The organism is Parasutterella muris (assembly GCF_943193095.1).
GTDB classification, from domain to species: Bacteria; Pseudomonadota; Gammaproteobacteria; order Burkholderiales; family Burkholderiaceae_F; genus Parasutterella; species Parasutterella muris.
This window is the reverse complement of sequence record NZ_CALPCV010000003.1, coordinates 1-57671: the sequence shown is the minus strand read 5'-3', so window position 1 is coordinate 57671 and position 57671 is coordinate 1. Positions and strand designations below refer to the sequence as shown.

The following is a 57671-nucleotide window of genomic DNA, read 5'->3' as shown; positions in this document are numbered from 1 at the left end:
TCTGGCAGCCAATCCTAAAGCGGCAAAAGAATGGGCTGAAACACAGAAACTCAAACATGACCCGCGTGTTACAAAAATCGGCGCGTTTCTGCGCAGAACTTCTCTGGATGAGCTGCCGCAGCTCTTTAATGTCATTATCGGGCAAATGAGTCTGGTGGGACCAAGACCGATTGTTGACTCCGAAATTCCAAAGTATGGTGAGTTCTTCTCTGACTACAAGATGGTTCGTCCCGGAATGACAGGTCTATGGCAGACAAGCGGCAGAAGCGACACCTCTTACGATAGACGGGTCCGGCTTGATGCATGGTATGTACGCAACTGGAACATTTGGCTTGACATCAGTCTTATTGTTAAGACAATAAGGGTTCTTCTCAGTTCTAAAAACGGGGCATATTAACCAGTCATGAGAATTCTTGTCACCGGCGGCTGCGGCTTCATCGGCTCTACTTTTATCCTTCAGCAGCTCAGTCTTGGAAGAACCGTTCTTAACCTTGATGTTCTTTCCTACGCTGGAAATCCTGAAAATTTATATTCTGCCGCCTGCTCCCCAAACTATTATTTTGCGCATGGCGATATTGGCGATCGAGTTCTGGTTTCCGGACTGCTTCAGGAATTTTGTCCGGACGCAGTTGTCAATTTCGCCGCTGAAACGCATGTAGACCGCTCTATAGTCGATCCGACACCCTTTTTTAAAACCAATGCGTACGGAACAGCGTCGCTTTTGATCGAAACACTAAACTGGTGGAAGAATTTGTCAAAAGCACAGCGGGAATCATTTCGTTTCTTACACATTTCCACGGACGAAGTATTTGGCTCGCTCTCTGGTGATGAAGCGGCTTTTTCTGAGGAAAGTCCATATCGCCCGAGAAGTCCTTATTCCGCTTCAAAAGCCGCCGCAGATTTTTATGTTCGTTCTTTCCATGAAACATATGGCCTGCCGACTTTAATCACAAACTGCTCGAATAATTACGGACCGCGCCAGTATCCTGAGAAATTCATACCGCTGCTAATCATCAATGCGCTGCAGGGAAAACGGCTGCCTATTTATGGAAACGGAGCCAATATTCGAGACTGGCTCTACGTTGAAGACCACTGTCAGGCCATTGACACAGTCCTGACCCGTTCGCATCCCGGAGAAACCTACAACATCGGCGGCAATTGCGAACAAAGCAATCTCGACATAGCACACGCTGTAACGAAAATGCTTGATAAAATCAAACCCAGGGCAGACAAAAAGTCTTACAGCGATCAAATTGCTTTCGTTAAAGACCGGCCTGGGCATGATTTCCGCTATGCCATAAATACAGAAAAAATCTGTCGTGACTTTGGATGGAGACCGACGCATACCTTAGCCTCCGGTCTTCACGATACCATCATCTGGTATCTCGCCAATAACGGATGGCTTGAAACCATCAAAAGCCGTTCATACAAAGAGTGGTATGAATTGAATTACGCCGAACCTCGCTTTGAGAATGAAAAATGAACGTCATTGCTTCAGACCTTTCCGGAGTATTGGAAATAAGGCCGAAGGTATTTTCAGACGAACGAGGCTTTTTTGTTGAAACCTGGCAGTCGGAGCGCTATTGCTCGCTTGGGCTTCCCGAAAGATTCGTTCAGGACAATCACTCGTTTTCAGTCAAAGGAACACTGAGAGGACTGCATTTTCAAAAAAAGTCTCCGCAAGGCAAGCTGATTTACGCGGTCACCGGCGAAGTATTTGATGTCGTCGTAGACATTCGCAGAGATTCTCCGACGTTTGGTTCCTGGCGTTCTTTTTGTTTATCTGAGAAGCAATGCAATCAGCTGTGGATTCCGCCCGGATTTGCGCATGGATTTTTAACGCTCTCTCCTTCTGCGCACATTATCTATAAGTGCACAGATTTTTACCATCCTGAAGACGAAGGCAGCATCTGCTGGAATGATCCGACTCTGTCGATCAGCTGGCCTCTTTACGATTCTCCCCTTCTCAGCAAGAAGGATGCCGCGGCTCCGAGCTTCAGTGAAGTCCTTAAATCACTATGAAAATACTGATTACCGGCGCCAAAGGACTTCTTGGACAAGCGCTTACTCAAGCTTTAAAAACGGAAAGACCGGTTTTAGCCGGCAGAGACGAGCTCGATGTCACAAACTTAGAGGACTTTAAAAAGTTCGCCTCTGAAGTTAGGCCGGATGTCATTGTCCATTGTGCTGCCATGACCGATGTCGACGCCTGCGAAACGGATAAAAGACAAGCATACCTCGTCAACGCCGTAGGATGCGGATACGCTGCAGCCGTCAGCCGTCTCGTTAAAGCAAGACTCATTTCCATCTCAACGGATTATGTCTTTGACGGGAAACAGTCCGAACCGTATGGAGAAGAAGATGCGGCAAACGGCGGAGATTCCGTATACGGACGTTCAAAATTTATCGGAGAGGAGTTCATTCGGGCGTTAAATCCCAAGCACGTTATTATTCGCACGGCGTGGCTGTACGGCCGCGGCGGAAAAAACTTTGTTGATTCCATGCTTTCACTTTCTCGGAAAGGAGTTCCTGAACTCAAAGTTGTTTCCGATCAGCGCGGAAATCCCACAAGCGCTGTCAGCGTTGCAGAAAAAATCCGAGAAATATTACAGCGGCCGGAAATTAAAGGAACTATTCATGTCACGAGCGAAGGTTCGGCAACTCGATATGAATTTGCTGAAGAAATTTTTAGACTTGCGAATATTTCGCAAAAGGTCGTTCCGTGCAGCTCTGAGCAGTTTCCGAGGCCGGCGCCCAGGCCAAACAATTCTTGTCTGTCTAAGAACGCTCTTCGACGGTACGGTTTGTCTCCCATGCCGGACTGGCGTTCGGAGCTTAAAAAATACCTAGGCTCATTGAAGAAAGAAAATTAATAGATTTCCTGATTCTTTTTTTGTTTTTTTAGTTCCGTAATTTCCTTCGGCTCGGTCCACAAATACTTCGGGTTGAGCCAGGATTTTTCCGCATACGGGAATCTGCATTGAATTCCCGCGATATCGAGCAGCAAATAAGAAAGCCAATCGCCTCTGAACGGCCTCTTTTCTAAATCCTCAGAGATTAGCTTCATATCCGCTCGATTTGTCCAAAAGAGAAACGGTATTGTATATCCGCCTAACGTTGTTGAGGAATGCCCCATCAAATCATCACGACGGCCTGTCTCTGCGCCATGGTCGGATAAGTAAACCCAGGAAACAGGCTGCCCGGCTGAGTGCTCTTTAGTAATTTCAAAAGTCTTCGCGAGGATCGTATCCTGATATAGCATTGCCAGATCATATTGACTTTTCAGAAGCTGATTTCTCAGGCTTTGACCGTTATTTTTCAGCATCTGCTTTACTTCATCATTTTCGTCCCAATTAGGTTTGAGATCATGTGGATATCTCAGGGAAAAATGAGGATGAAGTCCGATTAAATGCACAATGATAAGTGTTTTTCCATGTGCTTTTTCCAGTGCTGACGCCAATTCCGGAAGCACTTTTTCATCCATAGAAGCGCTTGAGCGGCCGCCTTTTCTGTTCAAACTGACGTTCTCATCGGAAAAAGTCTGATATTCCGCATGTATCGCCGTATCCTCCTGATTACTGATCCATACAATATGAAATCCGGCTTTCTTAAAAAATGCCAGGACATGACCGTGTCCAGGCAAAGGCGCAGGATCGAACTCAAGCATCGTATTAAATGCCGCTACCGTACTGAATCGAGTGGAGTACGCGATTTTTGCTTTGAGGAAATTTCTCTCGTTTTTATCAATCTCCTCTAAACGAGGCGTTGTCTTTCTGGAGTAGCCGTACAAACTCATGTCTTCGCGGTTCATGCTTTCGCCTATTACTAAGACAATCGTCTGCGGCTTATCTCCGGCTTGGGTAATGTATTTTTCTGCGGTGTTAAGGTACTTTTCGTTTTCCTTTTCAATATTTGCCCAGAAATCTTTTTGAATGCTTAACTGGTGATACAAGTCCATATACACGCAGATTGGAAACCTGTTGCGCCATGCATCCTGGTAAAAGGAGAAGCAGAAAAGAAGCAGAAGAAGAAACGCGACTCCGTCTAATATTTTGGAAACGACAGGCTTTGCAGCAAGCAATTTAACCAAAGCATATACATAAACAGCGTACGCAAAAATGGCAAGGCAAGTCCAAAGAACAATATCCTGCAGACTCGTTTGAATGTAGTCTGATGCTTCTTTTTGATTCGTGTTTGAGATGGACTCCACGATGAACCTCGAAGTAAGACTTGCATCATAGTTCTCGTAGAAATATCCCTGCAATCCGCAATAAGAAAAAACAATAAACGACAGAACGACTGCAGCAATAAAACTGAGTATGCGATGGACCTTTCTTCTTAAAAGAGCAGTGAGAAAGACAAACGGCAGAAAAAAGACAGAGATCTGCAAGCCTCTGACTAAACCGAGACAGCAGGAGGAAAAAATTAAACCTATTGCAACAGCGCCGAGCAAATAAAGCCCGATTAAGCCGCCATTACCTAATTTGTCGGCATTAGAAATTTCAGTCCTCCAACTCTCGCACCTCAACTCTTGGAAGGGCAATGATTAGTCTTGCTCAGATTGTATATGAATCCCTGCGGGACTATACATCCAAACCATCTTTGTTAAAAACTTATCCCCAAACAATTAGCTGTCAGAGATTTAGTGTAAAAACCTCTCCCTTTGGGGTTTCTGTCATACATATATCGCCAATGACAACCGACTCAAAATCATTGTCCATTTCTCATTTCGCTATTAAACCTTCTCTTACGATCAGTTCACTAAGCGCTCTCTGAGCACGTGCAATCTCGCCCATCTCAATCTGTTCATTAGTGCAGGAGTCAGACCTTTGTAAAGTATCCCCATGCCATTTGTAGCAATCGTAAGAATTGCCGCCTTTTAAGGTCACGAGACCGGCATCCCCTATCGTAAATCCATTGTTATCCCAGGATATGAAGGAAACTGCGCCATCAGGTATTTTCTCTTTTGCAAAAAGATTTCTTCCCTTACTGATCCCCGATTTTGCACCCGTAGCCACAGAAAGAAGCGTTGGAATTATGTCTCTATGCGAAGCCCATTTATCCGTGTTCGCAAGCTGTCTTGTTCCCGCATTAGGAATCCAGAAGATAATCGGAACTCCATAAACATGGTGCCAGTTACCTTCTACAATATATTTCAAACGAGCATTATGATCACCCGTAGCTGCGACAACTGTATTTTTCAGCCAGCCGTTTTTGTCTAAATTCAAGACAAATTTTCCTAAGTTGTCAGCCGCATACTGATACGTCTGCAAAAGCAAATTGTTTTGTTCTTCAGAGGAATCTTTCTTAACGTAATCAGGAAGAACACTGAAATTAGTCGCCTGCACTATTTCATTATCTGGGACTTTGAAAGGCGGATGATTCGTGGTGGACAGCATCATGATGAATACATGCTGTTTGTCTTTTTCCGCTTTATCGAGAATATCCTCAGCATACTTGAACATCCACTTATCCCCAATTCCCCAAGGGCCAAGTTCGGCCTCAGGAAACTTATCGGATATAGCTGCACTTCCTATGACTTCATCGAATCCGAAATTTCTAAAGGTTTCGTTAATTTGTCGCCATGACTCTGGAGAACCTGTAAGAAATATTGTCTTATACCCCGCCTTCTTGAAGTCAAAAATCTGAGAAAAAGTTAATTTGTTTCTTCCGTAAATACCTTGTGAAATAGGCGTGATAGGTGTGTCAAAAATAACTCCTTCTAAAGAAGGGAAGGTCCCGTTCATGATACTGACGGCCTTCTTAAATACCACTGCAGACGATAATGCTTCTTCCAAACTTCCTAGTGTATTGTTGCCTTTCGACGGATTATGAGAAAGAAAGATGTCTGCGCTCATCGATTCCATAACAGCAAAAACAACATTAGGCTTATCAGAAGGGGCGACTGGTTCTTTTGATGCGGGTGTCAGCTTCTTCTCCGCTTCCTCTCTTGAGGTATAACCAAACTTATGCAGAGCCTGATTTGGATCGCCTGCGATCTGTGTATTTTTCCAAGCTTTTGTTGCTTCATATAATGCCGCAGCTCCATTGGGTACGCAGGAATTAATCAGGCTTATTTTGCTTACAGAAAAGTCCTCTTGGCGTAAAGGAAACTTCGTCAAAGATCCCCGAACAATAACTGCTAATACAAGAGTAATACACAAGCCCAAAACAAACGCCCTGCCCCTACCCATTGGTGAACAGGTTTTCGGACTTTTAACCATGCGGCAGCACAAGAAAGGAATCGCCACGGAAACCAATATAACGATTAAATAACTAACTACAGGCCAATCTTCCCATATCGTTTCGATAATCGCCTTAGTATCATCTTGAAGCAATCCGTAAACCAGAGCGCTGATCGGAGTCTTATAGAATCCGTAAAAACCAAAATTCCCGGCGTCCAGAAGAATCAACAGGAAATATCCGATGCCGGCAAGTACGCATGAAATGATGTAGAAGGATCTGATCCAACAGGAAAGGATAAGTGCCAACCAAGCTGGGATTAGGGCTAAGCCAAGCCATTTAGCATCAACTCTTATTCCCGTCCAAACCGCAGGAAGGAAATCCATTAAGGTGATATTCGGATTACCTGAGGAATAAAAAATAAAGAAAACAAAACGGTACAAAGACAGGATTACAAGCCCTATCAAAAAAAATAAACAAGCTTTTTTGACTTTAGTCTGCCAAACCATATATTTCTCAGTATTAAAAGTTCAATAGAGGGCGCCCCGCACTCAGCCTCTACAACATTGTTCAATAACTTTTCTAAAATCTTCCGGTTGTATCAAGGTCTTTAAATAAGCGCATTGGCTGCCATGCAGTCTCTCGAGATTTTAGGAGCCCCCTCGCATATTCAATAACAACGTCCAATAAAGGACACAGCATCATAGATCAACAACCTGCCTTTAAACTAGTTCACTATTTCCGTCGCTTCTTTTAAGGCGCAACTCTCTGTCTAATTCCAACATAGAACTTCACTTCAATGTCGGTGTCTGCTACTTGGAATAGCGCCTTAGCTCCTCTAACACTTCCGGCATGTAATTCGGTATATCTTTGTCGGGAGCGGGTCTGAAGGTTTTGTCTAAGTGTTCCAGCATTCCGGCTCGATTAATAAGAACAATCCGATCGGGTTCAACAAATCCGTCAAGGCTGTAACCGCTAACGTATACCCAATCTCTTCTGTTCTCAGGCTCCCAAATCGACTGTCCTACAGAGTAGTCTTTTGTTGGATTTGTACAGCCCAAAACCTCCGGAAGAATTGTCGGAACCAAATCAAGATGTGATGTTAGGTAATTTACCTCTCTGGCTTCTTTCCCCGGCCAATGAATGACTAAAGGCACCTTGACCTGAGGATCCGTAAAGTTTCCACCATGGCTCCAATAATTCAGTTTGTTATCGTTAAATTCGTCTCCGTGATCCGAACTAATAACGACAATAGTATTGTCCATTAGTTTCTTTTCTTCAAGGAACTTCAAGACATTTTCAATCTGATCGTCCGCATAGCGAACCGCGTTCTTATATCGAGCTAAATACGGTGCGGGATCAAAAGAATTAGACAGTTCTAAATGATTGACGTTCTTCCAATAGGGCTTAAACACCTCATACTTTGGCTCTCTTGGAAAATCATAAGCGTGCACTGAATCTAAGAAGATAAAGCCGAAAAAAGGTTCTCCGTTCTTGATTGATTGCTGCCACTTTTCAAAATCCTCTACGGCAAACTTATCTGATTCGACTGAATTGTCTCCTCTCGGATCGATGCGCAAACCCTTAATAGAGGAAAAGATGGTTTTATGGAATTCCGGCATATCCAACGGAGCCCCTGCAAATATTCCGATGTTGTAATGAGCATCCTGCAGAGCGGTGATAAGGATTCCGGGAGTTGACCCGGTCAGTGCTTTCTTCCAATAGCTTCCGGGCAGTCCGGTAAATAGAGAGAAAATACCATGCCGTGTATTGTTGCCGTTGGAATAATGATTCGTGAAAGTAATGTTCTTCTTTGAGAACGCATAGGTATTAGGCATAACATCCGCCGTCAGCATGTCATACCGAAGCGTGTCGACAAAAAGAAATAATATGTTGTAGCGTTTGCCTCCATGGCATGTAAGAGGTTCCAGCGGATATTTCATATCCGAAGAACCGTCTGCTTGAATTTTCTGGGAATTTGCATTAATAGCATCTCTATTAACAAGGCCGAGCTTTATAAAAACATTGTTCATTCTCAGAGGCCGAGCTAAGGGAATTTTCTCGGGAACTGTCGTAACTCGAGTATCAAAATGGACGAACCCCCAGGCGTAATAAACATTTGCCCAAATAAAGCCGAGTAAACAAACCAGGGAAATAATTCCAACTATTTTGACCCCTGACACTCTCCTCGCAGCCTTAAAAAACAATGCAATAACTGTTGAAATAACTACAAGATAACCAATAATTTCAACGATCATCGGAAGAGAAAAGCTCACAATTCTTCCCCCTCCAAGGAAGGTCATTTGAAGCATCGCCAGATTCAGATGGGTCCGGTACATCGGATAAACAAATGTATCTGCGGCAAGGTATACGATAACTAAAAAATCGAATAGTGCTGCCGCCATCGGAATAAGATAATTCAAACGAAAGAGCTTCAGAAGTAAAAATAACAATCCGACGATAACAAGGGAATAGACAAAATAAGCTCCACCGGTAAAAGCCGCAAAGAGCAGTTTTTGAAACCAACTCCATGCAGCGCAAAGACCTAAAGCGTTGATCAAAACAGCCCCTAAGGCGATAGAAATAATCGCAATAAAAATAGAATTCAGCAAAAGTAGGAGAAAGGGCCTACTACTTCCGGAGAGATGTTTTGTGGATTTCATCTTATAGAATCTTCTCTAATAAACTTGCTCTGTCTCTTTGGAAAAAGCTCGCACCAGAATTTTGAAGAGTTGGTTTAAAAGTATTGCTGATTGTTTTACCTTACAATGACTAAAAACAAGCATATGCAGCCGGACTATTGACCACAGCACTTAAAAATAAAACAGTTAATTGTACTTTTATTTGCATGTAATTAAGCCCTCTGCTGTCAATGTGTTTTTCTATTAATTAAAGTGTTGTCTGAAAATCCGGCAGAAATCACAGCCTGCTTTCGGTTCAAATTAACTAATAACTTTTCTCAGACTCTTTAAATAATATATTCTAAAATCTGACGGGACGAAATTGGCTTTCAGCACGAATAGTGATTTGTAGGGAAGACCATTCCTTTTTTGATCTGCTGGATATAGCTGAAGCCGCGCGAAAGCGGATTTCTCCTTTAAGACAAATGCCTCAGGCTAAAAAGACTGTATTGGGTTAGATGATGAAAAACATTGTGATATTTGGAACTGGATATGTTGGACTTTCCAACGCAGTTCTTCTTGCGCAGCACAATCATGTAGTTGCCGTTGATATTGTCGATAGCAAAGTTCAACTGATTAACAATAAAAAGAGCCCAATTGAAGATAAAGAAATTCAGGATTACTTAAAAAACAAAAAATTAAATTTATGGGCGACAACTGACGCCAGCGAATCGGTAAAAACTGCGGATTTCGTCGTTATCTGTACTCCCACCAATTATGATCCTGAAACTAATAAATTTGACACTTCAAGCGTTGAAACGGTCCTGGATCAAGTTAAAGCCATCAATCCAAACACTACCGTTGTTATTAAATCCACAGTTCCGGTCGGCTATACCGAAGGGTTAAAGAAACGCGGATATAAAAATGTAATCTTTATCCCTGAATTTCTCAGAGAGGGAAAAGCGTTGTACGACAATCTGCATCCTTCTCGTATCGTCATCGGAGACTTTTCAGATAAAGCAAAAGAATTTGCGTCTCTGTTAAAAGAAGGCGCTTTGGATAAAGATGTTCCCATTCTTTACGCCTCTTCAACGGAAGCGGAGGCAATCAAGCTCTTCTCCAACACCTACCTTGCAATGAGAGTCGCTTTTTTCAACGAACTCGACAGTTATGCCCTGGCCAAGAAACTCAGCTCTGACGAAATAATCAAAGGTGTTTGTCTCGACCCTAGAATTGGAGATCACTACTGTAATCCCTCCTTCGGCTACGGTGGTTACTGTCTCCCAAAAGATACAAAGCAGCTTCTGGCAAACTTTGCGGGTGTTCCTCAGACTTTGATCCGAGCAATTGTTGAATCAAACAAAATTCGCAAGAACTTCATTAGCGACCTAGTTGCCTCCAAGTCTGCTAATACGATTGGGATTTTCAGACTAATAATGAAGAGCGGCTCCGATAATTTCAGGGATTCCGCAATTCAAGACATAATCGAGGAACTGACGAACAAGGGCAAGGATCTAATAATTTATGAACCGTCCTACCAGGGAAGCTCTTTTAAAGGAATCCCGGTGATCTCTGATTTAAACCAATTTAAAGAAAAAACAGACTTAATCATAGCTAATCGGTTTTCTAAAGATTTAGAAGATGTAAAAGATAAGGTCTTCACTAGAGATATCTTTCATAACAACTGAGAAAGAGATGAAAGTCACTGCCTACATAATGGCTAAGAATGAGGAGTCAACCATTCAGGCCTGTGTTAGAAACCTAGCTTGGTGCGACGACGTTGTCGTCGCCGATACAGGCTCAACGGACAAAACCAAAGAAAAGGCCCTTGAAGCGGGCGCACGGGTTGTAAATATACCTTTTCAAGGGTTCGGAAAAACAAGAAACGAAATCATCCGAACAATTGAGGCGGATTGGATTGTATGTTTCGATGCAGATGAAATTTGTACTGAAGCTCTATCTAAAGAATTAAGTGCAGCTATCGCTTCCGGAAAATACGCCGCAATTAAAGCTCCGAGACAAAATTTTCTTCTAGGAAAGAAAATTAAACACTCAGGCTGGTATCCGGATTATCGACATCCTGTTGCGTTTAGCAAAAAGCATGCGATCTATGACGACAAAAACGTCCATGAGGGCCTCATCGTAGACGGACCTCTTGGGTATCTCAATGAACCCTTTCTTCATTATTCATTCAAAGATCTCAAAAGTTATTTTGTAAAATCACAGAAATACGCCGAAATAGGCGCAAATGAGTTAGCAAAAAAAAATAAGAAGATAACTATGGGTTCTGCTTTGCTGCACGGAAGCGGCAGATTCCTTAGGCACTACTTTCTCAAGCTTGGGCTCCTTGACGGCTGGGCAGGACTAATTATCTCGCTTACCTCTTCTTATGGGACGTTCTGTAAATATGCGCGAGCCTACGAGATCCAAAATAATATGAGTACTGAGCCAAAAAAAAATAATTAGTACAATCAGTTGTAACCCAGCACGCGTTCATATATTGCCAAGTATTTAGGTGCGGTTTGCTCAATTGCAATAGATCGAACAAAAAGACGGGCATTTTCGACCATTTGCTTTTTTAGTCCTTCATCATTTTTTTCTAGAAGAATCGCATCAGCAAGAGCTCGCGGAGAATTCGGCGGGATCAAAAGACCTGTCGTTCTATCTTTAATAACATCCGGGATACCGCCGACATTAGCTCCAATAACAGGCGTTCCCGCCTGCATAGCCTCCAATAGAACGCTGCCCAACCCTTCATTACGGGACGGCAGAATCAAGCAATCCGCCACATTAAACCAATTCCCCATGTCTGAGCGCTTTCCTAAGAATTGAACATTGGAGCATCCCTTTGCAAGGGCCGTCAATTGAGTTTTATACGGCCCGTCTCCGAGAAATAAAAATTGGACATCTTCATTCTCCAACTCCCGCGCTGCGCTGATCGAGATATCAAAACCTTTATGCTCTAGAAGAGTTGCCGCCTGAACAACTAAAAACTTCCCCTGATATTGCGCTCTTATTCCATTGACAGCCTGCTCCTCAAGCTCATATGAAACCGGCGAAGACGGTATAAGCTCAACATCTTTTTGCGGAAGATATTCTTTTAATACACTGCAGATTTTTCGCGAAATTCCAACAAGCAAGGAAGCCCTTTCATAGCTTAATTTCGTTAGAAATCTCTCACTTATATTATTGTCAATTCGTCTCGTGATGATAAACGGGGTACCTCGGAGCATATTATGGACAGAGGCCCAGTGAACCCCGCGTCCGTCGTGAACATGCAGCAAAGAAACATCTTTAAGGAGAGGAGCGTTATGTCCTCGGAAAAAATTTGTCGTCTTAACAACTTCTACGCCAATCTGTTCTAATTTTGATGTTAACGGACTTCTAGGATGAGTCACTGCAACTAAATCAATATTTACCCTCTTCAATTCCCGGGCCAGCAAAAATGTTTGATTTTCGCCTCCGCTATACCCCGAAGCAAGGTTCACAAAACAAATCTTCATTAGATCATCCTAGATATGATACTTCTGCGCATCACTAAACACCGATGCAAATATCTTAGTAACTATAAACAGAAAAGCCTCCCAAACAAAGGAGGCTTTCTCTGAATGCGAAACAAGCTAATTATTTCTTAGCTTTGCGTGCACCCTTTGCAGCTTTCTTCGGAGCGTTGACAGCGTCTTTGAAAGCTTTACCGGCAGAGAACTTCGGGACTTTAGCGGCAGGGATCTTGATCTCGGCGCCGGTTGAAGGGTTGCGGCCGGTACGAGCCTGACGTTCGGACTGATAGAACTTGCCGAAGCCAACTGTAACGTAATCGTCGCCGGCAGCAACTGCTTTGACGATTTCATCGGTGTAGGCGTTGATGACTTTGGCGACATCTGCTTTTGTGACACCTGTCACTTTGGCAACTGCGTCAATCATTTCTGTCTTGTTCATTGGTCTCTCCTATGTAAACCGAGTTGACATTCATATAACAGTAATATATTACGCTGATTTGAGCGTCTTAGGCGTAACTCTCTAGGATTACAACAAGTTTTTGCGTATTAACAACACTTCGGCCGTCTACTCATTATTTGATTCACTTGAAAAGCATTTTTTGCCGTTAATAATTTGTTTAAAAAAGTTGTAACTCTTGCCTTTTATCCGCACTTATCTACAATGCGAATCAAGTTTTTGGAATAGCTTTTCATAATGTGAAAAAATTCTAAACACGCTACGGTATCAGCTCTTTTTCTGACCTAAAATTAGTAGGTTATGCAAACCTTTTAACGGATGTCATATATGCACGGATTAGATAAGATTATGCGTCCCCGCAGCATTGCGGTCATCGGCGCCTCAACCAAGGAACACACAATCGGTTCAGATATTATGAAACGTCTGCTCGAGTACGGCTACACGGGCAAAATTTATCCAATCAATCCGAAAGACTCCGAAATTCACGGACTCAAAGCTTATCCATCCGTTCTCGATGTTGCCGATGACATCGATATGGCGCTTATCGTTATCAATGCGAAGTACGTTCTCTCCGTAATTGATCAGTGTCATCAGAAAGGCATCAAAGGCGTCGTAGTGATCAGTGCAGGTTTTAAGGAGACCGGAGCAGCCGGCGCCGAACTTGAAAAGCAGCTTGCGGCAAAGATTCACGAATACGGCATGACGCTGGTTGGCCCCAACTGCCTGGGCGTTGTGAATACCGACCCCGCAGTTCGCCTTGACGCCTGCTTTGCTGAGTCGCTCCCCGTACGCGGAGATATCGGCTTTGTCTCCCAGTCAGGTGCGCTCGGAGGCGGGATTCTCAATATTCTTAAAGACCTGAATCTCGGCTTTGCCCAGTTTATTTCTATTGGCAATCAGGCAGACGTAAACGCTGACTCTGCTATTGAATACTGGGAAAATGTGGATGACGTCCGTCAGATTCTCCTCTATATGGAATCCATCGCGGACCCTAAGAAATTCAGAAAGCTTGCAACCAGCACCACAAAGAAAAAACCGATTCTCGCACTGAAAGCCGGCCGCTCGGCTGCAGGCGCTTCTGCTGCTTCTTCACACACCGGTTCGCTTGCCGGTGCTGACAAAGCGGCAGACGCTTTGCTGAAGCAGTCCGGTGTCATCCGCGAATTCACGCTTCAGAACCTATTTAATACAGCTAAAGTGTTCAGCCACTGCCCTATTCCTAAGGGCGACAGAGTCGCTATCGTAACCAACTCCGGCGGTCCCGGAATTATGGCGACCGACACCGTCGTTGAATGCGGCATGCAGATGGCAGAACTGAGCGAAGCGACTAAAGAAAAACTGCGCTCTTTCCTGCCGGCCGCGGCTTCTGTTAAAAACCCGGTGGACATGATTGCTTCAGCGCCTCTTGACCATTATCAGCAAACGCTCGAGACAGTACTCTCTGACGACGGCGTCGATATGGTCATTGTGATTTACCTGCCCTTCCTTGGCCTAAAAGATATCGATGTCGCCAAAGCGGTTATGGACATCAAAGCTCAGCATCCGAACAAACCGATTCTCGGTGTGTTCATGACAAAGAACGAATTCTTCGCCAAACTCTCCGATATGGAAGTCAACGTACCGTTCTTTATGTTTGCTGAAGAAGCGGTCATGGGTCTGAATCGTCTCAACCAGCAAAGAAAGTGGATTGAGCGTCCGATCACGACACCGATGCGCTTTGACGTTGACGCAGAGAAGGCCGCAAAGATTTTCAGTGACGCAGCCGCGGAAAACCGCGAACAGTTGACAACCGGCGAATCCCTCCAGGTTCTTTCTGCTTACGGAATTCGGGTCTGTAAAGATGGCGAAGCGAAAAATGCCGACGAAGCGGTCGCACTGGCTGAAGAAATCGGTTATCCCGTTGTCATGAAGCTCAACTCAAAGAAAATTTCCCATAAGACAGACGTTGGCGGTGTTCGCGTCGGAATTAAAGATGCTGAACAGCTGAGAGCTGAATACGCTGATCTGGTGGCAAAGCTTGAAGCCAAAGGTCTTATGGAGGGTTTTGAAGGCGTCATTGTTCAGGAAATGGTCAAGAGCGACAGAGAAATGGTCTGCGGCTGCGCTAAAGATCCTCAGTACGGCCCGATGATGATGTTCGGTCTTGGCGGCGTGTTTGTCGAAGTGATGAAAGATGTCACCTTCCGCCTTGCACCGCTTACGCCTGAAGACGCAAAAGACATGATTACATCCGTTAAAGCGTACAAACTTCTGCAGGGAGCTCGAGGCGCTATTCCGGCTCAAATCGACAAAGTTGAGGAAACACTGATGAGACTTTCTCAGCTTGTTGAAGACTATCCCTCCATTGAAGAATTAGATATCAACCCCTTGATGATCAGTGATAAGAATGGTGAACCCATTGCCGTCGACGGCCGTATCAAAGTCTCGCTGACTTAATCGCTCGATCTCTTGTTTACAACTTAGTTATAAGGAAAAAAAGTGTTTCAGATCAGATTACACGGCCGAGGAGGCCAAGGTGTTGTAACGAGTGCGGAAATGCTTTCTCTTGCAGCCTTTACAGAGGGCCATTACGCCCAGGCTTTCCCAAGTTTCGGAAGTGAACGAACCGGCGCTCCAGTTGTCGCCTTTGCTCGAGTCAGCGACCATCAGATCCGTCTTCGTGAACCGATTACTGAGCCGGATGCGGTGCTTATCCAGGACCGTACGCTGCTTGAAAGCGTCAACGTCTTTAGCGGCCTCACAGAAAACGCCTACGTTCTTCTCAACAGCTCTCAGACACCTGAAGAACTCGGTTTGGCCGACCTTGTGAATCGTCTTCCCAAGGGACATGTCATTACGCTGCCCGCCACCAAGTTCGCGATGGAAAGAATCGGACGTCCCCTTCCCGGCGCCGCGATGCTTGCGGGCTTTGCAGCTCTGACCGGAAAACTTAAGCTTGAAAGCGTTCAGCAGGCGTTCATGACACGCTACAAAGGAAAGGTTGCTCAGGCCAATGCCGATGTCGCATCCGACGCTTTCAATTTTGTTCTTAACGCTAAGAAAAACTTTTAAGGAGAGCCTCAATGCTCAAACAAATCGAAGGCTCACTGGGCGTAGCTGAAGCAGTAGCGCTTTGCCGTCCTGAAGTCGTCTGTGCTTATCCTATTTCTCCCCAGACACATATCGTTGAAAATCTGGGCGCCATGGTCAAAAAAGGCACACTTACAGACTGCGAATTCATTAACGTGGAAAGTGAATTCGCCGCTATGAGTGTCGCAATCGGCGGCTCTGTCGCAGGCGGCCGTGCTTATACCGCTACCGCTTCTCAGGGTCTGCTGTACATGGCTGAGGCCGTATACAACGCTTCCGGCCTCGGCCTCCCTATTGTGATGACTGTCGCATCCCGAGCAATCGGAGCTCCGATCAATATTTGGAATGACCACTCCGACTCTCTGAGCCAGCGTGACTGCGGATGGATTCAGCTCTTTGCTGAAGACAACCAGGAAGCGGTGGATCTGCATATTCAGGCTTTCAAGATCGCTGAAGAAGTTTCTCTTCCTGTCATGGTCTGTATGGACGGCTTCGTGCTGACACACGCGTTCGAAAGAATGGACATTCCGACTCAGGAACAGGTTGACGCATTCCTTCCGCCCTACGATCCGCGTCAGAGTTTGGACCCGGAAAACCCGGTTTCAATCGGCGCCATGGTTGGACCCGAAGCGTTCACTGAAGTTCGCTATCTTGCACACGCGCACCATCTGCAGTCTCTGCAGGTCATCGACCGTGTTTCTAAAGAATTTGAAGAAATCATCGGAAGAAAAACCGGCGGACTCATCGACCTTTATCGCGCAGAAGACGCTGAGGTCATGGTTATCGCGCTTGGCTCCACTATTGGAACCATCAAAGACGTTATTGATGAAATGCGTGAAGACGGCAAGAAAGTCGGTCTTCTCGGTATTAAAGCCTATCGCCCGTTCCCGCAGCAGGAAGTCTTCGCGGCTCTTGAAAAGGTTAAAACAGCGGTTGTTATTGACCGAGCGCTTCAGGTCGGCATCGGCGGCGTTGTAACCGACGACATCATTCGTTCTACCAGAGGTTTGGACAAACTTAACATCTGCGGTGTTATCGCGGGTCTCGGTGGACGTCCGATCTACAAGAGAAGCCTGCACAAAGTATTTGATGCCGCACTTAGAAATGAGCTTCCCGAGCTAAGTTTCTTGGATCTTGAAGAAAAAGTTGTTAACGATCAGCTTAGACACGAGCAGGAAGAACGTCACATCGGACCAACCGCCGAAGCGATTGTTCGAGCAGTTGCGGATCACCATAAAGGAGAGGTATAAGTCATGTCCGAGCATCAGATTAAGTTTTATCAGACAGGCACGTTCACTGTCGGCAACCGTCTCCTGAATCCTGATCAGCGAAGCGGTCAGGCTAATATCGAACGTTACAACTCATTGAACTCCGGCCATCGCGCCTGTCAGGGCTGCGGAGAAGCGCTTGGCGCACGCTACGCAGTTGACGCCGCAATGCGCGCCACTCACGGCCGCCTGATCGCCGCCAACGCTACCGGCTGTCTTGAAGTGTTCTCTACTCCTTATCCGGAAACCAGCTGGCAGCTGCCTTGGTTCCATTCGCTTTTTGGTAATACTGCGGCCGTCGGCACAGGTATGGCCGCTGTCGCTCGTGTTAAAGCCAAAAAGACAGGCAAACCGCTGGTCCGCGTTATCGCTCAAGGCGGTGACGGCGGTACCACAGATATCGGATTCGGCTGCCTGTCCGGTATGTTCGAACGCAACGACGACGTTCTGTACATCTGCTATGACAACGAAGGCTACATGAACACCGGTGTTCAGCGCTCCTCTGCCACACCTCCCGCAGTTCGCACAGCCACGACTCAGATTCTCGGCAGCCACCCCGGAAACGCATTCGGTCAGGGCAAGGATGTTCCTCTGATCGCTATGGCTCACGGCATTCCTTATGTGGCAACTGCCACAATCGCTGATCTTCGTGATCTGGAAAGAAAAGTTGAAAAGGCGATGACATTCCACGGAGCGCGCTATCTGCACGTTCTGGTTCCCTGCCCGCTGGGCTGGGGAGCCAAATCCTCCGACACGGTACGTTTAGCCCGTCTTGCCACTGAAACCGGCCTTTTCCCGGTATTTGAAGCTGAATACGGCGAAATCACAAACGTTCATAAGATTCGTCAACTTCGCCCGGTTGAAGAATACATGAAGCTTCAGAAACGCTATGCGCATCTGTTCGGCGCTAAAGCCGACACCGAAGCCCTCACAAGAATTCAGGCAATATCAGAGAGAAACATCCGCAGATTCGGTCTTCTCGGCGAAGAAGAACCCGAAATTATTCCGCCTGCTGTTCAGGCTGACGAACGCGCAGATCGAATCTAAGAGGAATTACATTTATGAAGAAACCATTTGCTATTACGCTGGATGTCGGAACCTCTTTGGAAAACAGAACCGGCAGCTGGAGAACACTTCGTCCGACCTATGTCCACAAACTGCCGCCCTGCAATAAACAGTGTCCTGCAGGCGAAGATATTCAGGGCTGGCTTTTCTACGCAGAAAGCGGAAATTATGAAAAAGCGTGGCGCCATCTGGTCAAACGCAATCCTTTTCCTTCCTGCATGGGTCGTGTCTGTTATCACTCCTGCGAAAGTGCCTGCAACCGCGGACAGCTTGATGAGTCCGTCGGTATCAATTCTGTGGAACGCTTCCTTGGCGACAATGCTCTGGAAAACGGCTATAAGTTTGAGAAACCCGCAAAGAAAACCGGTAAGAAAGTTCTGATCGTCGGATCCGGCCCTGCCGGTCTTTCCGCGGCTTATCAGCTCGCACTCAAAGGTCATGAAGTCACTGTTAAGGAAGGCAGTCCTGAGGCTGGCGGCATGATGCGCTACGGTATTCCTAAGTATCGTCTGCCGCGCCGAGTGCTCGATCAGGAAATCGCTCGAATCGCGGAACTGGGTGTCAAGATTGAACTCAACTACACCGTCAAGAGCATTGAGGAAGAAAAATTCGGTTATGACGCTGTATTCCTCGGTGTCGGCGCCGGTATGGCCAAGAATGCCTACATTCCGGGCGGTGACGCGAAACACATGATGGATGCCGTCTCTGTTCTTCGTTCCATGGAAGGCGAAGAAGAACCGCTGCTTGGACGCAGAGTTGTCGTTTACGGCGGCGGCAATACGGCAATTGACGTTGCTCGCTCCGCAAAACGTCTTGGCGCAGAGCCGCTCATCATTTATCGCAGAACACGCGACAAGATGCCTGCGCATGACTTCGAAGTTGAAGAAGCCCTTCAGGAAGGTGTTTCTGTGAAGTGGCTTTCTACAATTTCCGAAGCTGAGAATCCGAAAGAAATCAAGATTGAAAAGATGAAACTTGATGAAAACGGAAATCCGCAGCCGACAGGTGAATTCGAAACGGTTGAAGCCGATACTGTTGTTCTCGCTCTTGGTCAGAACGTTGACCAGAGTCTCATTGATAAGATTCCGAATCTTAATATCGAGAAAGGCGTTGTTCAGGTTGACCGTTTCATGCGTACCAACGTTCCCGGTATCTATGCGGGCGGCGACATGGTCCCCGGCGACAGAAACGTAACGGTTGCTATCGGTCACGGCTATAAAGCGGCCTATGCGATTGACTGCTTCCTGAACGGCAAAGAACCTGTTGATCATCCGAAGAAACAGGTTGCTGAATTTAAGAACCTGAATACTTGGTACTACTCGGACGCCCCGAAGACTGTTCGTCCGATGCTTGATTTGGTTCGCCGACAGAGCACGTTTGATGAAGTCCAGCACGGTCTGACTGAAGAAAACGCGCTTTTTGAAGCTCGTCGCTGCATGTCTTGCGGCAACTGCCTGCAGTGCGATAACTGCTATGGTGTCTGCCCGGATAACGCGGTCATCAAGACCGGAGACGACAACGTGCCCTACATTTTCAATTATGACTATTGCAAGGGCTGCGGCGTATGTTCTCAGGAATGTCCATGCGGCGCAATCAACATGGAAACTGAGTCCATTTAATCCATCATAGAAGAAGCGGTGCCGAGGCACCGCTTCTTTTTTCTATCTCCACATTCCCTTATTCACACAGGCTTCTTTGACGAACGGATTTTCGTTTCTCTGAAGCCTTTCAATTCTGAGTGCACGCGTGCATTCCCACTGTTCAACGGGATACTGCTTGTCCCATGCGTCCATCAGTCTGCGCTGAGCCGAACTCATTTGATATCGAGGGTAGGCGTACTCCATATATTTATAAGTTCTTGCGACAGCACCTTTGGCTCTCGCAGGCGGCTCCGCTTTGTTGCCCACAATCTTCATTTCGCAAACACCAAACTTGGAAGGAACCGACTTCGCCATTGCTTCAAAGTTTTTATTACCTCTATCCGCGTTCACAGAACCAACCGCAGGATAAAGGTTGTACATATCGCTCTGCATGTAACGGAACTCTTTGTTTACCTTTTCTGCGCATTTGCGGCCCTTAAAGGATTTCCCTTTGCTGTCCACGCAGTCAGGATGTCCGCTGCGCCACTCCGAAAACGTCTGACCGAGATTTTCTGCAGGGACAACATGTTCCCATTCAATTTTTCCTGCCCGCTTAGGATGAACCGGTGATTCAAAGCCGGATGGGAGTATTGTATTTTTATGTTCATCGAACTTTACTCCGCAATATATCGTTGTCCTTTGATCGTAAACGACATTTCGTTCGAGCAGCTTCTTGGCTTTATTAAAGCTGTCAATTGAATAATTTCCTTTGTTGTTAGCCGCGCTAAAAGCTACAGAAGAACAGCAGGAAAGAAGAGCGAAAAACAGTAATATTTTTTTCATCGGGACTACATCAAACTACAAAAGCCGCTGATTATAAAAGTAATGGGAAATGACCGTTTTCCCTCCGAGACTCTACATTTTGATGACTTACGCCTCTCTTGCCTCTGTCAGCTCATAGCCTTCCTCCTCTATCGCTTGCTGAAATTCTGATTCCGTAATCGGCTTAGAAGATTCAACCTGTGCAGATTTATTCTCCAAAGACACCTCGCAATGAACTACCCCGTCAAGTCCTGATAGTTTCTTAGTTACCGACTTAACGCAATGACAGCACATTATGCCTTCGATCCCAAGTAAATAATTAAAACCCTTTGTCTGCCCAGGCGTTGAAATACATTCAATCGACTCTAATTTGTAGCCGTCTTCCTCGATCAATGATTTTAATTTTGCCTCGTCGATCGGGGCTGAGCTTTGTACATCTGCAGTCCCCTTCTCTAAATCGACTTTGCAGTCGATAACTCCGGGCAATCCGGTAATCATGCCGGTTACTGCTTTTACACAATGCTGGCACATCATGCCGGAGATATAAATCTTGTATTCATACTTAGGCGTTTCTGCAGCGGTTTTCTCGATGGCTAAGTTCATAAGTTTAGGTTCCATTCTCTGATTTTCATTATCCATTGCTCCCGAAAGTACAGGACGCCAGCGACGCAGTCTCAGTGCATTAGAAACCACACTCACCGAGCTCATGCTCATGGCGGCTGCTGCAATCATCGGGTTAAGCACCCATTCAAAAACTGTATAAAAGACACCTGCGGCAACCGGAATGCCGATGATGTTGTAAATAAATGCCCAGAATAGATTTTCACGAATGTTGTTCATACAGGAGTGTGAGAGCGCTCCGGCATTGACAACATCAGAAAGGCGGCTCTTCATGATCACGATATCAGCCGCTTCAATCGCTACATCTGTACCGGCGCCGATTGCCGCTCCAACATCCGCTCTTGCAAGAGACGGCGCATCGTTAATTCCGTCCCCAACCATCATGACCTTCTTTCCGGCTTCCTGAAGTTCACGGACAAGAGCCTCTTTTTCTGCGGGTTTAACTTCTGCACGAATATTTTTGATACCGACTTGTGCGGCCACAGCTTGCGCTGTCTTAATATTGTCCCCTGTCAGCATCCAAACTTCTTTGTCCTGCTTGAGCATCGCTTGAACTGCGTCTTTGCTGTCAGCTCGCACAGGATCAGCAGCCGCGATCAAACCGGAAAGTTTTCCGTCCAGCAGAACATAAAGCGGAGTTTTACCTTGATCCGCTAATTGATCCGCTAATTCACGAACTTGTTCAGGCAACTCACCGACAACAACGCTCTTATTGCCGATTTTCACATTTTTCCCAATTACCTGAGCAGACACATTACCCAGATTTTGCGTGAAGTTTGAAGCCTCCCGAAGCGGCACTTCTAAGGACTTTGCTCCATCAACGACAGCTGCCGCAAGCGGATGCTCCGACTTATTTTCCACAGAGGCGACGAGACTCAAGAGTTCCTTGGGGGGAAGACTGAAACTGACAACATCTGTTAGTGCAGGTTTTCCGCTGGTGACCGTTCCTGTCTTGTCAAGCACAATAACATTGACTTTTTCGGTTGTTTCAATAGCTTCTGCCGAGCGGAAAAGGATTCCGTTCTGTGCGCCTCGACCGCTTCCAACCATGATTGCTGTCGGAGTCGCCAAACCCAATGCGCATGGACAAGAGATCACAAGAACTGAAACGCCGATCATCAGCGCGAATTCCCACGAATATCCAAGCATCAGCCAAACCAGGGAAGCTGCAATTGCGATCGAGATCACCGTTGGAACAAAGATGCCGCTGATTTTATCAGCGAGTCTTGCAACCGGCGGTTTTGTTGATGTTGCTTCATCAACAAGTTTAATGATCTGAGCCAGAGCAGTATCTCCGCCTACTCGAGTGGCCTTCATTTTGATATAACCGCTCGTCAGAAGCGTAGAAGCCGACATTTGAGAACCAACCGTTTTTTCTACCGGAACACTCTCTCCCGTCAGGGAAGATTCATCTACTGTCCCGCTTCCGTCCTCTACAACACCGTCAACCGGAACCCTTGAACCGGTTTTTAAAAGAACCAAATCTCCTACAGCGATTTGCTCCAAAGGCACAACTTCCTGCTTACCGTCTCTTTCGACCAACGCATTTTCCGGAACCAAGGCCATCAATTTGGAGATCGCATCCGTCGTCTTGTGCTTTGCTCTCGACTCAAAATATTTGCCCAATGTGATAAGTGCCAATATCATTGCGGCTGAGTCAAAGTACAGATTATGTGCATAATGCGCAAGCTGTTTCTCATTTCCTTGGGCAAGTGCCCAAAGCATCATGTAAAGGGCAAACAGTCCGAATAAGACAGAGGCGGCTGAGCCGATCGCCACCAGAGAATCCATATTTGGCGCCCGATGCCAAAGGGACTTAAAACCGTTTCGGAAATACTTAAAGTTCACAAAAATGACCGGAAGCGTAAGCAAAAACTGGGTCAGAGCGTTTATCGGTGCATTCTTTGTTCCGCTGAGAATCTCAGGCAAAGGCATCCCGAGCATTGGTCCCATTGCCAAAATCATAAGAATTCCGGCAAAAATCAAGGATACCCAAAGCCTAAACTTCATTTCTTCGGAAGCCTTTTTAGCCTCAAGCGCAGGATCCGCTGTTTGAACCGAACCTCCTTTATCTTCACTCCTTTCCGACGCGCCATAGCCGGCGTCCGTTACCGCTTTGACGATCTCCCCGACATTTGTCTTTGCGTCGTCAAACTCGACGGTCATACTGTTTTTCAGGAGATTGACATTCACATTGTCAACCCCGGGTATGGAAGAGACCGCCTTCTCAACTCTGGCTGAGCAGGCCGAGCAGCTCATCCCAGTCACATCAAAATTCTTTTTCTGCATATTATTTCCTTGCGTAGCGGTATTATTTTACGTATTATTATCTTATTAGCAAGAACTAACTGTTTTGTATATTAGTATATAAAAGATACCATGAAAGATAATCATTCATCTGCCAATCAAGATGACTGCCGCTGCCCATGCCCCATAGAGACCTCATTGAATCTCATCGGAGGAAAATACAAGGCACTAATTTTATGGAAGCTCATGAATAGAACGCTGAGATTTTCTGAGCTTCGTAAGCAAGTACCCAAAGCGACGCCTAAGATGCTGACGCAGCAGCTTCGTGAGTTGGAACAGGATGGTTTGGTCCTCCGTCAGGTCTATGCGGTTGTTCCTCCGAAAGTAGAATATTCCCTCACAACGAAAGGAAAGTCGCTGGAACCGATACTTCAAGCCCTTTGCAGCTGGGGAAAGACCTGTCTTAACAATGCGGCTGAATCCTCTGACTAAGACCCGTAATCAGGATTAAATATCTCAATTTTTCTGCTCATTGTTGGGGAAAGGACGTGATCTTCAATGAATTTGAATTAATATTGGAAGCAGTTAAGACATCAGATCAGATATGAAACTGCCATCATTCATGGATCGCGCCGATTTTGTTGTGCGATTCTTATTTGGATCCTTCATCGCAATTGGATGCGTGTTGGTCGTTTGGCCTTTCGCTACGGCAATTTCCGTTGCGGCAGTTATCGCAATGGTCTCGTGGCCCTTATTCAAACGAATTCGCTCAGCTGTAGGCGGACGTAATCTGTTGGCAACCTGCATTATCGTGGGCTTGCTCGCTGTTTTGATCGTACTTCCGATCGCGGCTCTTTCTCTTGTTTCCGCGCAGGAAATTCCGACACTCATTCGTTATATCCGTGATTGGATTGCCTCCGGTTTTAACATCCCCGAGCAAATCAAAGAGATACCGCTGATTGGCAATTGGATCTTTGATCAGGCTCATGATTTGCTTGGCAGTAAAGAGGACCTTACTGCGCTAGCTCAAAAGCTTTTTGACCCGGTTAGCCGTGCAGCGCTTGCGGGCGCGGTTATGTTGGGAGACGGCCTCTTCCAGCTCTTCTTAATGCTGTTTGTAATTTTCTTCTTCTACCGCGACGGTGAATATTTGTCCCAGAAGTGCCTGGCGCTTCTGACACGCATGAGCGGAAACATTGCTGTAGAAGTTCGAAATATTATCGTCAACACTACCAGAAGTGTTGTGTTCGGCATTGTCGGCAGCGCAGCAGGCCAAGGGATTGTTGCGTTAATCGGCTTTTGGATTGCCGGAGTTCCCGGTGCATTGACTCTGGGCATTGCTGTGTTCGTGCTATCTGCCGTACCGATCGGACCTCCTCTTGTTTGGGGACCGGCTGCCTGCTGGCTTTACTACAAAGGAGAGGTCGGAATGGCGATCTTTCTGGTGCTCTGGGGCTCTCTTGCCGTATCGAGCGTTGATAATTTCCTGAAGCCGCTTCTCATTTCAAAGGGCGCTTCGCTGCCGCTTTCTTTGATCTATTTAGGCGTTTTCGGCGGCATCATTGCCTTCGGCTTCATGGGCATTATCCTCGGTCCGGTTGTGATCGCAGTGGGAATCGCCATGAGTAAAACCTGGCTGTCAATCACTGCTACAGTTGATTCCTCTAATCACCCAACTAAAGCGACCAAGGCCGTCTTGGAAAAGCTGTCACGAAACTCAATTGAAAATGATGTTGTTGTGACGCCCAAAAAAGAAGATTCGTAAACCGGAGAGCGGGCAGTTAGACTGCCCGTCAGAACTCAACAAATGCGTTGCGAAAAAACATTTAAAAGTTCTTAGGCAGGCCGCGCCTCATTATTTTTCATATCTTTAATACGCGAGAGCACAATAAGCGAAGCGAGAGCTACCCAGTAAAATTTCACAACAGCAGAATTACCAAAATTAAATTCAGTTAAACCTTGAAGAAAGAAAGACATTGATACTGAGACAATGAGCATCCCATAAAGATTTTTATTCCTCCACATGCTCTTAAAGCCAAACCAAAAGATATATCCAAATAGGAGAACAAAAGAAATCAGCCCAATAGCTCCACTTTGTCCAAGCATCTGAAAAATATTGCTGTGCGCATGCTTTTGTCTTCTCTCTTTCGCTTCAGGAAGAATGTATTCTTTTTGATATTTATCCGCATATTGGCCAACTCCGACCCCTAAGACCGGATGATCTAAGAACATGTTAGTGGCGCTCTTCCACATCAGCAAGCGCTCAGAATTGGATTGATAGGCCATATCTGTGATTGTATCTACTCGTCTTTGAACCTGATCAAGCGAACAAAATAAAGATGCACAGATCGCGGCGATCACAATAAATGCCATGGTTTTTTTGACGGATTTGAGAGAAAACCACATCCCAACCAAAAAGAGCGCTGGTATTACTCCAAGCCATGCTCCCCTTGTCGCATTTAGCATCAGACCTACTGCAAGGATAGAAAATAGAACTAAGTTGAATATTAGGAATGGTAATTTTTGAGCTCTATTCAGAATTAGAGATAAACACAACGGAAGAGACACACAAAGAAAACCCGCCAAGGTCATCATGTGGCCAAATAGCCCTTTAAGTCTCACTGCTCCGGCCGGCGCAATAATATACCCTCCGATCACATCAAGCGCACAAGAGATAATACTTATTATTAGAAAAATAAATACTAATTTAGGTTTATCAAAGAACAGAAGAATGAAAAAAAATGGAAAGGTTCTAAACACGTAGGTATTAAAAAATACTTTAGCGCCTTCTATAGGCTCACCACTAAACAGAGCAGAAAGCAGCATTATTGCCCAGAAAAAGCCAAATATCAGAAACCAAGTTCGATTATTTTTAATTTTTAAATAAATATCATTAATCTTTTTTTCTTTTATTCTTTTTGCCAAAACAAGAATCGCAAAAAAAATGGAAATTCCTAAGAAAATATTCGCAACAGCAATTGATAAACACTGAAAAAAAATAAAAAGGGAAAAAGCAAACAAGAAAATGATTTCCAGCCTGCTGAAATTTTGAATTTCTTTTTTAATTCCGAACATGTCTTTTGTCCACAGTAACAGCGGAAGCTGCTGTCCTTGTAAATCTCAGGATATCCATTCCGAGAGAAGATACGGAGGATATTATCAGAGAATACAAGTCTGCACTTGAACAGTGCGAGTCTCAACAGAAGAATAATCATGAAAAACAACTTAATGTCGCTTTTCCAATACGACATTCACGCGTTACTCCTCATTAGACTCAATTTCTCGAGTAGAAATACGGCAGAAAAGGATCGATGGGCATCTTACAACTTATGAAAAATACCTCCGACACTTATTGGGGAGAAAACAACCTAGATGCTATTTGGATCCGGCACCTTGATGCTTCTTTTATTCACCTGTGAAAATGTCCTCTTTCCTTAACGAGAATAACTTCAACATCCTTATTTTTCACAGCATCCTGGTACATTTTTTCGTTGTTCACCTTGTACCAAGGTTCCCAGTAATACCAAACTAAATACTTCTTATTCTTCAGAAGGTCATTCTTTTTAACAAGCTCATACATATGACCGTCCATAGAAAGGTATTTGCAGTTTGATTTATATGCTTCATAAATTTGTGTTTTTACATCTTCCAGGCGCTTTCCTTCACCGATCAGATAAAAAGCTGTTTTCCATCCTTTTGAAGCAAAGAAATTAAGACATGGAACGCAATGGCTCTCCACAATGCATTTATTCTTATCAATACCGGCCTCCTTGACAATTTTTGAAAGGTCTTCCTCTGCGTTAAAGCTATTTGCTTCAGTTAAGTTCTTAACATCAAACCAAGCTCCCTTTGATGGCTTAAGAAACTTCAGCGTTTCAGATAAAGGAACTTGACCATCTCCTGCATCATGAGGGTTATTGAAAATTCTGTCTTTCTCGTTGTAGAGCGCATCCATTTCGAAACCGCTGTATTTCTCCGCAAACTCTTTCATTTTTAAGGGTGAGTTCACACGATGTAGCCAAAATTTTTCAGGAATATCCTGAAATTTGCCTACCAGCCATAAATAATAAGAATTGCGCAACGCACCAAAAGCAAGAGCAAGAACTAGCAGAATCGCTATGACTCCTAAGGTAATTTTCCCTTTCCTCATTCTTTTCTCTCCTCAAAAGATTTCCTGCCGTGCAGTGTCTTCAATTCATTCATAGTGCGTCCGTAGCTTTCGGAGGAAATATCATTGTTGTCATTTTTGAATTTGCTTTCAATGCCTAGAACGCTCGACATCGTGTCAAACAGCATGTCATTAGTGAACGGCTTATCTGAATTCTTTTTCAGATTCCTAACAACAGACGAGTGATCCTTCGCATATTTGTCAGAGAAGACCATCCAGAAAGGAATTTCCGTTAAATCCCAGCCAAATTGACTGCTGTCATGAGATACTCCCCTATCAACGCCTTCTGAGTGATCTGCTACATATGTCAAAGACATAAAGTTAGGTTGTTTTTTAGCCCATTCATAAATATCTTTTACTACAGCATCGTTATAAAGCATACTGTTGTCGTACTTATCAATTGAAGTTCGACCAAATTTCTTAAAGGAGCCCGGGTATCTTTCTTCATAAACTGTATGGTTGCCCATTAGATGAAGAACAATCAAAATACGGTCGCTATTGCTGTGCAGATTTTTGAGACTGTTGACCAATTCTCCGTCGTAAAAGGTAGTTCCTGTATCCGTGCCAAAGTTCGTATTAATAAACATCTGATGATCCGCCGTCGAGGCTATAAGCGTGACAGGCGTATCCCAAGCCGACAGCTTGACTTGATTACTTATCCAATAGGTTTCGTATCCTGACACATTTGCCAATTCAATTAACGAAGGACAATCCTGAAGAAGATTGTCATCGTATTGAGACTTAGAGGTCAGAGCATACGTTAAAGCCGGAACGGTATGGGTGTGATTGGAATATGCGTTAGAAAAGATAACCGCATTCGGATCATTCTTCATTTTCGATAGCCACGGTGTCGTCTCTCGCTTATACCCGTAAGCGGACATGTGATTTCTGTTCTGAGACTCTCCTATCACCAGGATGTATAAACCTTTATATCCGTCTTTCTCTATAGCGAGTGTTCCAAATTTGTGAATCCTCTCAAGAGAGGCATCTTTAAAGTCTTTATATAGTTTCAAGCCTTCAGCTAAACCTATAAAGGGTTTAGTGATTAGATTGTGACTAGTTTTACTAATCAAAATGGAAGAAATAACAATCGCAAGCAGCGAGATAAATGCAGTACCAAAGAGCCTAATCCTTAGTTTCTTTGCATCAGTATACGACCTTGTTTCCTTATTTGTAGTCCCATGATCTGTCTGCTGTGTCACTACTGATTTAGCAAGAAAAATAACTAAACAGAAAATGAAAAGAGCGGCAACGACAAAAAGCAGCGACGAACCGACAGTCATATTCTCTTTTAAATACGCAAAAGCCTCATTGTTGTTTGTCTGGGCGATTGCAAGCAAAGTATCTGCAGATAATACGGAACCGGAGACTAAGTAATAAGAGAAAAAAGACAAGCTGAGAAAGGCCGGAATAGCCATGCATAAGAAGACAAGAAACGCACTCAATACTCGGGCAGCATTGTCGTTACCGATCTTTGAAAAGCAACCCCCGGCAACATAAGGTATTAGCGCGAGAACAACTGAAATCCCGGCGAGCCAGTAAATAGCTGTTGTTAGCGGTCGAGCAGATATCGAGCCGGCAACAAAAATTTGAATGATGACCGGTATCAAACCTAAGAGCAGGGACAGATAGAAGAGCGGCTTCAGGCGATAACGCCGGAGTGAAGCGGACTCAATAGACGTTATGAGACCACTGAAGCAAAAGAGGGAAATCAGCGCAAGGATAAAAAATTTAAACAGTCCAATACCAAGGGAGGACTGAGACACTGTCTCTAAACCAAAGATAGGAATAAAAAGAACTAAGAGCGCCCACAGTACACTTGAAAGAATCGTTTTTAGTACAGACATAAATTTTTATTTAGTATTAGTAGGTAAGCCTATTTTTAGGCAAACGCATTAGACGTCATAATTATAAATACGCGATTCAAATTGAACCGTTTTTGATTCCCCTCTTTTTACTGGAGAAATCTGCTGAGAAAAAATCAAGAACGTCATTGCTGTTTCTGGCCATTGCATGTGTTATTGCGTCTATACTTCCTCTATCTACATTCCCCGGATCGATAAAACTATGTCAGCCAAAGATCAGACAATCATCGGACTTTGCCAAGTCGGTTCCCCTGCCCCCTTTGTTAAAGCCCTGAAAGAAAAAATCGCAAACACCTACCTGCCAGACGGTACAAAAGCTGTCGTCAAAACCGTTGATTTTGAATGGCAGGGCCCACATAGCGATGCTCCTAAACTCGTACGCGACGGAGATTTCAAGATCCGCGCCTTTGAAGAAGTCCGCCGACTGAGAGCCGCCGGAGCAAAGGTCGCAGCTGTGACAAACTGCCGCACTCTCGGTTTTAAAAATGAACTTCAGGAAGAAATAACAACGCCGATTACTGACTTCCCGACTGCATGCGCGCATGCCGTCTCTGAGAACCCGAATTTAAAACTCGGCTATTTGGGAAGCACTTCCGCTCCGAAGGCTGCCGCGATCAAAGAAGCAGTTGAAAAAGTCTTCAAGCCGCAGTGGATTGATCTTGACAAGTCTTTCGACCCGATCGTTGAAGAAATCCAGGAACTGCTCCATAAGGGCAAATCTTCCGATGAAAAGGAAGCACTCGATAAACTCGCCATGCTCTGCTCCGAGTTAGTCAGAGGCGGCGCAGAAAAAATCCTTCCGACCTATGGCCTTCAGGCACTTCTCTCGGAAGCTTTAAACGCCAAAGGCTATCCGGTTATCGATGTCGTCAAAGCCTTCGCGGATTATCTCTGCTTCACCGAGTGGCACAACCTTCCGAAACCCTTCAAGATCGGTATTGTGGGCGGCCTCGGACCGGCTGCGACTGTTGACCTGTACGATAAAATTACGCGCTTTACACCGGCTAAAACCGATCAAAAGCATATTAAAGTCGCGGTTGAGCAGAACCCTCAGGTTCCTGACCGCACGAAATACCTGCTCGAAGGCGGTGTTGACCCGACACTTGCCTTATACCAGGCCTGTAAACGACTGGAAAACGATGACGTCGACGCCATCGTGATCGCCTGCAACACAGCCCACGCTTACTTCGAAACCATCCTTCCTCATTTGTCTGTCCCGCTCATCAATATGCAGCAGGTCACACTCGAAGAGATTATCGAGAAGTACGGTAAAAACGCAGTGGTCGGCCTTATGGCCACCGACGGCACCATCCAAACCGGAATTTATTCTAATAAGGCTAAGAGCATGAATCTTTCCATGGTCACGCCGGATAAGGAATATCAGGCGCTTGTCATGGAAGCGATTTACGGTGAGCTCGGCGCGAAAGCCGGTTACACCGAAGGACACTGCAAAGAGGTTCTTCTGAAGGCAGCCCACCACCTCGCTAAGGAAAAAGGTGCGACTGTTCTCGTACTCGGCTGTACGGAACTCCCTCTGATTCTTGATGAGACAGACAATCTCGATCTCGGCGACTGCAGCGCGGCTGTTATTGACCCGACATCTTCTCTCTCCCGAAGAGTTGTGAAGGTTGCCGAAGAGATCATTAAGATCCGAGGACGCCGCTAGAGTTTTTAATTTTCCCGCCTTTATCGGCGGGATTTTTATGGAGTAAGTAAGCTATGAACTTCTTCCCTAAAACAGATTACACACCGATTCCGGCCGGAACTAAAGCCGCTTTTATCGGCCTTGGTGTCATGGGCAGTCCAATGGCCGCGCATTTGAAAGCGGCCGGGTGCGAAATGACTGTCTACAACCGAACCACGTCAAAAGCGAAAGACTGGATTGAAACCTTCGGCGGCAAATACGCCTTAACACCCGCAGAGGCGGCTAAAGACGCGGACATCGTTTTCACATGCGTCGGCAATGATGAAGACCTCAGAAGCGTTCTATTAGGAGAAAACGGCGCTTTTGCCGGAATGAAGAAAGGAGCTGTTCTTTGGGATGCAACTACCGACTCTGCAGAAGTAGCCCAGGAAATGTACGCCAAAGCTCAGCAACTCGGCCTGAGTTTTGTAGACGCTCCGGTTTCCGGAGGACAGGCAGGTGCGGAAAACGGCGTTCTGACTGTTATGTGCGGCGGTGACGAAGATGTTATCGAGCGCTGCACGCCAATCGCATCCGCTTTTGCCTGTTCTGTCAAAAGAATCGGAGATAGCGGCAGCGGCCAGCTTGCCAAGATGTGCAACCAGATTTGCATCGCAGGAATCCTGCAGGGACTCTCTGAAGCGATCGCCTTTGGTAAAACCGCGAACCTGAATATGGAACTCGTTTTGGAAGTTATCGGCAAAGGCGCCGCAGGTTCCTGGCAAATGAACGGCAGAGGAAAATCTATGATTGAGAACCAATTTAATTTTGGTTTTGCAGTGGATTGGATGCGCAAGGATTTAGGTATTGCGCTCAGCCAGGCTCGTCGCAGCGACGCATCGCTTCCGCTCACCGCACTGGTGGATCAGTTCTACAGCGACATACAGAACATGGGCGGAGGAAGATTAGATACGTCTAGTCTTATTCTCCGACTGAACCAAAAGCCGAAGCAATAAACAACAGAGCCCGCAAATGCGGGCTCAATTTTTTAAATCTTCATAACTTCCTGTCGATAAAACCTCAGCTCTTCAATCGAATCATAAATATCCGATAAGGCCTCATGCTTGGAAGTCTTCTGATACTTCTTAATCACCTCGGGAGCCCAGCGCTTAACGCATTCCTTAAAGGAAGAAACATCCAGATTGCGATAATGAAGAAACTGTTCCAAATCCGGCATCCATCTCGCCATAAATCTTCTGTCCTGACCGATGGAATTTCCGCAAAGCGGACTCTTGCCTGCCGGTACATATTGAGAGAAGAAATCAATATAAATTTTCGCGGCTTCGGCTTCACTAACCGTACTCTTCAGCACGCGATCAACTAATCCGCTTCTTGTATGTGTCGCTGTGTTCCACGAGTCCATCGTATCGAGAACGGCTTTATCCTGATGAATCGCAATAACAGGACCCTCTGCGATCACATTCAGCTGCGGATCCGTGATGATCGCGGCCAGCTCAATAATACGGTTAATCTGAGGTTCCAGACCTGTCATTTCCAGATCCATCCAGATTAAATTCTGTTCATTAAAAAGCGGGCTTCTCTCGCTTTTAAATTCATTGACTGACATTCCAAAATTCTCACAAAACGAATGGACGCATTTTAATGCATCGAATTATGCGCTTGCTTGATCGCGCTTAATCATCGTCATGCTTGTGATGTCTTTTCCATTTTTTATGCTCGTGTTTTTTATGCTTATGAAAATCATGCCCATGATGATCATCATGGTCAAAATGCGGGCGGTGATGTGGACGGTGGTGTTTCACGTAATGCTTATCGTACCAAGGGCGTTGGACGAAATACACAGGTCTTGAACACGCATCGTAGCGGTCGCAATACCTATCCCAATGTTTTCTGTGTTCCAAAGGAACAGTAAGATAAATCGGACCGACACCCGGAATTGCCGTCCCTACTGCAATAACCGGATTACTGTTAAAAACCTGAGGCACGACACCCTGAATTGGAAGAATCCCATAATATCCCGGGGCTCCGACACCGACATTTACATCAAGATGAATACCGGCTTGTGCGATAGGTGATGAAAAATGAAGTACACAAACTGATAAACAGCATGCGCTTAAAATTTTTCTGAAATTCATAGGAAGCTCCTTCCATGTCTTTTCGTTTTAAGTATAGAGATTCCGTCTGTCACTGCTTTTAGCTCAAACCACTCTGAGCGTTTTAGCGATTAATAATCCTGCAGCTGTCCGTTTCTCTGCAAAATGCGCTATCTTTGCTCTTACATCGGACTATAAATATCCAAAAATGAACTATTCCTCTGCTTTTGAAACTCTTTTTCTTTTCTTCCTTTTCGGTGGCTTCGCGCTTAAATATTATTTGGACTGTCGTGAAATTCGATGTATCCGAGAGAATCGCGGAAAAGTCCCGGAGGCCTTTGCAGAAAAAATAACGCTGGAAGCTCATCAGAAAGCGGCGGATTACTCAATTGAAAATGTCCGCTTCGGAGAACTCTCCAGACTGGTTTCTCTAGGGCTAACGCTGATACTTACCGTGGGCGGGCTGCTCCAAATTATTTATCTCATGACAACCGGCTGGCTTGGCAACACCATTCTCGCTCAGGTCGTCATCATCCTTCTGATCGGCTTTATCTCCGGCCTCATTGATCTTCCCTTCAGCTGGTACCAAACCTTCAAGATTGAAGCAAAGTACGGTTTCAACACCACAACGCCGGCAAGATTTATCAAGGACACACTGATGTCAGCTGCGCTCAGCATTGTGCTTGGCGTGCCCATTGTTTCGCTGATTCTCTGGCTCTGGAATGTCTCCGGCCCCTACTGGTGGGTTTGGGCCTGGGCCGCTTACATGCTTTTCAATGTCATTATTCTTTGGCTGTATCCGGCTGTGATCGCACCGCTCTTTAATAAATTCTCTCCGCTTCCCGATGGTGAGCTCAAAGACAGACTCGAATCCCTGCTCTCCAGAATCGGTTTCTCGTCCCGCGGGCTTTACAGCATGGATGCCTCCAAGCGCAGCGCTAAGGGCAACGCCTACATGACCGGCTTTGGAAAGAACAAACGCATCGTTCTTTTTGACACGCTCATGAATAAACTCACACCTGAGGAAACAGAAGCGGTGCTTGCGCACGAACTCGGACACTACAAGCTCAATCACATTTATAAGATGCTCGCCTTCTCCTGCGTTTTCTCCCTGCTCTTCTTTTGGCTTCTGAGCGTTCTTGCTGACTGTCAATGGTTCTATGAAGGACTCGGTGTCAACCTGATTCAAGGCGCAAGTCACGGAACCGCGCTTGTGCTCTTCTCCACCGCAGTACCTGTCTTCATGTTTCCTCTTGCTCCGCTCAGCAGTTACTTCTCACGCAAGCATGAATTTGAAGCAGACGCCTTTGCCGTCAAATATTCCAACGGACATGCCCTCATTAGTGCATTGGTTAAGCTTTTTTCTGACAATGCGTCTACGCTGACGCCTGATCCGGTTTATTCGGCCTTTTATTCTTCGCACCCGGATGCGGCAATCCGCATTCAGGCGATCGAAGAAGCCGAAAAAGCCAAAGCTGCGTCTCATTAAGGTGTTCTAGATAATGGCTGAATCTGTTCGGTTTAATGCTCGTGTGGTGTCCACCCACGGCAAACATAGTTTTGTGGAAAAAAACGACGGCACGGTACTCGAAGCCACGCGTAAAGGCAAAAAAGGCGATGTGGTGGTCGGAGATATTGCGCAGTGCCTGCAGACTTCACCGACGCAGGTTTCCGTTGAAAAGATTGAACCGAGAAAATCCCTTCTTTATCGAAGCGACGATCTGCGCACGAAACCGCTGGCAGCCAACATAGATCAGGTTGCGGTCGTCTTTGCCACACGACCGAGTTACAACCCGCACTTTATTTGGAAGGCGCTCCTTGCGGCTGAAACGGCGGACATTCCGACCGTGATTATCCGCAATAAATGCGACTACATACAGGATGAAGCTGCAGTGCGCCCCTTTATCGATCAGCTTAAAGAACTCGGAGCCGAGGTTGTTGAAGTCTCCGCGACCAAAGATCCGGGAAAAACCAGGGAAATCTTAGAGCCGATCTTTAGGGATAAGATCACGCTTCTGATCGGACAGTCCGGCATGGGTAAATCCACAATCCTTAATCTTCTGATTCCGGGCGCAGCGCAGAGAACTCAGGAATACTCCGTCGCGCTCGATCTTGGCAAGCAGACGACTACCGCCGCGCGCTGGTTTAACTTCGAGGGCGGTGCGCTCGTTGACTCACCGGGATTTCAAGAGTTCGGCCTGTCTCACCTGACACTGAACGATATTATGCGCGGCATGCCGGAAATTCGTGATCGTGTGGAACATTGCCGCTTTACGAACTGTCGTCACCTGCAGGAGCCTGGCTGCGCGGTGAAGAAGGCGGTTGAAGACGGAGAAATCGATCCCGAGCGCTACGCCTTCTATAAGGAACTCGCGGAAGAGGCGATTGCCAGAGAAAGCGGCAGATACTAAGACAGCGTTTTAACACCGTCCGACGGAATCGTCGGGCGGTATTTTTTTGTTATATAACGCATTCACGTGATCTATAAACTCGTCTGACTTAGAAAAATTAGAGAGAAATCCGTTCTCGATTAAATAAGAAAATTGATTGTCAAGGATCAAACCGCCCAATAAATGTTCGTACAAATGAAATCAATTCCTGCCAAAGAGCTCAGGACAATTCTCTTCATATGCTAACCGTAATCTTTGGGAATCACTGAACCGCAGTTCTTACCATTTTGATGTGCCACAACATTTTGGGTTTATCAATTCTTCGCTTACTAATCGCCTTAATGAGTAATTTACAATTAATTACATATATTTTTAAAGCAACTCAACTTATTTAAGTAGTAACCCGAAGTGCCTGTCAATCAAGGGATTAGAGTAATTACTTAGGTTTAAAAACCTAGAAAATCCTATAGATTTTCTTCAAAATACCGTGCTCTAGTTATCCTGGAATTAGTGTAACCACTTGCTCATTACGGGATTTCCCGATATTATATTCTCAACTTAGATGGAAACAAAAAAGAATTTCATCAAAGGTCGAGGTTAAAAAATTACATAGGAGTGATAAAGATGTTAAGAACACGCCGCACACCCAAAGACAGAGCTGCTTTCCCCACTGAACTCCCTACAGGACTTCATATTCCGGCTGGTGTCTCTCCTGAAGTTTATGCTTCTCATCGCGATATTCTCTCAGTACTGCTGCTTCGTTTCATGACAAGCAGACTTCGCGCCATGTACCAGGCCTATGACGGTGACCTGACACTTTGTTTGGTCCTCGGTGAAATCGCTTCGCGCAATACCGAACGTTTCTATGACGAGCGCCGCGGTTATATGCCGGCTGACGCACACGGTCAGAGACAGCTGCTTCCGTGCAACGCACTCTCTATTTCGGACGTGACCGGTATTCCTCGCGAAACCGTTCGCCGCAAACTCGCAAAACTCGTCGAACTCGGCTGGATCGAGAAGACACCCGAAGACATGTACGTCATCACCGATAAGATCGGCACCGTCTTTGCCGCATTCGATGACAGCCAGACATATGATCTGATGAAGACCAGCGAAAGAATCTCTAATGTACTGCGCAGCTAACCGAAAGACACTGCCTTACAGATTATCCAAAGCTTGAAATACTTAGACCGCCCGATCGGCGGTCTTTTTTTATCTCTTCCGGACAAAGAAAAAGCCCGGATGCGCGCCGAGCTCTTTCTCGGTCCCCCGCTTTAGGAGGGACTGCCCATATCCTAAGATTAGGCCTTGCGAACCAGTTTTTCTTTGATTCGAGCAGCCTTACCGGACAGATTGCGCAGGTAGTAAAGCTTAGCGCGGCGAACATCGCCGTGACGCTTAACTTCGATGCTGGCAATCATCGGAGAATACAGCTGGAATGTACGTTCAACGCCTTCGCCGCTGGAAATCTTACGAACGGTGAAAGCGGAATTCAGACCGCGGTTGCGCTTAGCGATCACAACGCCTTCAAAGGCCTGTACACGCTTGCGGGAACCTTCAACAACGTTGACGTTAACAACAACGGTGTCGCCGGGGTTGATCTGCGGGAAAGTTTTGCCTTCAGAAAGACGGGCAATCTCTTCCTTTTCAAGTGTTTCAATCAAATTCATTTGTAATCTCCAATGACCATCATCATGCAGATCTTTTCGTCTTAAACTGCCGAGAGGATGGGTTTTAAACCAAGGAGTCAGAAGACTCCGAACTAAGCGTTCTCAGAACTTTCTCATCCTCTTCGGAGAGAAGATTCTTCGAGCGCGCTATTTTAACCAAATCCGGACGGTTTGTGGCGGTTGTTTGTAACGCCATTTTTCTCGTCCAGTCCTGAATATGCTTATGGTGCCCGTTGACCAGCACTTCCGGCACTTTCATCCCTCTCCACTCTTCCGGCCGCGTATAGTGCGGCGCGTCCAAAAGACCTGTGGAGAAAGATTCGTCTGAGGCCGAGAGCTCTTTAATGGCTCCGGGAAGACGCCTCACAACCGCGTCCATCAGAACCATTGCCGCCAGTTCTCCGCCGGAGAGGACATAGTCGCCGATGGAAATAATCTCGTCCACATAAGTGTCGAGAAACCGCTGATCGATGCCTTCATAACGCCCGCAGACAAGAATCATGTCCTCGTCGCTTTCCGCAAGCTCAAGCACACGCTCATCGCAAAGCGTACGGCCAGAAGGCGCAAATGCGAACACACGTCCCCGGTTTCCGTCTGCGCGGATCGCGTCAATCGTCTGAGCTAAAGGCTCAGCCATCATGACCATGCCGGGGCCGCCCCCGAAGGGACGATCGTCGACAGTGCGGTGCGCATCATGCGTGAATTTGCGCGGATTCCATATCTTGAGCTGCCAAAGGCCAAGCTTTGCAGCCCTCGAAGTAATACCGCACTCGGCAATCAGTGCCGGCATCTGCGGAAAAAGGGTTACGACGTCAATACGCATCGGCTGATCAGCTCCAGGTGGGATCCCAGTCAAGAACAATCTTTCTGTTCTCTAAATCCGCCTCAACAAAGTAGCTGTCCACAAAGGGAATCAAAACAGAACTTCCGTCAGGCTTCTGAACATCCAAAATGTCATGAACGCCGTTGTCGATCAGACCTTTAACCACTCCGATCGTCTCGCCTGCCTTGTTCACCGCTTCACAGCCGATCAGATCCACCCAGTAGAATTCGCCTTCTTCGATCTGCGGAAAATCCTTTCGGTACATGCCGACAGCGCCTCTAAGTTCGGCAGCCTGCTCCGGAGTCTCAATCCCTTCGAGCTTGGCAATGAGACCGGCTCCGTGCACCTTGGCTTTTTCCATGCGAATCGGACGCACACCGCCCTCCCGATCACAGATTAACCAGTTTTCGGAGGACAGAAGCGCCTGAGTGTCCTGAAAAGGCTGAACGCGAACCCAGCCCTTCAAACCGTAAGCACCATGCAAAACGCCGAGCAGTATAGGCTCGGCGCTGAAATTCTTTTCGTTTATCACAAACGGTGAGGAAAATTAGGCAGCGGGAGCGGCTGTCTTTTTGAATTCCTTGTAAAGACGGGCAACTGTGTCGCTCATCTTTGCGCCGTTAGCAACCCAAGCGTTGAGGCTGGCTTCGTTGATAGAGAGACGCTGAGCAGCGCCGCTGGCCATCGGGTTGTAGAAACCGATGCGTTCATTGAAACGTCCGTCACGGGGATTGCGGGAGTCGGTCGCGACGATGTTAAAGAAGGGGCGCTTCTTGGAGCCGCCACGAGCCAGACGAATAACGACCATAGTTAAATTACCTCTATAGAAATATATTTTAAAAATGAAAATAGTAGGCGCTATAACGCCTGAAAACACGTGATTCTATCCCATTTTTCCTAATTAAACAATCCACAAGCGTTAATTTGTTGCCGAATTGTTACGGAAAAGCGAAAGAACGCGGCACGCCGCGTCCTTTCCCGGATCACAAATTAAAGCTTCTGTTCCAATTCGCGGATTGTCGCCATGGCGTCAGCCACCAATCCGTAATCAGCTACTTCGAAGATCGGCGCTTCCGGATCCTTGTTGACCGCAACAATGACTTTGGCGTCTTTAATGCCGGCAATGTGCTGGATCGCGCCTGAAATACCGAAACCGATATAAAGGTTCGGCGCAATGATCTTGCCGGTCTGACCGATCTGCCAATCATTGGGCGCAATGCCCGCGTCCACAACCGCGCGCGTTGTGCCGACCGCTGCGCCAAGCTTATCGGCTAAGCGACCCATTTCTGCGAACTCCGCCTCGTCGACCAAGCCTCTGCCGCCCGCAAGCACAATCTTCGCGCTCTGCAGATCGGGATGATCATTCTTAACCTGCTCTTTACGAACGAAAGTCACTTTGATCACAGGAGAAATCGGAACCACACGCTCAATCTGCGCTGCAGTTTCACCCTTCTCTGCCGGATCAAAAGCGGTCGCGCGGACAGTAAGAACAACTTTTTCATCAAGCGTACGAACGGTCTCGATCACGGAGCCTGCGTAGATCGGATGCTTAAACGTTTTGCCGTCAACCACATCGGTCACTTCAGAAATCTGTGCGACATCGAGTTTTGCCGCGACGCGCGGCGCAGCGGCTTTGCCGCTCGGATTGGCGATAAAGAGAATATGGGAATATTCCGAGCTGACTTCTAATACAGAGGCGCTCATGTTTTCCGGAAGTTCTTCGGCAAAATAAGGCGCTTCCGTCAGAAGAACGCGTCTGATGCCTTTAATAGAGCTCGCCTCTTCAAGCACTTTAGACCCGTCCTGTGCCGCGATAAACACATCAATATCTCCGCCGATTTTCTGAGCGGCGGACACAAGCGAGTAAACCGCAGGATTCAGAGCGACCTGATTGTGATCAGCAATAATTAATACAGACATTGTTTTCGCTCCTTAAAGTACCTTAGCCTCGTTCTTGAGTTTGTCGATCAGTTCATCGACACTGGCAACACGCTGTCCGACTTTTCTTGCGGCAGGAGCCTCATAGCCGACAACTTCAATGTGCGCACGAAGCTGTACGCCGAGCGAAGCCGCTTCAATGATTTCCTGCGGCTTGCGCTTTGCCTTCATCATCATCGGCAGCGTCACATAACGCGGTGCGTTCAGACGCAGATCCGCAGTCACCACCGCGGGCAGCGTCAGTTCGACGACCTCAAAACCTCCGTCTACTTCACGGGTAACGACAAGGCGGCCTTCTTTCATTTCCGCGCCAGATGCATGCGTACCCTGCGGGTAGCCGCAAAGCGCGGCAACCATCTGGCCGACCTGATTCGCATCGTCATCCACGGCCTGCTTGCCGCAGATAATCAAATCAGGAGTCGACTGATTCACATAAGCGGCCAGAATCTTGGCCACATTCAGCGGCTCAAGCTCGTAGGCCTGAGATGTCTGCAAAAGGACTGCTTTGTCGGCGCCCATGGCAAGCGCGACACGAAGCGTTTCTGCGCACTGCGCTTCACCGACGGAGACCGCGATAACTTCATGCGCAATGCCTTTTTCTTTCATCTGAACCGCCTGTTCCAAGGCGATCTCATCAAACGGGTTCATGGATTTCTTGAGCGAACTCACATCAAGCGTGCCGTCCGCACCGAGTTTGACTTTAATGTTCGCATCCACGACCCGTTTTACCGGGACAAGAATCTTCATTTTCTCTTTCTCTGTGCTTTAAATAACAATACAGGGGATTATAGCCATCGAGGCTTCAAGGATTTCACTCAAAAAACGCTTTTTTTACTCTTACTCGGGAATTTCACGCTGATCAAATGTGTTAACTGCTTAACGGGGTACGTTTCGCTGATTTGCTAGCATTTTCATAACCTTACAAAGACCAGGAGAATAAGATGTCTCAAATCAAAATTTCCGGATTATGCGCTGCTGTCGTCTTATGTTTCGGCAGTCATTCTTTCGCAGCGGACCAGAATCTGAACACTGACCTTATCGTCGTCGGTGCGGGTTCCGCCGGACTTTCAGCCGCTGTTCAGGGCGCTGAACTCGGTAAAAAAGTGATTCTGCTTGAAAAGAATCCGTATGTCGGCGGCAATTCCCAACACGCCGAAGGCCTTTTTGCCGTGGATTCCGAATGGAACCGTCTTAGAGGCGATCCGCTCACACGTCAGGAAGCCTATCGTCAGTTCATCGAACGCCAAAACCACCTCGTAGACCCGTATAAAAACAAGGATTTCGTTGAAGGATCCGCTGAAAACATCGAATGGCTCTCCAAGCACGGCATTGAGTTTGAAGTCATTCGCGAAACACCGCTCAAGGACAACACCTGGCACATCATTAAGAACTACAAAGGTGTTAACCACGGTGCCGGTCTTATCAAGGGCATGAAAGATGCCGCCGATAAGCTCGGTGTGCAGACCATGCTTGCCACACCTGCCGTCGATCTGATTAAGAAAGACGACAAAGTCGTTGGCGTTATCGCTAAAGACAAAAAGGGCAACACTTATCACATTTCCGGCAAAGCGGTCATTCTCGCTTCCGGAAGCTTTGGCGACGATCCGAAGAAAGTTGCCGAATGGGGGCACAGAGATCCTGAAGCATGGAAGAGCTCCGTGCCTATCAACAAGACCGGTGACGGCATTGTCATGGCGATGAAAGCCGGTGCGGAAAGAGGTCCCGTCAGCTTTATCGGTCATCTCGGCACCGAGGGCAAAGGCATCAAGTTCCTCAGCAACCTTTACGGAACATCCTGGCAGCCCTTTAACCTTTGGGTTAATCGTGACGGTCTGCGCTTTACGGATGAATCCCAGTGCAACGCCTTCAGTGAAGCAGCTAACGCGATCTACGCTCAGCCGGGTCACTATGGCTGGTGTATCTTTGACGAAAATACCGTCAAGTACTTAATGGAAAAAGGCGCCTCTTCCGGCATCGGTGTTTTAGTTCCGATCGGAACGAAATACGCCAACCTGCAGAAGGACATTGACGAAGCTCTGGCAGCTGACTCGGACGGATTCAAGAGCGCCTCTACCGTCGCCGGACTGGCTAAAGCCATCAATGTCCCTGCCGCAGTACTGGAAAAGACGGTTGCCGAATACAACAAGAACTGCGAACTGCAGAGCGATCCGATGTTCCTGAAAGATCGCCGCTACTTAGTTCCGATTGAAGGCAAGAAACTCTATGCGCTGAAACTGAAATCCTACTTCTTCAGCGCCTACGGCGGTCTGATCACCAATCGGGATCATCAGGTCCTCGATAAAGACTCTCGTCCGATCAAAGGTCTTTACGCCGCAGGTCTTGAAGTATCCAACATGGTCGGCCCGACCTACCCGGACTTCTTCTCCGGCCACGCTTTCGGCTTTGCTTCCTACTCCGGACGCTATGCCGCAATCAACGCCGTTAAAGAAATGAAATAAGTTCTCCTAAGAGCGATAAGCCCGCAGCTCAGTTAATGATCTGCGGGTTTATTTTTTCATTTATCGGTCTAATCGGGATACTTCGAGCCTTTGAAGAGCAGCAGCAAACCGTAGATGAATCCGACAATAGGAATGATGAACAGCACGACCGACCAAGGCGAGTACTGTATGTCTCGGCAGCGCTTAATACAGGCAAAGAGCTGAAGCACTAAAACAATGACCGGAAACCAGCCGATCGCTTTGACATTGACTGTACCCGCTGAAGCGTTATAGACCGAAGAAAAATCAACGAACCAGGACGAGATAAAGCACAGAACCAGCATCGTCAGAAAAAACGACAGTCTGTGTATTCTTCCGTCCGGCAAAAACGGATTGTTATTGACTCTCGGCACTGCCAAATTAAACTGCTGCGACATATTTTCACCTCTGCTTTCGTTTTTAAAGACTGTAGCCCGAAAGGATTGCAAAGGCTGTGAAATAACCTCCAAACTAGGCAGGTTTCGTCAAAAAAATAAACCCGAAGATCGGCAATTGATCTGCGGGCTGATTGGTCTCTGCCGGTTTAATCCGGATAGCGGGGACCTTTAAACAGCAGAATAAAACTGTAAACAAAACCGACGAGCGGAATAAACAGAAGAAGTACGCACCACGGAGAGCTTTTAATACATCTCTGCAGCGTTTGATGCAGGCAAAGATCTGAAGAAGCACGGTACCGAGAGATGCACTAACGGCTGTTTCAAAGACCATAGCGTCCTCTAAAACGACACCCGCCTCAGTCACACCGTAAAAACAACTCGCAATCAGGCTCAGCACCAGCGTCGTCAGAAAAAACGACATTTTGTGAATTCGTCCCTCCGGTAAAAACGGATTGTTATTGACTTTAGGAATGGATTCCTGCGCAAACTGTTCTGACATTTCTTCCTTCGTTCAATTTTTAGAAAACACAAACCGGCAGAAAGTTAATCCTCAAAGGCCGGCTGGTTCACGAATCCTCACACTAATTCAAGCGGCCCAAAGAATCATCAGGAGCACCTGACCGGAAATAATTCGCAGGAACATCGCAAGCGGATAGACCGTTGAATAAGAAATCAGCGCGATACTGCGTTCCGAAAGACTCGAAGCAAAGCCAAGCAGTGATGTGTTGGTGGTGCAGCCCGCAAGGAAACCTGCGATGGAATGGAAGTTCATATTCATCTTGGTGCGTGCGATAAAGCCCGCGATCGCAAGCGGAATCACGGTAATCGGAATTCCCAAAAGCACGTACAGATAGCCGCTTCCGTTGATAAAGGCTTCAAAGAAGGGTTTGCCGGAAGCCAAGCCGACGCTCGCCAAAAAGAATGTCTGCCCCCACTGCCTCAGCATCAGATTCGCCGAATGCGTGGTATAAGTCACCAGATGGAACCTCGGACCGTAATAGCCTAAGAGAATCGCGGCGATGAGCGGGCCTCCCGCCAAACCAAGCTTGATCGTCACCGGCATGTACGGAAATGCGATCGGAACAGACCCGAGAAGCACCCCAAAGGCGATCGCCGCAAAGATAGCGATGACATTAGGTTTTTCCAACTGCTTCTCACGGTTGCCGACAAGCGCGGCCAAACGACTGATCGCGTTTGCCGGACCGACGCAGATCAGCGTATCTCCGAGCTGCAGACGAAGCGAGTTGTAGGGGAAGAACGTAACGCCTGCGCGAGCGACACGCGTGATATTGACACCGTCAAAACGACTTAAATGCAGATCTTCAATTTGAACACCCTGCATATTCGGTTCCGTCACACGAATGCGCTCGTTTTTGATCGGAGAATGCGCAGTGGCCAAATCCACCTCTTTATCTTCCTCACCGCAGAAAGCACAGACCGCGGTTTTGTGCTCCGCGTTGGAAACAATGCGCAGGCGGTCTCCGACATAAATCAGACTGTCCGCGGTCGGACTGGTGATTGTTCCGTCATGGAGCACTCGGGAACAAATAAAGGGACGTCCGATAATGGCACGGATTTCGCGAAGCGTGATGCCGCTTAAAGCCTTGTTGTTTGCCTTGACATGATAAAAAATCGGGGCGCGGTTCATATTCTGCTGCGCTAAATCCCATTTCTTGTCTTCTTCTGCAAGATCAACATTGAAGAATCGTTTAAGACCCATGATGACCGCCATGGTCGAAAGGATCGCAAACGGATAAGCGCAGGCATATCCGACCGTAATATCGATCTTCGAACCCAAAGACTGCAGGGCTTCCTGCGTCGCGCCGAGACCGGGCGTGCTTGTGACCGCACCGAACATGATGCCGAGCATCTCGGGAAGAGAAACTGCGGGTGCGCAGAGAAAATAAAGAATGACAGTGACCGCTAAGCTCAAACCGACCGCAAGCACCATCAGACCGACGAGTCCCGCGCCGCTGCTCTTAAATGTCGCAAAAAATGACGGCCCAACCTGCAGACCGATAAAGAACACAAACAGAATCAGGCCGAAATTTCTGAAGAAGCCCAGCATAGAGGCATCCACTTCGATGCCAAGCCAGCTCATAATCAGACCGACAAAAAGAACACAGGTCGCGCCGAACGACAACCCGAAAAACTTTAATTTGCCAAGATAAAGACCAAGCGATATCGCAATACTAAAGGCAAGAATACCGTGCGAAAAAGAACCCGATTCGAATAAAAGCGAGCTGAGCCAATTCATTCTTAATATTTGATTTGGAATTTGAGATTGACATCAGATATTAAGCATTAATTAGCGAGGAAAAGAAAATCAAAAAAGGAATAACCCTTAGTCCCGCTTACCCTAATATACCAAGCGTTACGGCCGCGAGAGCCCAATACCGAGCCGCTTTGCCAATGAGAATGAGAACGACGGACAGACAGAAATTCACTCTCAGCCAGCCTGCGGCCAAACAAAAGCCGTCCCCCACGATCGGAACCCATGAGAAAAGCAGTGTGATCGGCCCCCACTTTTTAAAGAGTCCTAACGATCTCTCGTCCTGTTTTTTATTGGGAATAAGCCGCCCGATCCCGTAAGTGACAATCGCTCCGAGCGTATTGCCGATCGTTGCGGTCAGCACCAGTGAAAAGAGCTTGTCCGAGTATTCTGTCATGCCGTAAACGACGAGCGCTTCGCTGCCTCCGGGCAGCAAAGTCGAAGAAACAAAGGCGCTGCAAAAGAGCGACCATAAGAAGGTCGTATACGACAACAGGAAATCCTCTCAAAGATAGTGTAAATTTAAGGCTCTTCAAAACTCAATATACAAGAGCATTGGTTCATGGCGAAGAAAAGTGATCTTAAAACTAAAATTGACGGTTTGAACAGGGCCTTTCAGTTCTATTACAAAGCCAACAACAATACGCTCAGAAAAGCCTCAGACTTTTACCTGCCGTTTATTTTCGGAAGAAAAAAACGCATGGCTGAATTTAATGCTCAGTACATTCCGCTCAGCGTCGCGATGTTCCTGGAAGGCGTTCGCAACACCACTGCCAAAATGGAAGGAACGCCCGACGTCGAACTGATTGAGACACTGAAAGAAAAACTTCTGCCCAAAGTCTATAAAGAAGACTTTGATAAATACTGGAACGTCATAGAGAGCGAGCTTGAAATTAACCCTGAAGAGCCTAAAGCCATCTCGGTTGCGCTCACCAACCTCTTCATGTTCCAAATTTTTGGGCCGGGCTCAAGCGATCCGAATCCGTACAACCAAAGTTCGGATCGTCATCAGGTCGCCATCGAATTTCAGCTCGGAAAGATTCTCTATCAGTATTCGCGCAGCTCCCGAGTTGTGCTCGAAAGAATCAAGGATCCGAACTACAACGCTGCCGTGATCCCGACCGCCGCCGAAACAGCGGCCGCTGAGGCCGAAAAGCCGAAAGATGCGCCCGAAAACGCTGAGGAGAAATCCGTAAAATAACTGATTAAAGAGGTCTGAATGTTTTCAGGCCTTTTTGTTTTACCGTTTAACCGCTTTTGAATGTTTAAAATTTCGCTAACCCACTTGACTCAAGGACAGACATGCTGACTGATATCGAAATCGCGCAACAAACCACGCTTATCCCGATCGACAAGCTCGCCCATGAATACGGTCTTAAAGACGATCAATTCATCCCTTACGGCCGTGACAAGGCAAAAGTCGCCATTGACACCTCCAAGGCCAAAGGCAAGCTCATCCTCGTGACTGCGACTTCCGGTATGCCTGCGGGCTCCGGCAAGACAACCACCTCCATCGCGCTTGCTCAGGCCTTTAAGAAACTCGGAGAAAAAGCCTGCCTTGCGCTCAGAGAACCCTCTCTCGGACCATCCTTCGGTATGAAGGGCGGTGCCGCAGGCGGCGGATACTCTCAGGTTGTCCCGATGGAATCCATCAATCTGCACTTCACCGGCGACTTCCACGCTATTACCGCCGCAAACAACCTCTTGGCCGCATTAATTGACAATGCCCGTCATCAGGGACAGGCCGATCTGAAAGAAATTTCCTGGAGACGCGTTCTGGACGTCAATGACCGTATGCTCAGAAATATCGTCACAGGTCTTGGGGGCTCCGCTAACGGTATCCCGACGGAAACCGGCTTTGATATTACAGCTGCTTCCGAACTGATGGCGATTATCTGTCTTGCCGACGGAGAAGAAGATCTGCGTGTCAGACTCGACCGTCTGGTTGTCGGCTACAAGAGAGACGGCTCGGCATACACCTGCAAAGAACTCGGCGCCACAGGCGCTCTGATGGCGCTTCTCAAAGACGCCATGCTGCCGAACCTCGTTCAGTCGATTGAAGGCGTTCCCGCTTTTGTTCACGGCGGCCCGTTTGCCAACATCGCGCACGGCTGCAACTCGGTTGCCGCCACCCGCGCCGCTATGACCATCGCTGACTATGCGATCACGGAAGCAGGCTTCGGCAGCGACCTCGGCGCAGAAAAGTTCTATGACATCAAATGCCGTATGAACAACCTGCACCCGGACGCCACCGTGCTCGTCACATCGCTCCGCGCCCTCAAGTGGCACGGCGGTGTCGCCCTTCCTGAAATCGGCAAAGACAACATGGACGCTCTGATCAACGGACTGCCCAACCTGAAAGCGCATATCTGCAACCTGAAACGCTTCGGTCAGCAGGTTGTCGTTTCTCTCAATCATTTTGCCAATGACAATGAAGAGGAAATCGACGTTGTTCGTAAAGAGTGTCTCGCTCAGGGCGCCCGCTTCGCGGTTTCCGACGGCTTTGCCAAAGGCGGCGAAGGCGCTGTTGACGTCGCCAAAGAAGTGATGGCTGCGGTCAAAGAAGGCTCAGGCCCCCTCAATTTCGCCTACGGTCTCGATGAATCGATCGAAGAAAAGATTCAGGACATCAATGCCAAGGTTTACGGCGGTAAAGATGTTTCCTACTCTTCAGCTGCGCTCAAAGACATCGCGAAGATTAAAGCGCTGAATATGGGCTTTGAGAAGCTTCCGATCTGTATCGCGAAGACTCCTTTCTCTATGTCTCACGATCCTGATCTGAAGGGCGCTCCGCAGGGCTTTACGCTTCCGGTTCAGCGCGTCATTCTGAACGCCGGCGCAGGCTTCCTCGTTGTCACCACCGGCGCCATCATGAGAATGCCCGGACTTCCGAAGAAACCGGCCGCTTACTCAATCGACGTTGTTGACGGCAAAATCACAGGTCTCAGCTAATTCCTTCTAAATAGGCCGATCAAAGCTCCGAACTAATGTTCGGGGCTTTTTTTGGCAGCCTGACCATGCGAAGCACGATAAGACCGAAGACAAAATAAAGCGTGGTCACCAAAATCGCGGTACGCTGATCCCCGTTTGTAAGCCAGGTCACGAGACCGTATGTAATCGGTCCGAGGATATTGGCGCCCCACACCGCGATGTTCCAAACAGAGTAAAACTTCGCAAGCTGTCCTTCAGGCGCAAAGACCGCGACAGTTGCCCTGCCCGCCGCCTGGCTCGAACCCATGGCTATTCCGGACAAATTCGCAGCAAACCAGAAAGAAGCGGCAGAAGTCGAAAACGCCGCAGTCACACCCATGACAATCCATAGGAAAATGGTCAGTGCAAGCGTTTTGCGATGCCCGAGCCGATCCTGTACATAACCGAAAAAGAATGCGCCGACTGCAGCTGTGATGTTGACTACAAGAATCAGTGTAATCGTCTGAGCGGTCGTGAACTTCATCACCAGTTCCGCATAAACCGCTGACAGCGTCACAACCACGGCAATACCTGCCTGATACAAAAGTCCGCAGAAACAGAACTTCAGAAATTCCGGACTTTCTTTAAGCACCGCAAAACTACTTCGCTCCTGCACCCATAAATTCTTTACAGTCTTCTCAAATGAAAGACCGGAAGGTTTGGAACGCTCCTTAACGCACAGCAGCATCGGAAGCGATACCACCATAAAAATAGCCGCCGTGGAAAGCATGCAGAGCGGAACATAATCCTCTGCGCTTTTACCGCTGTCCTGTGCGGCAAAGACGATCATGAGGCAGACGCCGAGACTGAGGATACCGCCTAAGTAGCCAAATCCCCATCCCCAGCCGGACACTTTCCCGAACGCTTCCGTTTTTGCAAGTTCGGAGAGAAATGCGGAATTCAGCGACACTCCTGCGTTAAAGGCGGTATTCGAAAGCACAATCAGCAGAACCGCAAGCGCGAGCGAACCCGTGTGCGTGAAATAAAGCGCTGCGGTACAGATCACACAGATCAAAGTCATAACCGTGAGCCAGAAGCGCTTATTTGCCGAAGCGTCCGCCGCAGAGCTGACTATTGGTATGACAAGTATGGAGAAAATATTTGAAAGCGTAATCGTAAGCGTCCAGGCAAGTGTTGCCCATACCGCGTTTTCGGCCACTATAGAAACAAAATACGCGTTATAGACGGCTGTAAGCACAACCGTGGTATAGCCGGAATTGGCAAAATCATAGGAAGCCCAAGCGAGCACCTCCGAGCGGGAGACACCGTCCCGCAGGTAGCTGTGCTTTTGTTTTTGGGCTGTCAATTTATTTTTCCGTCGATGCAAACTGCATAATGAAGGCCGCGCAGCTTCGCGCCAAAGACGAAATGTTGTAGCCGCCTTCCAGAACTGCGGCAATTCCGCGGCATTCGGGAATTTCTTCCAATATCCAGGAGAAGCGCCGCCCTAAGAACGCGTAATCACGCTCCACCATTAAAAGCTGCGCCTGATCTTCTTCGCGATGCGCGTCAAACCCGGCTGACACAATCAGCAGCTCCGGTTTGTATTCCAAAAGTTTCGGCACCCAGACTTCATCCATGGTTCTTCTGAGCGCGATCCCTTCCGTTCCCTCCGGGAAAGGTGAATAAATCGCGTTCGGCGGCGCGTGATGAGTATGCGCATACGGGAAAAGCGCCTGCTGGAACCCGTCAAGAATCAGAACGTCTTCTCTTCCGCCGAGAATATTGCAGGTACCGTCCGCGTGATGGACATCGAAGTCAGCAATCGCAACGCGCTTAAGTCCGTACTGACCGATCGCATGCAGCGCGGCAACAGCCGCATTATTTAAAAAGCAGAATCCGCCCGAATGGTCTCTATGCGCGTGGTGTCCCGGAGGACGCACTTCGCAGAAGGCCTTTTTAAAGTCGCCTCTGCAAATATCATCGACTGCAGCGCATGCCGCGCCGGCCGCATACTGCGCCGCCTCCCATGTAAAAGGATTCATGGAAGTGTCAACGTTCACCTGAGCAAGTCCCTCCTTCGGAGACTTGTTCGAGAGAAATCTGATGTAATCCTCGTCGTGCGCGGCCAAAAGATCCGTCAGTGCTACAACGGGCGCCTGCTTCTGTTCAAGCAGGCTCAGCGCGCCGCTCGCAAAAAGCAGCTCGTTGATCTTTTCCAGTCTCACCGGGCTTTCCGGATTGGTCAGCCCCATCCGATGCTTCAGAAAAGAGTCGTGCGTGTAGAGAACAGTATCTGACATAAAGTTTTACTTGGTCTTTTGCTCCATTTTAATGGTCATACAGTCCGATATGGAAATTTCTTGTTCCATAAACATGCGATATCTGAAAGAAGCATTTCGGTATGTAACCAATAGGCTGCGGCAAACGCCGCAGCCGCTCTTTTTGGGGTAACCTTAGGAAATTGACGGAGGACTTTATGTACAGACGACCTTTCATTCTTGCAGGCATAGCGGGTATGTCCGTTTTTTCCAGCTTATCTCTTGCACAGTCTATGTCTTCTACAGCTGCTGAAAAAAGGATGCTGTACAGCCAGCGGCCTGAAGTCAAGAAGTTCATTAAAGACGTTTCTGCCCGACGAGGCCTTGATGAAGAATGGGTTGCCGCGGTCTTGGATCAGGCGACCTATCAGCCCAAGATCGAGCGGCTGATGACACCGAAACCCGCGCCTAAAAACACTAAGGACTCCCGTAAGGACTGGGAAAAATACAGGAATATCTTCCTCGGTCAGCACCGTCTGAATCTCGGAATGAAATTCTGGCAGGACAACAAGCAGTACCTGGATAAGGCTCAGGAAATCTACCACGTCGACCCGGCCGTCATCATCGGCATTATCGGTGTTGAAACCCGCTACGGCGAAAATACCGGTTCCTGGAAAGTGCTTGACTCTTTGGTCACGTTAAGTTTTGACTATAAGAGACGCGCGGACTTCTTCAAAAAAGAACTGGAAGAATTTCTGGTCATTCTGCACAAAAATGACTTAAAACCCTTTGAGGTTGAAGGCTCTTACGCAGGCGCAGTCGGTCTGCCCCAATTCATGCCGAGCTCTATTAAACGCTTCGGCGTGGACTTTGACGGAGACGGCAAGATTGATATCAACCATTCCACTGCTGACACGATCGGCTCCATCGCCAACTACCTGAGTAAACACGGCTGGGTTGAAGGTCTGCCCATGGTGATTGAAGCGGACATTACGGATGAGCAGGCCGCAAAATTCGGAGGCGGCACAAATCCTCGCTTTAAATGGTCCTCGCTTCTCAAGAGCGGTGTTAAGCCCTTGGATAAAACCGCGCATTATCCGGCTGATATGCCCGTCTTTATCGTCGACTTCCCCTATTACATTCCGGGTTCTCTCGATTACACCAAACTTTATCGAATCGGCACAAAGAATTTCACATCGGTACTGCGCTACAACAGCAGCTATTTTTATGCAGGTGCTGTTCTGGAACTCGGAACGGCGATTGCCGAACTGATGGGCTACACGGGGCTGATTGACGGCGAGAAGCTGCTTCCGCCTCATTTAAAACCGGCAGCCTCGCCGAATCCTTCAGATGGAATCAAAGAAACGGTTACGCCGCTGAATCCGCCTAAGACGGCCGGTTAACAGGAAAGCCTCGAATCTTTTGCAGATTACGAGGCTTTTTCTTTGGCTAAGCAGATAACCGATTAGTACTCATCAAACATTCTCTGAATTTCTTTCGGATCGCTGGTCTTGGTCAGTGCAAGCTGAAGCAGCAGACGCGCCTTCTGCGGATTCAGCGTATCGGATTCGAGAAGGCCGGCTTCCGTGTACTTCGGAACGGACACTGTCGTCGCACCGTTGGGCACGCGGGCGCTTCTGACAACGACTGTGCCGTTGGCTGCAGCTTTCTTCAGCGCTTCAAAGGTCGGATCGGCGATAGAACCGTTGCCTGTACCTGCATGAACAATACCTTTTGCGCCGGCTTTAAGCGCTGCTTCGGCCATAACCGGATCATCATCGATATGAGAGTAGATGATGTCCACGCGCGGCAGTGTGTCGAGCTTGGAAACATCAAATTCGCTATTGACGGTATGGCGCTTGGTTGACTCTTTGTAGAAACGGATCTTGCCGCCGCTGATATAGCCGAGAGCGCCGAGTTCAGGAGATTTAAATGTCGAAACGTTGGTGGTATTGGTCTTAGTAACGTCGCGAGCACCGTTAATCTCGTCATTCATGACAATCATGACGCCTTTGCCTTTTGCTTCTTTAGAAGCTGCGATGCGGACCGCTTCGAGAAGGTTCATCGGACCGTCGGCAGAAATCGCTGTCGCAGGACGCATCGCGCCAACCAGGATGACAGGTTTATCGCTCTTAGCGACCAGATTCAGGAAGTAAGCGGTTTCTTCAAGCGTATCGGTTCCGTGCGTAATAACAATACCATCTGTTTTAGGATCGGCAAGCAGCTCATTGACGCGCTTTGCAAGCTTGAGAAGTGTCTTGGTATCCATGTTGTTGGAAGAAATCTTCACAATCTGCTCTCCGGACACATCGGCGTAGTCCTTCATTGCGGGCACTGCCTCGATCAGAGTCTGGATTCCGAGGTCGCCGGCCTTGTAACCTGTCGTCTGAGTGTTCGAAGCCGCGGTACCGGCAATCGTTCCGCCGGTAGCAAGAATCTTAACCGCAGGAAGGTCCGCAGCGAATGCGGCTGTAGCAGTAAAAAGCGCAGCAGACAGAAGAATTTTTCTGAAAGACATTTTCTCTCCTTGATATAAGTTTTTTAAAATTAACCCTCCCGCGAGAGCATAACTGCAAACCCCAATAAAATCAAGGTCAGCTAAAAAGATTACCCAAGAAAAAACCTGACCGTTTAAAGATCAGGTTTTATGTGTTTAAAGAGCGACCATCTTCGCTTTGAAGGTTCCGGCGCCGTTGATGCCGCCTTCAAAACTCTGCCCTTCTTTAATCGGTCCGCTTCCCGCCGGAGTTCCTGTATAGATCAGGTCGCCTGCGGTCAGACGCCATGACTCGGAAAGCTCGGAAATAATTTCCGGAATTTTCCAAATCATCCGATCCGTATTGCCTCTCTGACGTTCCTGATTATCCACGTAGAGCCAAATCGAAAGATTATCCGGATCCGGCATACGGCGCTTATCCTTAATCTCAGTAACGAGCGCAGAATAATCAAAACCCTTCGCTTTTTCCCACGGCTGACGGTTTTCTCTCACGTACTTTTGCCAATTGCGACGCGTAAACTCAACGCCGGCGGCATAACCGAAAATATATTTTTCTGCTTCTTCCGGTGTAATCTTCCCAACCTTCGGAGCGGTCTTTCCAATCGCGACCACCAGTTCAACTTCAAGACAAAGGTTATCTGTATCTCGGGCATACGGAATTTCAACTTCTTTTCCCTCACGGCAGACCACTAACGCATCTGCAGGCTTAGAAAAAAAGAACGGCTTTTCACGGCCTTCCGAACCGACCTCTGCGACATGATCGGCGTAATTGGCGCCAACACAGTAAACCCGATGTACAGGAAAATAAATGTCCTTCTCACCGGAAACCGGCACTGCAGGCACTAAGGCCTGCGGAAATAAAAACGGCATGATTTGTTTCCTTCTTATCCAACAGCGTTAGTCTAAGACGAAAAAGGAAGCAGAATGTTGTTTACCTGCCAGCTGAAAAATCCAATCCTTTCCATCGATATGAGAACTTTCTCTGCCGATTTATCTCGATTTTGGAGCTCGATTTCGAACTGATATAGGTTGTCTCCGTAGTGTTCGCTCAGTTTGTAGCGTGCATCCATCGGTTTTCCTGAAGCATCAGAGGGCTTCATCAAGTCGATATTGATGCCGGCAGCAGCCAAAGCTGCTTCAGCGGCCTTTCCGTCCGCAGTCATCTCTTTAGAACTGACTTTACCGCTTCCAAGCAGAGCCGCAATCCCCTGGGGCGTGACAAGTTCGTCCACAAGACGGTTAGAAAGATCGTTAGCGGCATCCGCTCCGTTTGCACCGTCTTTTTCCATTAAACCCACATTGATCTGATTTCTGAGCTGCCGGCTAAGGTTTGCGCGCAGCGCTGGAAAATCAATAAACGAACTCAGCTGTTCAGCCTTGCCCTGCTCTGCCGCTTCAAGGATTCTGTCCGCTGCTAAATACGGTGCCGCAAACCAATAAGCGGTCATCCCGCAGCAAAAAAGAATCAGCAGAAGTTTTCCAAAATTTCTCTTGATAAATTCCATGATCAGACCCCTGTTGCTCGTTGAATAAATTCTATAAAGCCCTGAGTCCGTAGAATTTTTACAACCTCAAAATAAGAATAATGAATGCTCGCTTCTCTCCGCACGCACATCCGTCTGAATCCTATGAAAGCAAATTATTAATTGATTTAATTTCAAATGACTACTTTAATTTTTCATCGCACTGCCAACCTATCTATCATCCGAACAGATTAAGTACTAATAATAGTTTTACAATCCATTACATTACTCAACCAACAGGAGATTACAAACATGAATTTCAAATTTCTTGTAACTGCAGCAGCCGTTTCTATGGCGCTTTCCTCTGTTGCTCAGGCAGCAGTCGAAGACGGCACTTATGAAGGAAGCGCAAACGGTAAAAACGGTCCTGTCACTGTTGCCGTTACGATGAAAGCAGGCAAGATCGCCGACGTTAAAGTTGTGAAATCCGGTGAATCCGCCATGATTTCCGATGTCGCGATCGCCCGCGTTCCGGCCGAAATCGTCAAGAATCAGTCTCTTCGCGTCAATAATGTTTCCGGCGCCACTTTAACGAGCATGGCCATCCAGGCAGCCGCCACCAACGCCGTTAAGGAAGCCGGCGGCAAACCGAGTGATTACTACAAAGCACCGACAAAGAAAGTCGCGAGCAACATTGACGTCGAGTACAAGACCGCGGTTGTCGTGGTCGGCTCCGGCGCGAGCGGCATGGCTGCCGCTGTCCGCTCCCAGCTGAACGGCAACCCGACCATCCTGATTGAAAAAATGCCGTACATGGGCGGCGACACTATTCTTAACGCCGGTACGCTTATCGCCACGGGTTCCCGCTATCAGCGCGAAGTCATGAAGGAAGATAAGGACTCTCCGGAACTGGCGTACAAAGACATCATGCATGTCGGCAAAAACAAGAACGATCCGGTTCTCGTCGGCATGGTCAGTAAGAAAGCCGGTAAGGTTGTTGACTGGCTGATCGATGACCTGAAGATCCCGTATGGACCTGCCGCCACTCAGTATCCCGATCACTCCGCTTCCCGTCAGCTCGGTGTCACCGGCCGTTCTCCGAACTTCATCCGCACAATGGCGGATATCTTCACCAAAAACGGCGGCAAGATCCTGATGGAAACAAAAGCCACCTCTCTGATCTATAAGAACGGCCGCGTCCGCGGTATTACTGCCGTCAATTCCGACGGCGACAAGATCACCATTCTGGCTAAAGAAACAATTCTTGCGTCCGGCGGCTTCGGTGCCAACACCAAGATGCTTCCTCCGACACTCAAAGGCTATCTCTTCTACGGCCTCAACAGTGACGAAGGCCAGGGCTATGAAATGGCACGCAAGATCGGCGCTCAGAACATCAACATGGACCTCGTTAAGGTCTATCCGCAGGGCGTTGAAACCGAGCCGAATCACGGTCTGGCTGCAACCGCAAGCTCGACAGCGACAATCAACGACACCGGCGCGATCTACGTGAACAGCAAAGGCAAACGTATCATCAATGAACGCGCAAGCCTTGGCGAACTGACCGACATCACAGTCGCTCAGCCCGACAAGATTATGTATCTCGTCATGGATAAGACCGGCTACGACCGCTATCTCGATAAGAGCCTTGAGGACAAACTCGTTCCTAATGAGGATGTTCTGCGCAAATGGCTGAAGATTGAAAACAACGGCCGTCCGATCATGGTCGAGTCCGACAGCCTTGCTGACGCCGCTAAGGTCATGGGCATCGATCCTCAGGGTCTTGAAGCCACAGTCAAACAGTGGAACAAGATGGCTGAAGAAGGTAAGGATACGGAATTCAATCGTCCTAATCCGAAAGCCATTCTTAAAGCGCCCTACTACATCGTTGAACAGAAGCCGCGCTTTGCAACAACGCTTGGCGGCTTAAAAGCCAACGCCGATATGCAGATTCTCGGTAAAGGCGGCAAACCGATTCCGGGCCTCTTCGGTGCAGGCTGCGTTGTGGGCGGCGCCAACGGTGCTGACTCTATGACCGCGATGATGAACTCCTGGGCCATCATTTCCGGCGTGGACGCTGCAGACGCTGCAACCGCTGCGATCAAAGGCAAGAAGAAATAATCTTTTGACTCGCTGTTAGTATTAAGGCCGCGGTCCAAAGACAGCGGCCTTTCTTATTGCCTTACAAAGCAAAGCGCCTAAAAGGCCAAGCGAAGCAGATTCAGAATTTTCTCCTTACTAAGAGCTTTGACCGCGTTACTGCTTTCTTTCTGCCTTGCAGAGTTAGGGAATTCTTTCTTCAACCGTGTGTTCTGAGCTTGTAAATACCGTATTAAAAGAAGCAGCGTTAATCTTTCGATTGTTTTTTAATACAACTTTATTAGCGTAGCGGCTCTGACCAGCCGTCCGGTGACATGTAACAGGGGCTTAGATCTCCGATCGGCGCAGTGCCATCCTTCTTTTTTATCCCAATTTCATACTTCACGCCATTTCATTGACGGCGATTTCGCTCGAAGAATCCTTGGATATCAGTGGTTCCTGCTCAAGAAAATTTAAGAATACAAAGAGCCGCAGTTACCGGAATGGCTGCACTGTAAAAAATCTTCAGTCCATCTTCTGTGCACCGAGTCGAATTTTGCAGCGTCTCTAACGGTTTCAGAGCGGTGTAAATACCGCTAAAGAAACGAGCTCGGCGTACGTATTCTTCTCATTCACAAAGCCATACAACTGACACATTTTATGACTGAATTATTTACCCGACAGGGTTAAAGTACCACCTAGGTATTGATTGGATTGAGGTCATGCCTGCCAAGCGTGAGAAGGGGCGCTTGGCTGTTTATGCTAATGTTTGTGATTCTGAGGTTGTAGCCACCGCGTTTTCCTCCTATGTCGCGGAAGTGCTCCCTCTCTCATCTTTGTTTAGCTGCTCCGGCGTGTTCGTCACGCCGGAGATTTTTTTACCCTGAATTCCGTGCCCTCTAGGTGATAAATCTTGGAGGCACGGCTATCTTCAGAGCTTCCATCGTCGCTCTTAGTTTCTTGGGGATTAGGTCCCAGTAAAAAGAGTTTTCTTCGTCAGATTTCCTGCTGGTTACGTCAACAGCCCCCATCATTCTCAGGAAGTCCGGTGTATCGTTCGGCAAGTACTTTGACGATGCATCCTGCTTCGCTTCGGTTCTCTTTGCTAAGGTAAATCTCATCTTCAGATTCATTAGAAGGATCAGGCTTAAAAATAAAACGAAGACTTTTCCTTCAAGAGCTCTTTCCCGGCAGCGCATTCGACGCCCTGAGCAGCGTTCTTTGAGATTGTTGAAGTTTTTTTCGATGATATCTCTCTGTCGATATATTCTGAGAGCTTCATTTGCTGAGCC

Annotated in this window: 51 protein-coding genes (1 of these 51 running past the window's edge); 23 read left to right on the top strand and 28 right to left on the bottom strand. The window is 47.4% G+C overall.

The window, feature by feature from the left end; all coding sequences use genetic code 11:
* The 4 genes in view from wbaP to rfbD are tightly spaced (at most 6 nt apart) and all read left to right on the top strand, a layout consistent with a single transcriptional unit that may run on beyond the window.
* Nucleotides 1-397 carry the final stretch of an undecaprenyl-phosphate galactose phosphotransferase WbaP gene (wbaP, locus tag NFR90_RS01945; protein WP_251450150.1) on the top strand. 1055 nt of this gene lie to the left of the window's left edge, so 397 of the gene's 1452 nt are visible here — the last part of the coding sequence; its start codon lies beyond the left edge, outside the window; it ends in the stop codon at nucleotides 395-397.
* 6 nt (nucleotides 398-403) lie between these two features.
* Complete coding sequence (gene rfbB, locus NFR90_RS01940; protein ID WP_251450141.1) at nucleotides 404-1483, top strand: dTDP-glucose 4,6-dehydratase; 1080 nt, start codon at nucleotides 404-406, stop codon at nucleotides 1481-1483.
* Nucleotides 1480-2022 carry a dTDP-4-dehydrorhamnose 3,5-epimerase gene (rfbC, locus tag NFR90_RS01935; RefSeq protein ID WP_251450139.1) on the top strand — a complete coding sequence of 181 codons (543 nt, stop codon included), beginning with the start codon at nucleotides 1480-1482 and terminating at the stop codon, nucleotides 2020-2022. Before rfbB ends, rfbC begins: the two co-directional genes overlap by 4 nt.
* Nucleotides 2019-2873 (top strand): dTDP-4-dehydrorhamnose reductase, encoded by an 855-nt coding sequence (rfbD, locus tag NFR90_RS01930; RefSeq protein WP_251450136.1) that lies wholly within the window; start codon nucleotides 2019-2021, stop codon nucleotides 2871-2873. Before rfbC ends, rfbD begins: the two co-directional genes overlap by 4 nt.
* Here the strand turns inward: rfbD and NFR90_RS01925 are convergent.
* The 3 genes from NFR90_RS01925 to NFR90_RS01915 all read right to left on the bottom strand — a co-directional run bounded on the left by NFR90_RS01925 (nucleotide 2870) and on the right by NFR90_RS01915 (nucleotide 8795).
* On the bottom strand, nucleotides 2870-4210 hold the full coding sequence (locus tag NFR90_RS01925; RefSeq protein ID WP_251450134.1) for a phosphoethanolamine transferase: 1341 nt from the start codon (nucleotides 4208-4210) through the stop codon (nucleotides 2870-2872). The genes rfbD and NFR90_RS01925 overlap by 4 nt on opposite strands.
* Before the next feature lie 514 nt (nucleotides 4211-4724).
* Complete coding sequence (locus tag NFR90_RS01920; RefSeq protein ID WP_251450132.1) at nucleotides 4725-6692, bottom strand: LTA synthase family protein; 1968 nt, start codon at nucleotides 6690-6692, stop codon at nucleotides 4725-4727.
* A gap of 303 nt (nucleotides 6693-6995) precedes the next feature.
* Entirely contained in the window at nucleotides 6996-8795 is a 1800-nt protein-coding gene (locus tag NFR90_RS01915) for a sulfatase-like hydrolase/transferase (RefSeq protein WP_251450130.1), read from the bottom strand.
* A 530-nt stretch (nucleotides 8796-9325) separates the two neighbouring features.
* Here NFR90_RS01915 and NFR90_RS01910 point away from each other — a divergent pair.
* The gene (locus NFR90_RS01910; RefSeq protein ID WP_290448909.1) at nucleotides 9326-10492 is read left to right on the top strand and encodes a nucleotide sugar dehydrogenase; all 1167 of its coding nucleotides are present in this window, start codon (nucleotides 9326-9328) and stop codon (nucleotides 10490-10492) included.
* Nucleotides 10493-10499: 7 nt separating this feature from the next.
* Nucleotides 10500-11270, top strand: a complete 771-nt coding sequence (locus tag NFR90_RS01905; protein ID WP_160334654.1) for a glycosyltransferase family 2 protein — start codon at nucleotides 10500-10502, stop codon at nucleotides 11268-11270.
* Between the two features lie 5 nt (nucleotides 11271-11275).
* Here the strand turns inward: NFR90_RS01905 and NFR90_RS01900 are convergent, their stop codons facing one another.
* Entirely contained in the window at nucleotides 11276-12307 is a 1032-nt protein-coding gene (locus NFR90_RS01900) for a glycosyltransferase family 4 protein (protein ID WP_251450113.1), read from the bottom strand.
* Nucleotides 12308-12428: 121 nt separating this feature from the next.
* Complete coding sequence (locus NFR90_RS01895) at nucleotides 12429-12743, bottom strand: HU family DNA-binding protein (protein ID WP_251450111.1); 315 nt, start codon at nucleotides 12741-12743, stop codon at nucleotides 12429-12431.
* 345 nt (nucleotides 12744-13088) lie between these two features.
* Here NFR90_RS01895 and NFR90_RS01890 point away from each other — a divergent pair, with 345 nt between their 5' ends.
* The 5 genes from NFR90_RS01890 to NFR90_RS01870 are packed head-to-tail and all read left to right on the top strand — an operon-like array spanning nucleotide 13089 to nucleotide 19782.
* On the top strand, nucleotides 13089-15197 hold the full coding sequence (locus NFR90_RS01890; RefSeq protein WP_251450110.1) for an acetate--CoA ligase family protein: 2109 nt from the start codon (nucleotides 13089-13091) through the stop codon (nucleotides 15195-15197).
* 42 nt (nucleotides 15198-15239) lie between these two features.
* The gene (locus NFR90_RS01885; protein ID WP_251450107.1) at nucleotides 15240-15812 is read left to right on the top strand and encodes a 2-oxoacid:acceptor oxidoreductase family protein; all 573 of its coding nucleotides are present in this window, start codon (nucleotides 15240-15242) and stop codon (nucleotides 15810-15812) included.
* A gap of 11 nt (nucleotides 15813-15823) precedes the next feature.
* Nucleotides 15824-17080, top strand: a complete 1257-nt coding sequence (gene porA / locus NFR90_RS01880; RefSeq protein ID WP_160334659.1) for a pyruvate ferredoxin oxidoreductase — start codon at nucleotides 15824-15826, stop codon at nucleotides 17078-17080.
* A 3-nt stretch (nucleotides 17081-17083) separates the two neighbouring features.
* Nucleotides 17084-18145: a thiamine pyrophosphate-dependent enzyme gene (locus NFR90_RS01875; protein ID WP_251450105.1), complete on the top strand. Its 1062-nt coding sequence runs from the start codon at nucleotides 17084-17086 to the stop codon at nucleotides 18143-18145.
* A gap of 5 nt (nucleotides 18146-18150) precedes the next feature.
* Nucleotides 18151-19782, top strand: coding sequence for an NAD(P)-binding protein (locus tag NFR90_RS01870; protein WP_277612787.1), 1632 nt, complete (start codon nucleotides 18151-18153; stop codon nucleotides 19780-19782).
* Nucleotides 19783-19824: 42 nt separating this feature from the next.
* Here the strand turns inward: NFR90_RS01870 and NFR90_RS01865 are convergent, their stop codons facing one another.
* Together NFR90_RS01865 and NFR90_RS01860 are read right to left on the bottom strand one after the other, a co-directional pair.
* Complete coding sequence (locus tag NFR90_RS01865; RefSeq protein ID WP_251450101.1) at nucleotides 19825-20586, bottom strand: endonuclease; 762 nt, start codon at nucleotides 20584-20586, stop codon at nucleotides 19825-19827.
* An 87-nt stretch (nucleotides 20587-20673) separates the two neighbouring features.
* Nucleotides 20674-23475: a heavy metal translocating P-type ATPase gene (locus tag NFR90_RS01860; protein ID WP_251450099.1), complete on the bottom strand. Its 2802-nt coding sequence runs from the start codon at nucleotides 23473-23475 to the stop codon at nucleotides 20674-20676.
* Nucleotides 23476-23565: 90 nt separating this feature from the next.
* On the opposite strand from NFR90_RS01860, the gene NFR90_RS01855 reads away from it, so the two are divergent.
* On the top strand, nucleotides 23566-23925 hold the full coding sequence (locus NFR90_RS01855) for a winged helix-turn-helix transcriptional regulator (RefSeq protein WP_160334664.1): 360 nt from the start codon (nucleotides 23566-23568) through the stop codon (nucleotides 23923-23925).
* A 112-nt stretch (nucleotides 23926-24037) separates the two neighbouring features.
* Complete coding sequence (locus NFR90_RS01850) at nucleotides 24038-25198, top strand: AI-2E family transporter (protein ID WP_251450097.1); 1161 nt, start codon at nucleotides 24038-24040, stop codon at nucleotides 25196-25198.
* Nucleotides 25199-25269: 71 nt separating this feature from the next.
* Here the strand turns inward: NFR90_RS01850 and NFR90_RS01845 are convergent, their stop codons facing one another.
* The 3 genes from NFR90_RS01845 to NFR90_RS01835 all read right to left on the bottom strand — a co-directional run bounded on the left by NFR90_RS01845 (nucleotide 25270) and on the right by NFR90_RS01835 (nucleotide 29448).
* Nucleotides 25270-26508, bottom strand: a complete 1239-nt coding sequence (locus NFR90_RS01845) for an O-antigen ligase family protein (RefSeq protein ID WP_251450095.1) — start codon at nucleotides 26506-26508, stop codon at nucleotides 25270-25272.
* Between the two features lie 334 nt (nucleotides 26509-26842).
* Nucleotides 26843-27583: a hypothetical protein gene (locus NFR90_RS01840; RefSeq protein WP_251450093.1), complete on the bottom strand. Its 741-nt coding sequence runs from the start codon at nucleotides 27581-27583 to the stop codon at nucleotides 26843-26845.
* The gene (locus tag NFR90_RS01835) at nucleotides 27580-29448 is read right to left on the bottom strand and encodes a phosphoethanolamine transferase family protein (protein ID WP_251450091.1); all 1869 of its coding nucleotides are present in this window, start codon (nucleotides 29446-29448) and stop codon (nucleotides 27580-27582) included. Before NFR90_RS01835 ends, NFR90_RS01840 begins: the two co-directional genes overlap by 4 nt.
* A gap of 220 nt (nucleotides 29449-29668) precedes the next feature.
* On the opposite strand from NFR90_RS01835, the gene cuyB reads away from it, so the two are divergent.
* A complete protein-coding gene (gene cuyB / locus NFR90_RS01830; protein ID WP_251450089.1) occupies nucleotides 29669-31132 on the top strand; it encodes a cysteate racemase in 1464 nt (487 codons plus the stop codon).
* Nucleotides 31133-31185: 53 nt separating this feature from the next.
* On the top strand, nucleotides 31186-32106 hold the full coding sequence (locus NFR90_RS01825; RefSeq protein ID WP_251450087.1) for an NAD(P)-dependent oxidoreductase: 921 nt from the start codon (nucleotides 31186-31188) through the stop codon (nucleotides 32104-32106).
* 32 nt (nucleotides 32107-32138) lie between these two features.
* Here NFR90_RS01825 and orn read toward each other — a convergent pair whose 3' ends face one another.
* On the bottom strand, nucleotides 32139-32717 hold the full coding sequence (gene orn, locus NFR90_RS01820) for an oligoribonuclease (RefSeq protein WP_251450085.1): 579 nt from the start codon (nucleotides 32715-32717) through the stop codon (nucleotides 32139-32141).
* 67 nt (nucleotides 32718-32784) lie between these two features.
* Nucleotides 32785-33246, bottom strand: coding sequence for a hypothetical protein (locus NFR90_RS01815; RefSeq protein ID WP_251450083.1), 462 nt, complete (start codon nucleotides 33244-33246; stop codon nucleotides 32785-32787).
* A gap of 166 nt (nucleotides 33247-33412) precedes the next feature.
* Between NFR90_RS01815 and NFR90_RS01810 the strand changes: the two genes are divergently transcribed.
* The 3 genes from NFR90_RS01810 to NFR90_RS01800 all read left to right on the top strand — a co-directional run bounded on the left by NFR90_RS01810 (nucleotide 33413) and on the right by NFR90_RS01800 (nucleotide 36737).
* Complete coding sequence (locus tag NFR90_RS01810; RefSeq protein WP_251450081.1) at nucleotides 33413-34693, top strand: M48 family metallopeptidase; 1281 nt, start codon at nucleotides 33413-33415, stop codon at nucleotides 34691-34693.
* 13 nt (nucleotides 34694-34706) lie between these two features.
* The gene (gene rsgA / locus NFR90_RS01805) at nucleotides 34707-35615 is read left to right on the top strand and encodes a ribosome small subunit-dependent GTPase A (RefSeq protein WP_251450079.1); all 909 of its coding nucleotides are present in this window, start codon (nucleotides 34707-34709) and stop codon (nucleotides 35613-35615) included.
* A gap of 603 nt (nucleotides 35616-36218) precedes the next feature.
* Nucleotides 36219-36737 carry a Crp/Fnr family transcriptional regulator gene (locus NFR90_RS01800; protein WP_160334674.1) on the top strand — a complete coding sequence of 173 codons (519 nt, stop codon included), beginning with the start codon at nucleotides 36219-36221 and terminating at the stop codon, nucleotides 36735-36737.
* A gap of 158 nt (nucleotides 36738-36895) precedes the next feature.
* Here the strand turns inward: NFR90_RS01800 and rplS are convergent, their stop codons facing one another.
* The 6 genes from rplS to NFR90_RS01770 form a co-directional block, all read right to left on the bottom strand.
* Nucleotides 36896-37264 carry a 50S ribosomal protein L19 gene (gene rplS / locus NFR90_RS01795; protein WP_160334675.1) on the bottom strand — a complete coding sequence of 123 codons (369 nt, stop codon included), beginning with the start codon at nucleotides 37262-37264 and terminating at the stop codon, nucleotides 36896-36898.
* A 64-nt stretch (nucleotides 37265-37328) separates the two neighbouring features.
* A complete protein-coding gene (trmD, locus tag NFR90_RS01790) occupies nucleotides 37329-38087 on the bottom strand; it encodes a tRNA (guanosine(37)-N1)-methyltransferase TrmD (protein WP_251450076.1) in 759 nt (252 codons plus the stop codon).
* A 7-nt stretch (nucleotides 38088-38094) separates the two neighbouring features.
* A complete protein-coding gene (gene rimM / locus NFR90_RS01785) occupies nucleotides 38095-38619 on the bottom strand; it encodes a ribosome maturation factor RimM (protein WP_277612785.1) in 525 nt (174 codons plus the stop codon).
* 15 nt (nucleotides 38620-38634) lie between these two features.
* The gene (gene rpsP, locus NFR90_RS01780; protein ID WP_160334678.1) at nucleotides 38635-38895 is read right to left on the bottom strand and encodes a 30S ribosomal protein S16; all 261 of its coding nucleotides are present in this window, start codon (nucleotides 38893-38895) and stop codon (nucleotides 38635-38637) included.
* Nucleotides 38896-39077: 182 nt separating this feature from the next.
* The gene (locus NFR90_RS01775) at nucleotides 39078-40007 is read right to left on the bottom strand and encodes an electron transfer flavoprotein subunit alpha/FixB family protein (protein WP_251450074.1); all 930 of its coding nucleotides are present in this window, start codon (nucleotides 40005-40007) and stop codon (nucleotides 39078-39080) included.
* A gap of 12 nt (nucleotides 40008-40019) precedes the next feature.
* Nucleotides 40020-40772, bottom strand: coding sequence for an electron transfer flavoprotein subunit beta/FixA family protein (locus tag NFR90_RS01770; protein ID WP_251450072.1), 753 nt, complete (start codon nucleotides 40770-40772; stop codon nucleotides 40020-40022).
* A gap of 194 nt (nucleotides 40773-40966) precedes the next feature.
* Here NFR90_RS01770 and NFR90_RS01765 point away from each other — a divergent pair, with 194 nt between their 5' ends.
* On the top strand, nucleotides 40967-42484 hold the full coding sequence (locus NFR90_RS01765; RefSeq protein ID WP_251450070.1) for an FAD-dependent oxidoreductase: 1518 nt from the start codon (nucleotides 40967-40969) through the stop codon (nucleotides 42482-42484).
* Nucleotides 42485-42552: 68 nt separating this feature from the next.
* Here NFR90_RS01765 and NFR90_RS01760 read toward each other — a convergent pair whose 3' ends face one another.
* The 4 genes from NFR90_RS01760 to NFR90_RS01745 form a co-directional block, all read right to left on the bottom strand.
* Nucleotides 42553-42900, bottom strand: a complete 348-nt coding sequence (locus NFR90_RS01760; protein WP_160334682.1) for a DUF805 domain-containing protein — start codon at nucleotides 42898-42900, stop codon at nucleotides 42553-42555.
* A 73-nt stretch (nucleotides 42901-42973) separates the two neighbouring features.
* Nucleotides 42974-43399, bottom strand: a complete 426-nt coding sequence (locus tag NFR90_RS01755) for a hypothetical protein (RefSeq protein WP_251450068.1) — start codon at nucleotides 43397-43399, stop codon at nucleotides 42974-42976.
* 87 nt (nucleotides 43400-43486) lie between these two features.
* The gene (locus tag NFR90_RS01750) at nucleotides 43487-45157 is read right to left on the bottom strand and encodes a putative transporter (protein ID WP_251450065.1); all 1671 of its coding nucleotides are present in this window, start codon (nucleotides 45155-45157) and stop codon (nucleotides 43487-43489) included.
* 97 nt (nucleotides 45158-45254) lie between these two features.
* Nucleotides 45255-45665, bottom strand: a complete 411-nt coding sequence (locus tag NFR90_RS01745; protein ID WP_251450063.1) for a YqaA family protein — start codon at nucleotides 45663-45665, stop codon at nucleotides 45255-45257.
* 69 nt (nucleotides 45666-45734) lie between these two features.
* Here NFR90_RS01745 and NFR90_RS01740 point away from each other — a divergent pair, with 69 nt between their 5' ends.
* Complete coding sequence (locus NFR90_RS01740) at nucleotides 45735-46373, top strand: hypothetical protein (protein ID WP_251450061.1); 639 nt, start codon at nucleotides 45735-45737, stop codon at nucleotides 46371-46373.
* 101 nt (nucleotides 46374-46474) lie between these two features.
* Nucleotides 46475-48124 carry a formate--tetrahydrofolate ligase gene (locus NFR90_RS01735; protein ID WP_251450059.1) on the top strand — a complete coding sequence of 550 codons (1650 nt, stop codon included), beginning with the start codon at nucleotides 46475-46477 and terminating at the stop codon, nucleotides 48122-48124.
* A gap of 19 nt (nucleotides 48125-48143) precedes the next feature.
* On the opposite strand, the gene NFR90_RS01730 is transcribed toward NFR90_RS01735, so the two are convergent.
* Together NFR90_RS01730 and NFR90_RS01725 are read right to left on the bottom strand one after the other, a co-directional pair.
* On the bottom strand, nucleotides 48144-49448 hold the full coding sequence (locus NFR90_RS01730) for an MFS transporter (RefSeq protein WP_251450057.1): 1305 nt from the start codon (nucleotides 49446-49448) through the stop codon (nucleotides 48144-48146).
* Nucleotide 49449: 1 nt separating this feature from the next.
* The gene (locus NFR90_RS01725) at nucleotides 49450-50385 is read right to left on the bottom strand and encodes a histone deacetylase family protein (RefSeq protein WP_251450055.1); all 936 of its coding nucleotides are present in this window, start codon (nucleotides 50383-50385) and stop codon (nucleotides 49450-49452) included.
* A gap of 176 nt (nucleotides 50386-50561) precedes the next feature.
* Here NFR90_RS01725 and mltB point away from each other — a divergent pair, with 176 nt between their 5' ends.
* Nucleotides 50562-51746, top strand: a complete 1185-nt coding sequence (mltB, locus tag NFR90_RS01720) for a lytic murein transglycosylase B (RefSeq protein WP_251450053.1) — start codon at nucleotides 50562-50564, stop codon at nucleotides 51744-51746.
* Between the two features lie 62 nt (nucleotides 51747-51808).
* On the opposite strand, the gene NFR90_RS01715 is transcribed toward mltB, so the two are convergent.
* The 3 genes from NFR90_RS01715 to NFR90_RS01705 form a co-directional block, all read right to left on the bottom strand.
* On the bottom strand, nucleotides 51809-52861 hold the full coding sequence (locus tag NFR90_RS01715; protein ID WP_251450051.1) for a type II asparaginase: 1053 nt from the start codon (nucleotides 52859-52861) through the stop codon (nucleotides 51809-51811).
* Nucleotides 52862-52996: 135 nt separating this feature from the next.
* Nucleotides 52997-53710 carry a fumarylacetoacetate hydrolase family protein gene (locus NFR90_RS01710; RefSeq protein ID WP_251450049.1) on the bottom strand — a complete coding sequence of 238 codons (714 nt, stop codon included), beginning with the start codon at nucleotides 53708-53710 and terminating at the stop codon, nucleotides 52997-52999.
* 32 nt (nucleotides 53711-53742) lie between these two features.
* On the bottom strand, nucleotides 53743-54345 hold the full coding sequence (locus NFR90_RS01705) for a DUF2939 domain-containing protein (protein ID WP_251450047.1): 603 nt from the start codon (nucleotides 54343-54345) through the stop codon (nucleotides 53743-53745).
* A 270-nt stretch (nucleotides 54346-54615) separates the two neighbouring features.
* Between NFR90_RS01705 and NFR90_RS01700 the strand changes: the two genes are divergently transcribed.
* Nucleotides 54616-56421, top strand: a complete 1806-nt coding sequence (locus tag NFR90_RS01700; protein WP_160334694.1) for an FAD-dependent oxidoreductase — start codon at nucleotides 54616-54618, stop codon at nucleotides 56419-56421.
* 857 nt (nucleotides 56422-57278) lie between these two features.
* Here NFR90_RS01700 and NFR90_RS01695 read toward each other — a convergent pair.
* A partial coding sequence (locus tag NFR90_RS01695) for a hypothetical protein (protein ID WP_251450045.1) occupies nucleotides 57279-57671 on the bottom strand: 393 nt, incomplete at its 5' end.

Bases quoted from the DNA above. Each gene is read 5' to 3' on its own strand.
- NFR90_RS01850 (WP_251450097.1), top strand. From the start codon at position 24,038: ATGAAACTGCCATCATTCATGGATCGCGCCGATTTTGTTGTGCGATTC.
- rfbC (WP_251450139.1), top strand. From the start codon at position 1,480: ATGAACGTCATTGCTTCAGACCTTTCCGGAGTATTGGAAATAAGGCCG.
- NFR90_RS01800 (WP_160334674.1), top strand. From the start codon at position 36,219: ATGTTAAGAACACGCCGCACACCCAAAGACAGAGCTGCTTTCCCCACT.
- NFR90_RS01750 (WP_251450065.1), bottom strand. From the start codon at position 45,157: ATGAATTGGCTCAGCTCGCTTTTATTCGAATCGGGTTCTTTTTCGCAC.
- NFR90_RS01845 (WP_251450095.1), bottom strand. From the start codon at position 26,508: ATGTTCGGAATTAAAAAAGAAATTCAAAATTTCAGCAGGCTGGAAATC.
- NFR90_RS01740 (WP_251450061.1), top strand. From the start codon at position 45,735: ATGGCGAAGAAAAGTGATCTTAAAACTAAAATTGACGGTTTGAACAGG.
- NFR90_RS01755 (WP_251450068.1), bottom strand. From the start codon at position 43,399: ATGTCAGAACAGTTTGCGCAGGAATCCATTCCTAAAGTCAATAACAAT.
- rpsP (WP_160334678.1), bottom strand. From the start codon at position 38,895: ATGGTCGTTATTCGTCTGGCTCGTGGCGGCTCCAAGAAGCGCCCCTTC.
- NFR90_RS01865 (WP_251450101.1), bottom strand. From the start codon at position 20,586: ATGAAAAAAATATTACTGTTTTTCGCTCTTCTTTCCTGCTGTTCTTCT.
- rfbD (WP_251450136.1), top strand. From the start codon at position 2,019: ATGAAAATACTGATTACCGGCGCCAAAGGACTTCTTGGACAAGCGCTT.
- NFR90_RS01840 (WP_251450093.1), bottom strand. From the start codon at position 27,583: ATGAGGAAAGGGAAAATTACCTTAGGAGTCATAGCGATTCTGCTAGTT.
- NFR90_RS01725 (WP_251450055.1), bottom strand. From the start codon at position 50,385: ATGTCAGATACTGTTCTCTACACGCACGACTCTTTTCTGAAGCATCGG.
- NFR90_RS01765 (WP_251450070.1), top strand. From the start codon at position 40,967: ATGTCTCAAATCAAAATTTCCGGATTATGCGCTGCTGTCGTCTTATGT.
- NFR90_RS01875 (WP_251450105.1), top strand. From the start codon at position 17,084: ATGTCCGAGCATCAGATTAAGTTTTATCAGACAGGCACGTTCACTGTC.
- NFR90_RS01905 (WP_160334654.1), top strand. From the start codon at position 10,500: ATGAAAGTCACTGCCTACATAATGGCTAAGAATGAGGAGTCAACCATT.
- rfbB (WP_251450141.1), top strand. From the start codon at position 404: ATGAGAATTCTTGTCACCGGCGGCTGCGGCTTCATCGGCTCTACTTTT.
- porA (WP_160334659.1), top strand. From the start codon at position 15,824: ATGCTCAAACAAATCGAAGGCTCACTGGGCGTAGCTGAAGCAGTAGCG.
- NFR90_RS01835 (WP_251450091.1), bottom strand. From the start codon at position 29,448: ATGTCTGTACTAAAAACGATTCTTTCAAGTGTACTGTGGGCGCTCTTA.
- NFR90_RS01860 (WP_251450099.1), bottom strand. From the start codon at position 23,475: ATGCAGAAAAAGAATTTTGATGTGACTGGGATGAGCTGCTCGGCCTGC.
- NFR90_RS01735 (WP_251450059.1), top strand. From the start codon at position 46,475: ATGCTGACTGATATCGAAATCGCGCAACAAACCACGCTTATCCCGATC.
- NFR90_RS01815 (WP_251450083.1), bottom strand. From the start codon at position 33,246: ATGAATTTCAGAAAAATTTTAAGCGCATGCTGTTTATCAGTTTGTGTA.
- NFR90_RS01810 (WP_251450081.1), top strand. From the start codon at position 33,413: ATGAACTATTCCTCTGCTTTTGAAACTCTTTTTCTTTTCTTCCTTTTC.
- NFR90_RS01900 (WP_251450113.1), bottom strand. From the start codon at position 12,307: ATGAAGATTTGTTTTGTGAACCTTGCTTCGGGGTATAGCGGAGGCGAA.
- NFR90_RS01825 (WP_251450087.1), top strand. From the start codon at position 31,186: ATGAACTTCTTCCCTAAAACAGATTACACACCGATTCCGGCCGGAACT.
- NFR90_RS01710 (WP_251450049.1), bottom strand. From the start codon at position 53,710: ATGCCGTTTTTATTTCCGCAGGCCTTAGTGCCTGCAGTGCCGGTTTCC.
- NFR90_RS01895 (WP_251450111.1), bottom strand. From the start codon at position 12,743: ATGAACAAGACAGAAATGATTGACGCAGTTGCCAAAGTGACAGGTGTC.
- NFR90_RS01910 (WP_290448909.1), top strand. From the start codon at position 9,326: ATGAAAAACATTGTGATATTTGGAACTGGATATGTTGGACTTTCCAAC.
- NFR90_RS01770 (WP_251450072.1), bottom strand. From the start codon at position 40,772: ATGAAGATTCTTGTCCCGGTAAAACGGGTCGTGGATGCGAACATTAAA.
- cuyB (WP_251450089.1), top strand. From the start codon at position 29,669: ATGTCAGCCAAAGATCAGACAATCATCGGACTTTGCCAAGTCGGTTCC.
- rplS (WP_160334675.1), bottom strand. From the start codon at position 37,264: ATGAATTTGATTGAAACACTTGAAAAGGAAGAGATTGCCCGTCTTTCT.
- NFR90_RS01760 (WP_160334682.1), bottom strand. From the start codon at position 42,900: ATGTCGCAGCAGTTTAATTTGGCAGTGCCGAGAGTCAATAACAATCCG.
- NFR90_RS01705 (WP_251450047.1), bottom strand. From the start codon at position 54,345: ATGGAATTTATCAAGAGAAATTTTGGAAAACTTCTGCTGATTCTTTTT.
- rsgA (WP_251450079.1), top strand. From the start codon at position 34,707: ATGGCTGAATCTGTTCGGTTTAATGCTCGTGTGGTGTCCACCCACGGC.
- orn (WP_251450085.1), bottom strand. From the start codon at position 32,717: ATGTCAGTCAATGAATTTAAAAGCGAGAGAAGCCCGCTTTTTAATGAA.
- mltB (WP_251450053.1), top strand. From the start codon at position 50,562: ATGTACAGACGACCTTTCATTCTTGCAGGCATAGCGGGTATGTCCGTT.
- NFR90_RS01920 (WP_251450132.1), bottom strand. From the start codon at position 6,692: ATGGTTTGGCAGACTAAAGTCAAAAAAGCTTGTTTATTTTTTTTGATA.
- NFR90_RS01855 (WP_160334664.1), top strand. From the start codon at position 23,566: ATGAAAGATAATCATTCATCTGCCAATCAAGATGACTGCCGCTGCCCA.
- NFR90_RS01700 (WP_160334694.1), top strand. From the start codon at position 54,616: ATGAATTTCAAATTTCTTGTAACTGCAGCAGCCGTTTCTATGGCGCTT.
- NFR90_RS01715 (WP_251450051.1), bottom strand. From the start codon at position 52,861: ATGTCTTTCAGAAAAATTCTTCTGTCTGCTGCGCTTTTTACTGCTACA.
- trmD (WP_251450076.1), bottom strand. From the start codon at position 38,087: ATGCGTATTGACGTCGTAACCCTTTTTCCGCAGATGCCGGCACTGATT.
- NFR90_RS01890 (WP_251450110.1), top strand. From the start codon at position 13,089: ATGCACGGATTAGATAAGATTATGCGTCCCCGCAGCATTGCGGTCATC.
- NFR90_RS01775 (WP_251450074.1), bottom strand. From the start codon at position 40,007: ATGTCTGTATTAATTATTGCTGATCACAATCAGGTCGCTCTGAATCCT.